Origin of the sequence: Sphingobacterium populi (assembly GCF_001586775.1) — a bacterium.
Lineage (GTDB): Bacteria > Bacteroidota > Bacteroidia > Sphingobacteriales > Sphingobacteriaceae > Sphingobacterium > Sphingobacterium populi.
In genome coordinates this window covers 57,672-115,342 of record NZ_LQXS01000002.1, presented here as the reverse complement: position 1 = coordinate 115,342, position 57,671 = coordinate 57,672, and the positions used below count along the sequence as shown (strand labels likewise).

Annotated in this window: 55 protein-coding genes, 1 tRNA gene and 2 pseudogenes (2 of these 58 cut by a window edge); 29 read left to right on the top strand and 29 right to left on the bottom strand. The window is 41.1% G+C overall.

Annotated features, from left to right (window positions below; all coding sequences use genetic code 11):
• From A0125_RS04805 to A0125_RS04780, 7 genes are all read right to left on the bottom strand, one after another.
• Positions 1-937: the start of an NADP-dependent isocitrate dehydrogenase gene (locus A0125_RS04805; protein WP_066753014.1), read on the bottom strand. It extends 1,316 nt beyond the left edge of the window; 937 of the gene's 2,253 nt are visible here — the first part of the coding sequence; it begins with the start codon at positions 935-937; the stop codon falls past the left edge of the window.
• A gap of 55 nt (positions 938-992) precedes the next feature.
• Positions 993-1,958 (bottom strand): efflux RND transporter permease subunit, encoded by a 966-nt coding sequence (locus A0125_RS16345; RefSeq protein ID WP_262507282.1) that lies wholly within the window; start codon positions 1,956-1,958, stop codon positions 993-995.
• 35 nt (positions 1,959-1,993) lie between these two features.
• Positions 1,994-4,084 (bottom strand): efflux RND transporter permease subunit, encoded by a 2,091-nt coding sequence (locus tag A0125_RS16340; RefSeq protein ID WP_262507276.1) that lies wholly within the window; start codon positions 4,082-4,084, stop codon positions 1,994-1,996.
• Between the two features lie 6 nt (positions 4,085-4,090).
• Entirely contained in the window at positions 4,091-5,197 is a 1,107-nt protein-coding gene (locus tag A0125_RS04795; protein WP_197464791.1) for an efflux RND transporter periplasmic adaptor subunit, read from the bottom strand.
• Positions 5,198-5,201: 4 nt separating this feature from the next.
• Entirely contained in the window at positions 5,202-6,458 is a 1,257-nt protein-coding gene (locus A0125_RS04790) for a TolC family protein (protein WP_066753009.1), read from the bottom strand.
• A 100-nt stretch (positions 6,459-6,558) separates the two neighbouring features.
• Positions 6,559-7,902, bottom strand: a complete 1,344-nt coding sequence (locus A0125_RS04785) for a sensor histidine kinase (RefSeq protein ID WP_082784906.1) — start codon at positions 7,900-7,902, stop codon at positions 6,559-6,561.
• An 11-nt stretch (positions 7,903-7,913) separates the two neighbouring features.
• Positions 7,914-8,588: a response regulator transcription factor gene (locus tag A0125_RS04780; RefSeq protein ID WP_066753007.1), complete on the bottom strand. Its 675-nt coding sequence runs from the start codon at positions 8,586-8,588 to the stop codon at positions 7,914-7,916.
• A 141-nt stretch (positions 8,589-8,729) separates the two neighbouring features.
• On the opposite strand from A0125_RS04780, the gene A0125_RS04775 reads away from it, so the two are divergent.
• The 5 genes from A0125_RS04775 (at position 8,730) to A0125_RS04755 (ending at position 11,298) form a co-directional block, all read left to right on the top strand.
• Positions 8,730-9,302 (top strand): Crp/Fnr family transcriptional regulator, encoded by a 573-nt coding sequence (locus A0125_RS04775; RefSeq protein ID WP_066753004.1) that lies wholly within the window; start codon positions 8,730-8,732, stop codon positions 9,300-9,302.
• Between the two features lie 66 nt (positions 9,303-9,368).
• Complete coding sequence (locus A0125_RS04770; protein WP_066753002.1) at positions 9,369-9,782, top strand: RidA family protein; 414 nt, start codon at positions 9,369-9,371, stop codon at positions 9,780-9,782.
• 32 nt (positions 9,783-9,814) lie between these two features.
• On the top strand, positions 9,815-10,270 hold the full coding sequence (locus tag A0125_RS04765; protein ID WP_066752998.1) for a VOC family protein: 456 nt from the start codon (positions 9,815-9,817) through the stop codon (positions 10,268-10,270).
• Between the two features lie 119 nt (positions 10,271-10,389).
• Positions 10,390-10,926 (top strand): hypothetical protein, encoded by a 537-nt coding sequence (locus A0125_RS04760; protein ID WP_066752996.1) that lies wholly within the window; start codon positions 10,390-10,392, stop codon positions 10,924-10,926.
• A gap of 30 nt (positions 10,927-10,956) precedes the next feature.
• On the top strand, positions 10,957-11,298 hold the full coding sequence (locus A0125_RS04755) for a VOC family protein (protein WP_066752994.1): 342 nt from the start codon (positions 10,957-10,959) through the stop codon (positions 11,296-11,298).
• A gap of 72 nt (positions 11,299-11,370) precedes the next feature.
• On the opposite strand, the gene A0125_RS04750 is transcribed toward A0125_RS04755, so the two are convergent.
• The 5 genes from A0125_RS04750 to pheT all read right to left on the bottom strand — a co-directional run bounded on the left by A0125_RS04750 (position 11,371) and on the right by pheT (position 17,608).
• Positions 11,371-12,585 (bottom strand): MFS transporter, encoded by a 1,215-nt coding sequence (locus tag A0125_RS04750; protein ID WP_066752992.1) that lies wholly within the window; start codon positions 12,583-12,585, stop codon positions 11,371-11,373.
• Between the two features lie 151 nt (positions 12,586-12,736).
• A complete protein-coding gene (rny, locus tag A0125_RS04745; RefSeq protein ID WP_066752990.1) occupies positions 12,737-14,296 on the bottom strand; it encodes a ribonuclease Y in 1,560 nt (519 codons plus the stop codon).
• Between the two features lie 243 nt (positions 14,297-14,539).
• The gene (locus A0125_RS04740; RefSeq protein WP_066752987.1) at positions 14,540-14,830 is read right to left on the bottom strand and encodes a cell division protein ZapA; all 291 of its coding nucleotides are present in this window, start codon (positions 14,828-14,830) and stop codon (positions 14,540-14,542) included.
• 46 nt (positions 14,831-14,876) lie between these two features.
• Positions 14,877-15,182, bottom strand: a complete 306-nt coding sequence (locus A0125_RS04735; protein ID WP_066752983.1) for a clamp-binding protein CrfC — start codon at positions 15,180-15,182, stop codon at positions 14,877-14,879.
• A gap of 29 nt (positions 15,183-15,211) precedes the next feature.
• Entirely contained in the window at positions 15,212-17,608 is a 2,397-nt protein-coding gene (gene pheT / locus A0125_RS04730; RefSeq protein ID WP_066752980.1) for a phenylalanine--tRNA ligase subunit beta, read from the bottom strand.
• A gap of 130 nt (positions 17,609-17,738) precedes the next feature.
• Between pheT and A0125_RS04725 the strand changes: the two genes are divergently transcribed.
• Both A0125_RS04725 and A0125_RS04720 read left to right on the top strand, forming a co-directional pair.
• Positions 17,739-20,354, top strand: coding sequence for a valine--tRNA ligase (locus A0125_RS04725; protein ID WP_066752977.1), 2,616 nt, complete (start codon positions 17,739-17,741; stop codon positions 20,352-20,354).
• Positions 20,355-20,560: 206 nt separating this feature from the next.
• Positions 20,561-21,265, top strand: coding sequence for a hypothetical protein (locus A0125_RS04720; protein ID WP_197464790.1), 705 nt, complete (start codon positions 20,561-20,563; stop codon positions 21,263-21,265).
• A 132-nt stretch (positions 21,266-21,397) separates the two neighbouring features.
• On the opposite strand, the gene A0125_RS16335 is transcribed toward A0125_RS04720, so the two are convergent.
• Genes A0125_RS16335 through sppA form a run of 3 tightly spaced genes read right to left on the bottom strand, consistent with a single transcriptional unit; the run spans position 21,398 to position 23,829 of the window.
• Entirely contained in the window at positions 21,398-21,532 is a 135-nt protein-coding gene (locus A0125_RS16335; RefSeq protein WP_262507275.1) for a hypothetical protein, read from the bottom strand.
• 50 nt (positions 21,533-21,582) lie between these two features.
• Complete coding sequence (rlmH, locus tag A0125_RS04715) at positions 21,583-22,056, bottom strand: 23S rRNA (pseudouridine(1915)-N(3))-methyltransferase RlmH (protein WP_066752974.1); 474 nt, start codon at positions 22,054-22,056, stop codon at positions 21,583-21,585.
• A gap of 3 nt (positions 22,057-22,059) precedes the next feature.
• On the bottom strand, positions 22,060-23,829 hold the full coding sequence (sppA, locus tag A0125_RS04710) for a signal peptide peptidase SppA (RefSeq protein ID WP_066752971.1): 1,770 nt from the start codon (positions 23,827-23,829) through the stop codon (positions 22,060-22,062).
• Positions 23,830-23,965: 136 nt separating this feature from the next.
• Between sppA and folK the strand changes: the two genes are divergently transcribed.
• Positions 23,966-24,457: a 2-amino-4-hydroxy-6-hydroxymethyldihydropteridine diphosphokinase gene (gene folK, locus A0125_RS04705; protein WP_231863128.1), complete on the top strand. Its 492-nt coding sequence runs from the start codon at positions 23,966-23,968 to the stop codon at positions 24,455-24,457.
• Positions 24,450-24,806 carry an Hpt domain-containing protein gene (locus A0125_RS04700; RefSeq protein WP_066752964.1) on the top strand — a complete coding sequence of 119 codons (357 nt, stop codon included), beginning with the start codon at positions 24,450-24,452 and terminating at the stop codon, positions 24,804-24,806. Before folK ends, A0125_RS04700 begins: the two co-directional genes overlap by 8 nt.
• On the opposite strand, the gene A0125_RS04695 is transcribed toward A0125_RS04700, so the two are convergent.
• Together A0125_RS04695 and rho are read right to left on the bottom strand one after the other, a co-directional pair.
• The gene (locus A0125_RS04695; protein WP_066752961.1) at positions 24,803-25,492 is read right to left on the bottom strand and encodes a CDP-alcohol phosphatidyltransferase family protein; all 690 of its coding nucleotides are present in this window, start codon (positions 25,490-25,492) and stop codon (positions 24,803-24,805) included. The genes A0125_RS04700 and A0125_RS04695 overlap by 4 nt on opposite strands.
• A 73-nt stretch (positions 25,493-25,565) precedes the next feature.
• Entirely contained in the window at positions 25,566-27,062 is a 1,497-nt protein-coding gene (gene rho / locus A0125_RS04690; protein ID WP_066752959.1) for a transcription termination factor Rho, read from the bottom strand.
• A 322-nt stretch (positions 27,063-27,384) separates the two neighbouring features.
• Here rho and A0125_RS04685 point away from each other — a divergent pair, with 322 nt between their 5' ends.
• Together A0125_RS04685 and A0125_RS04680 are read left to right on the top strand one after the other, a co-directional pair.
• Positions 27,385-29,112: an MFS transporter gene (locus tag A0125_RS04685; RefSeq protein ID WP_066752957.1), complete on the top strand. Its 1,728-nt coding sequence runs from the start codon at positions 27,385-27,387 to the stop codon at positions 29,110-29,112.
• A gap of 265 nt (positions 29,113-29,377) precedes the next feature.
• Positions 29,378-30,225 (top strand): annotated as a pseudogene (locus tag A0125_RS04680) (N-acetylglucosamine kinase).
• An 86-nt stretch (positions 30,226-30,311) separates the two neighbouring features.
• Here A0125_RS04680 and A0125_RS16580 read toward each other — a convergent pair.
• Positions 30,312-30,994: pseudogene (locus A0125_RS16580) on the bottom strand (metal-dependent hydrolase).
• A 54-nt stretch (positions 30,995-31,048) separates the two neighbouring features.
• The gene (locus A0125_RS04670; protein ID WP_066752954.1) at positions 31,049-31,366 is read right to left on the bottom strand and encodes a YbaB/EbfC family nucleoid-associated protein; all 318 of its coding nucleotides are present in this window, start codon (positions 31,364-31,366) and stop codon (positions 31,049-31,051) included.
• Between the two features lie 121 nt (positions 31,367-31,487).
• On the opposite strand from A0125_RS04670, the gene A0125_RS04665 reads away from it, so the two are divergent.
• Positions 31,488-31,991 (top strand): hypothetical protein, encoded by a 504-nt coding sequence (locus A0125_RS04665; protein WP_066752951.1) that lies wholly within the window; start codon positions 31,488-31,490, stop codon positions 31,989-31,991.
• A gap of 27 nt (positions 31,992-32,018) precedes the next feature.
• Here A0125_RS04665 and A0125_RS04660 read toward each other — a convergent pair whose 3' ends face one another.
• Complete coding sequence (locus A0125_RS04660; protein WP_066752949.1) at positions 32,019-33,035, bottom strand: hypothetical protein; 1,017 nt, start codon at positions 33,033-33,035, stop codon at positions 32,019-32,021.
• Positions 33,036-33,246: 211 nt separating this feature from the next.
• Here A0125_RS04660 and A0125_RS04655 point away from each other — a divergent pair, with 211 nt between their 5' ends.
• The 4 genes from A0125_RS04655 (at position 33,247) to A0125_RS04640 (ending at position 36,118) form a co-directional block, all read left to right on the top strand.
• A complete protein-coding gene (locus A0125_RS04655; protein ID WP_082784951.1) occupies positions 33,247-33,834 on the top strand; it encodes a thymidine kinase in 588 nt (195 codons plus the stop codon).
• 128 nt (positions 33,835-33,962) lie between these two features.
• Positions 33,963-34,044, top strand: a tRNA-Leu gene (locus A0125_RS04650).
• Between the two features lie 80 nt (positions 34,045-34,124).
• Positions 34,125-35,459 carry a trigger factor gene (locus A0125_RS04645; RefSeq protein WP_066752943.1) on the top strand — a complete coding sequence of 445 codons (1,335 nt, stop codon included), beginning with the start codon at positions 34,125-34,127 and terminating at the stop codon, positions 35,457-35,459.
• Between the two features lie 95 nt (positions 35,460-35,554).
• Complete coding sequence (locus A0125_RS04640) at positions 35,555-36,118, top strand: GNAT family N-acetyltransferase (protein ID WP_066752940.1); 564 nt, start codon at positions 35,555-35,557, stop codon at positions 36,116-36,118.
• A gap of 11 nt (positions 36,119-36,129) precedes the next feature.
• Here the strand turns inward: A0125_RS04640 and A0125_RS04635 are convergent, their stop codons facing one another.
• Both A0125_RS04635 and A0125_RS04630 read right to left on the bottom strand, forming a co-directional pair.
• Entirely contained in the window at positions 36,130-37,242 is a 1,113-nt protein-coding gene (locus tag A0125_RS04635; protein WP_066752936.1) for a lactonase family protein, read from the bottom strand.
• 37 nt (positions 37,243-37,279) lie between these two features.
• On the bottom strand, positions 37,280-37,795 hold the full coding sequence (locus A0125_RS04630; RefSeq protein WP_066752933.1) for a hypothetical protein: 516 nt from the start codon (positions 37,793-37,795) through the stop codon (positions 37,280-37,282).
• Positions 37,796-37,977: 182 nt separating this feature from the next.
• On the opposite strand from A0125_RS04630, the gene A0125_RS04625 reads away from it, so the two are divergent.
• Together A0125_RS04625 and A0125_RS04620 are read left to right on the top strand one after the other, a co-directional pair.
• Positions 37,978-39,744: an AMP-dependent synthetase/ligase gene (locus A0125_RS04625; RefSeq protein WP_066752930.1), complete on the top strand. Its 1,767-nt coding sequence runs from the start codon at positions 37,978-37,980 to the stop codon at positions 39,742-39,744.
• Positions 39,745-39,803: 59 nt separating this feature from the next.
• On the top strand, positions 39,804-40,769 hold the full coding sequence (locus A0125_RS04620; protein ID WP_066752927.1) for a YihY/virulence factor BrkB family protein: 966 nt from the start codon (positions 39,804-39,806) through the stop codon (positions 40,767-40,769).
• Between the two features lie 61 nt (positions 40,770-40,830).
• Here A0125_RS04620 and A0125_RS04615 read toward each other — a convergent pair whose 3' ends face one another.
• The gene (locus A0125_RS04615) at positions 40,831-43,425 is read right to left on the bottom strand and encodes a PEP/pyruvate-binding domain-containing protein (RefSeq protein ID WP_066752924.1); all 2,595 of its coding nucleotides are present in this window, start codon (positions 43,423-43,425) and stop codon (positions 40,831-40,833) included.
• Positions 43,426-43,616: 191 nt separating this feature from the next.
• On the opposite strand from A0125_RS04615, the gene A0125_RS04610 reads away from it, so the two are divergent.
• Complete coding sequence (locus tag A0125_RS04610) at positions 43,617-44,309, top strand: hypothetical protein (protein ID WP_066752922.1); 693 nt, start codon at positions 43,617-43,619, stop codon at positions 44,307-44,309.
• A gap of 24 nt (positions 44,310-44,333) precedes the next feature.
• Here A0125_RS04610 and cysM read toward each other — a convergent pair whose 3' ends face one another.
• The 4 genes from cysM to A0125_RS04590 are packed head-to-tail and all read right to left on the bottom strand — an operon-like array spanning position 44,334 to position 47,226.
• Complete coding sequence (gene cysM, locus A0125_RS04605) at positions 44,334-45,209, bottom strand: cysteine synthase CysM (RefSeq protein WP_066752919.1); 876 nt, start codon at positions 45,207-45,209, stop codon at positions 44,334-44,336.
• Complete coding sequence (locus tag A0125_RS04600; protein WP_066752915.1) at positions 45,209-46,021, bottom strand: serine O-acetyltransferase; 813 nt, start codon at positions 46,019-46,021, stop codon at positions 45,209-45,211. Before A0125_RS04600 ends, cysM begins: the two co-directional genes overlap by 1 nt.
• A gap of 46 nt (positions 46,022-46,067) precedes the next feature.
• Positions 46,068-46,445: a DUF3037 domain-containing protein gene (locus A0125_RS04595; RefSeq protein WP_066752912.1), complete on the bottom strand. Its 378-nt coding sequence runs from the start codon at positions 46,443-46,445 to the stop codon at positions 46,068-46,070.
• On the bottom strand, positions 46,429-47,226 hold the full coding sequence (locus A0125_RS04590) for a HipA family kinase (protein WP_066752909.1): 798 nt from the start codon (positions 47,224-47,226) through the stop codon (positions 46,429-46,431). The genes A0125_RS04595 and A0125_RS04590 overlap by 17 nt, the downstream gene beginning before the upstream one ends.
• 231 nt (positions 47,227-47,457) lie before the next feature.
• On the opposite strand from A0125_RS04590, the gene A0125_RS04585 reads away from it, so the two are divergent.
• The 4 genes from A0125_RS04585 (at position 47,458) to A0125_RS04570 (ending at position 50,466) form a co-directional block, all read left to right on the top strand.
• Positions 47,458-48,006, top strand: coding sequence for a DUF1599 domain-containing protein (locus A0125_RS04585; RefSeq protein WP_066752906.1), 549 nt, complete (start codon positions 47,458-47,460; stop codon positions 48,004-48,006).
• Positions 48,006-49,235 (top strand): BT_3928 family protein, encoded by a 1,230-nt coding sequence (locus A0125_RS04580; RefSeq protein WP_317038798.1) that lies wholly within the window; start codon positions 48,006-48,008, stop codon positions 49,233-49,235. Before A0125_RS04585 ends, A0125_RS04580 begins: the two co-directional genes overlap by 1 nt.
• Before the next feature lie 2 nt (positions 49,236-49,237).
• The gene (locus A0125_RS04575) at positions 49,238-49,750 is read left to right on the top strand and encodes a shikimate kinase (protein ID WP_066752903.1); all 513 of its coding nucleotides are present in this window, start codon (positions 49,238-49,240) and stop codon (positions 49,748-49,750) included.
• A gap of 131 nt (positions 49,751-49,881) precedes the next feature.
• A complete protein-coding gene (locus A0125_RS04570; protein ID WP_066752900.1) occupies positions 49,882-50,466 on the top strand; it encodes a hypothetical protein in 585 nt (194 codons plus the stop codon).
• Positions 50,467-50,531: 65 nt separating this feature from the next.
• On the opposite strand, the gene A0125_RS04565 is transcribed toward A0125_RS04570, so the two are convergent.
• Entirely contained in the window at positions 50,532-52,016 is a 1,485-nt protein-coding gene (locus A0125_RS04565) for a succinate CoA transferase (RefSeq protein ID WP_066752897.1), read from the bottom strand.
• Positions 52,017-52,268: 252 nt separating this feature from the next.
• Here A0125_RS04565 and A0125_RS04560 point away from each other — a divergent pair, with 252 nt between their 5' ends.
• Complete coding sequence (locus tag A0125_RS04560; protein WP_066752894.1) at positions 52,269-53,081, top strand: AraC family transcriptional regulator; 813 nt, start codon at positions 52,269-52,271, stop codon at positions 53,079-53,081.
• A gap of 24 nt (positions 53,082-53,105) precedes the next feature.
• Positions 53,106-53,981, top strand: a complete 876-nt coding sequence (locus A0125_RS04555) for a 3-keto-disaccharide hydrolase (RefSeq protein ID WP_066752891.1) — start codon at positions 53,106-53,108, stop codon at positions 53,979-53,981.
• A 68-nt stretch (positions 53,982-54,049) separates the two neighbouring features.
• Here the strand turns inward: A0125_RS04555 and rpsT are convergent, their stop codons facing one another.
• A complete protein-coding gene (gene rpsT, locus A0125_RS04550; protein ID WP_066752888.1) occupies positions 54,050-54,304 on the bottom strand; it encodes a 30S ribosomal protein S20 in 255 nt (84 codons plus the stop codon).
• A 118-nt stretch (positions 54,305-54,422) separates the two neighbouring features.
• Between rpsT and A0125_RS04545 the strand changes: the two genes are divergently transcribed.
• The 4 genes from A0125_RS04545 to A0125_RS04530 form a co-directional block, all read left to right on the top strand.
• Positions 54,423-54,962, top strand: coding sequence for an RNA methyltransferase (locus A0125_RS04545; protein WP_066752885.1), 540 nt, complete (start codon positions 54,423-54,425; stop codon positions 54,960-54,962).
• Between the two features lie 74 nt (positions 54,963-55,036).
• Positions 55,037-55,909 (top strand): succinate--CoA ligase subunit alpha, encoded by an 873-nt coding sequence (gene sucD, locus A0125_RS04540; protein WP_066752882.1) that lies wholly within the window; start codon positions 55,037-55,039, stop codon positions 55,907-55,909.
• A 45-nt stretch (positions 55,910-55,954) separates the two neighbouring features.
• Positions 55,955-57,175 carry a metallophosphoesterase gene (locus tag A0125_RS04535; RefSeq protein ID WP_231863127.1) on the top strand — a complete coding sequence of 407 codons (1,221 nt, stop codon included), beginning with the start codon at positions 55,955-55,957 and terminating at the stop codon, positions 57,173-57,175.
• Positions 57,176-57,253: 78 nt separating this feature from the next.
• On the top strand, positions 57,254-57,671 hold the 5' portion of the coding sequence (locus A0125_RS04530) for a GNAT family N-acetyltransferase (protein ID WP_066752879.1). 134 nt of this gene lie beyond the right edge of the window; 418 of the gene's 552 nt are visible here — the first part of the coding sequence; it begins with the start codon at positions 57,254-57,256; its stop codon lies beyond the right edge, outside the window.

Sequence of the window (57,671 nt, the reverse complement as noted above, 5' to 3'; positions counted from 1 at the left end):
TTACTTCACTTTCTTGCGCGTGACCAGCAATTTTGCTATATACTTCGCCCAGACCGTTATTGGTATTGACACCTAATTCTGCGAATAGCGAACCAAATTGATCAAATACATCCTTAAAATAGACTTCTACAATAGCAGCGAAAATGATCGGGTCAGATACCTTCATCATCGTCGCTTTTAAATGCGCTGACAATAATATTCCTGATGCCTTTGCTTCTGCGATCGCAGCTTGTACAAAAACCTTCAGCTTCGCCACGCTCATTACAGAAGCATCAATAATTTCTCCTGCTTTTAGCTGTGCTAAGCCTTTCAGTTCTTGGATCTCACCTGTTGCATTTACAAATTCGATCTTGAACTGGGTATCGCTTTCTAGCGTCATTGATTTTTCTGAACCGTAGAAATCACCTTCCGACATAGAAGCTACTTCTGTTTTGCTATCGTTGGCCCAGGTACCCATGCGATGCGGATTGGCTTTCACATAGTTTTTAACCGCTTTTGGCGCACGACGATCAGAGTTACCTTCACGTAATACTGGATTCACTGCCGAACCTAGTACTTTAGAGTACGTAGCTTTTATATTCTTTTCTTCTTCCGTAGTTGGAGCATCCGGATAGTTAGGAATTGCAAAACCTGCTTTTTGCAACTCTGCGATCGCACTTTTCAATTGTGGTACGGATGCAGAAATATTCGGAAGCTTGATGATATTAGCTTCTGGAGTAGTCGCCAGCTGGCCTAATTCTGCCAAGGCATCGCTCGTCTTTTGCTCTTCTGACAATGCGTCGCTAAAGTGAGCCAAGATTCTTCCAGCAAGCGAAATGTCTTTCAACTCGACTTCGATATCTGCTGTCTTGGCAAACGCTTGGACTATGGGTAAAAATGAATAGGTGGCCAGCAAAGGCGCTTCGTCTGTTTTTGTATAAATAATTTTAGATGACATAATATCTTTTTTGTAATCACCTCAAAGATAGCAAAATCATTAGACATAGCCCGACCTAGCGTTGAGAATTCCGATGCGCAAAGTAGAAAACCACAGGTAATATGGTGAATGATAGAACTAGACAAATCAACAAGCCACCGACGATCATTATCGCCAACGGTTTTTGAATTTCGGAACCCATACCTGTGGACAACGCGGCAGGCAATAAGCCCATCGATCCCATCAGAGCAATCATTACAACCGGACGAATACGACTGCGCACGCCTTGCTGTATGGCTTCAATAAGACTGAACCTACGATTCAGATTATCTCGAATCACTCCTATTAGCACGATGCCATCAATAGTAGCTACACCAAACAGAATGATAAATCCTATACCTGCAGAGATTCCGAAAATCGTTCCTGTTATCCAAAGCGAGATAAAGCCTCCAATAAATGCGAACGGCAAAGTCAATGCTGCCACAGCTGTATCTGTAAAATTGCCGAAGTTGAAATACAGAAGTAGCAAAATAAGCACTAATGATACCGGTACTACTAAGCTTAACTGCTTAGCAGCACGCTCTTTACTCTCAAACTCTCCTGCCCATTCCATATGATTTTCTTTAGGCAGACTTACTTCTTGTGCCACAACACGCTTCGCATCTTCGATCGTGCTTCCTAAATCGCGCCCCTCGATACTAAACCCTACGCCGATATACCGACTATTTCCTTCGCGATAAATGAAAGCTGGACCCGTATGATAATCCACAGTCGCAATTTCTTGGAGTGGGATATTCTGACCGTTGCTAGTAGGGATCAAAATATTACGGATTTTTTCAGGTGTATCTCGATATCCTTCTTCAAATCGTAGTACAATATCAAACTGCCGATCTCCTTCGTAGAATTTGGTGGCAGCTTGGCCACCAATTGTCATGGCAATCACCGCCTGCACTTCATCTGTAAAAACACCGTACTTAGCCATTTCCGAATCATGTAGCTGTATCCGTAGTTCGGGCTGACCAATATTTTTGTAAACATTGATATCGGTTATTCCGCGTACCTTTTCGATGGATGCAGCTACTTGATTAGCGTAGCTTCCAAATCATAGAGATCGTCTCCAAAAATTTTGATGACGAGCGAACTTTTTACGCCGGCCACATATTCTTCTACGTTATCTTGGATTGGTTGACTAAAACCAAAGTTGACGCCGGGATATCGGTTTAGCTTCTCTCGCAAATCTTGAATGATTTGCTCTTTGGAAACACCGCCTTCCCATTCCCCTTCATCTTTAAGCTGCACGTTAAACTCAATATTAAAAAATCCGGTCGGATCGGTACCATCATTCGGACGCCCAGTTTGCGTCAGCACAAAATCAATCGCACTACTACTTTCACGCATCATTTGCTTCATCTCTTTGGTGAGTCGGGTGGATTCCTTAAGACTGATACTATTGGGTAAAGTAGCGCGAATATAGATAGCTCCTTCGTTAAGTTGCGGAAGAAATTCGGAACCGTAGTGCATAAATCGTACAATACAGATGCTTAAAATTCCAATAAAAATAGCAATCGTGGCCTTTTTATATCGAAATGCAGTGGCATACATCCCATAGATATTTCGTTGGAAAAAGCGGGTAATTGCATTTTCTTTTTCTTCGATATCTTTGGTAAATAACAGTTTACACATGGCCGGCACGTAGGTCAAACTCAAGATAAGAGAGCCAAATAGTGCATATCCTAGCGTAAATGCCAAAGGTGAAAACATTTTTCCTTCTACCTTTTGAAAGGAGAAAATTGGCAGCAACGCAACAATTAGGATCAGTAAAGCAAAGAAAATATAGGAAGCTACACTACCTGCACTTTTCTTGATAACACCCATCTTGCTCATCTTTGCAAAGCGTTCTTTGCCAACCTGATGAGATACGGTCGCGAGTGCTACAAATACGGTTTCAACGATTACCAAGGTACCTTCTAATAAGAGTCCAAAATCCAGCGAACCCATAGAAATTAGATTGGCAGGTAAGCCTTGAATCTTTAACATAATAATGGCAAAAAGGAATGCCAACGGAATTACAGATGCCACTATGAAAGTGGATTTCCAATTGTACAAGAAGATAAATACGATGAGTGAAACTAGCAATACGCCCTCCACTAAATTCCGAGATACGGTATTCACGGTATTGTCAACCAACTTCGTACGATCTATCACGGTTTCCATCTGCACATTTTCAGGAAGAATTCGTGTGTTTAGCTCTTCGATTTTAGTTTTCAATCGTTCGATAACCTCATTCGGATTCTCACCACGCAGCATAATCACGATGCCTTGTACCAAATCATCCTCATCGTTATAACCGACTTGCCCTAACCGTGGTTTGTTCGAAATAACTACATCAGCTACATTCTTGATGAGTACTGGTGTAGAGCGATTGAGTTTTATGGTAATATTTCCGATGTCCTCGATCTTGTCCAAAAGGCCAACGCCACGAACGACATATGCCTGGTCGCCTTGCTGAATAACATCTCCACCTACATTGATATTAGATCGTGCTACGGCTTCGTATACATCAAGAGGCGAAAGATCAAAGTTCTTTAGCTCGGTGGGGTTTATCTTAATTTCATAAATCTTTTCCTCGCCTCCGAAGCTCACGATATCTGCAACGCCTGATACACTCAAAAGCTCTCTTTCAATAACCCAATCTTGAATCGCTGACACCTCTTTTATTGGGAGATCACTTTTGATAACATAGCGAAATATTTCTCCTGTTGCACCAGAAGGTGGCTCTATCTCGGCATCTACATCTTCTGGGAGATTGACTCCGTTGAGCTTATTAGACACGTATTGCTGTGCATAGAAATCATCTACGCCATCTTCAAATTGTACGGTTACGACAGAAAGACCAAACAGCGAAATCGAGCGAATGTGTGACTTTCTGGGAATGCTGTTCATCTCTTTAGAGATAGGCAATGTAACCAACTTTTCCATTTCCTCGGCACTTCTGCCGGGCCATTGCGTAATGATGCGAGCTCGCGTATTGGTAACGTCTGGAAAAGCTTCTATAGGAGTATGGCGCAACGAATACACACCTGCAAAAAGCAGCAGCATCGTACCAAACAAAATGAGCGTCGTGTTACGCAGTGAAAAGGTAACAATCTGTTGTACAAACTTCTTCATGGTAACTTACTGATTTAGCTGTTCAAAGATCAACAGCGCGTTTGATCCAATTATTTTTTCATCCGCTGCAAAGCGCTCTTTTACGTATGTGTACTCTTCATTGCTCGCGATTTGATTAATTTGTCGTACTTCCAGTGCGCAGTCGTCTTTATAGATCACCACATATTCTTTGTTGTTGCTAAAAACCTTGGCTGCATTAGGAACGGCAAAAGCTTTTTCGGCTGAACTCTTGCGATCTATGATAATATCAGCACTCAATCCAGGCATTAAGTTGAGGTTTTGATTATCCAGTACGACACGCGCTTTTAGCACATGTTCTTCATTGTCGAATACATTATAAATTTTATCAATAGTACCTGTATATAGTTGATCAGGGTAAGCGACCGTACGTACCTTTACTTGATCGCCATTATTTACAAATCGTAGATTTCGTGCATAAATATTTACCATAACCCACACTTGCTTGAGATTTGATATAGAAAATAATGGCTCACTATCCTCTTTAATACTTTGGCCCGCGCTGATTGCTTTTTGTATTATATAGCCATCTTTGGGTGCCAAAATTTGAAAAGTACCGGGGCCTGCTGCTTTAAAAAGCTGTAATGATTGTACTACACGATCTAATTCTATTCGTGCACTGGCTAATTCATTCTCGGCTTCTAATACCTCTGGTTTAGATGCCAACCCGTCTTCGAGTAATTCTCTTTTGGTTTGTAACTGATGTTCAAGTGTCTGAATTTGACTTTGTTGAAAACGGCGCTGTTGTACTAAATCTTGGATTTCATTGGACTTAACTGTAGCCAGTACTTGCCCTTTGCGCACAAAATCACCAAGCTCGAATTGTACCTGTTCCACCGTGCCGACTAGCAAACTTTGAAATGCTACTAAATCATTTTCATTGTACTCAACCTTTCCTGAAAGCGCCAATTGCTCCGTAACGGGGCGTTCCAGTACTTCTAGGATAGCCATACTGCTTCGCAATTGTTCATCTATACAATATGTTCGTGTTGAATCTACTGATTGATCTTCAGCATTGGATTGGCTTGTCGTATTGGTACAAGAAGAAAGAGCCAAGCTGGCTAATATTACAAAATAATTTATTTGCTTATTCATGATGCTAAAAGTCATTACCAACTACAAATTGTAGTTCCTCGTAGGTGTTTAAATAGTTTTTTTGTATTTCCAACATCGACTGATACGATGCTCGCCAAGCTTGGGTAAAATCGATAAATTCCAATAAGGTTATTTGCTTAGAAAGCATGTTTTTATGATAGTTTTCCAACATCTTGCTCTCTGCATCCAAATCCAGATTAGACCAGCGATCGAGTGTTTGTCGATAATGCATGAGTTGCGAAGTAAGGCTTGCCAAACGCGTGTCTAGGGCGATTTCGATGGCCGATCGGTTAGCTCGTTCTTCTTCTATTTGGTATTGAGCGACCTTAATATTTCCTTTATTTCGATTGAATAATGGAAGATCCATACTGACGCCTAGTCCGAAAAAATCTTGCATTATATTTCCTCCGCGATCATAATTTACCTGCACGGTAAGATCTGGTTTTCTATTAGCAAGTGCGAGTTCTAGCTCCTTATCAGCAATAAGTTGCTGATTTTTCTGTCTTTTTATCCCCAGATTGTTCTCGTAAGCTTGTTGACGAGCATCCAGTGGCACCACGCGATTGAGCTTTTGTGGCATTTCTACAAAGGACAATTGTTCGACACTTATGCTTGGCATACTTGTGAGTGCTTGTAGCACACCTATTGCCTCAATCAATTCGGCTTGGAGATCCACTTGATCTTTTTCCATCGTCACTAATTCCGACTGAATTCTTAGCCAATCCGCTTTAGATACGTTTTGACTAGCGGCCTGTCTTTTGAAAGTTTCGCTAAGATTGGCAAATACAGCGACAGATTCTTGCAATTTTGCAAGATCATTAGTTATGACATATAATTCATTGTAGGCTTGCCGAAGATCTTTACGCAACTCGCGCATGAGCTCTTCATATTCGTAAACGGCATCATTTTTTTCAAGCGAACGGATAGCCACGCGCTTCTTCCGCTTTCCTGCTGTTTCGATCAATTGTTCCAAATCTACCGCAATTTGTTGCGTGCGACCGTAATTGCCAAATAATCGGGCAAACTGCTCACTGGTCTGATTGCTCCACAGATTTACTTCGCTAATACTTAAAGTAGGATTTTCCCATAATTTTTCTTGTACAATCTCGGCATCAGCTTGGTTGACTTGGAATCGGGAAGCAATGAGCATATAATTGTTCTGCAAGAAAGCAGCCTCCAATTGCTCTAGCGAGTAGGTTTGGGCTTGTCCGGGTTGCGAAAAGAGCAGGCCGGCCAATAGCAGAATATAAAATGTTTTCAAGACGTATTACTAATTTGTAAAGTCCCAAAAGTACTGCTCAAAGATTAAGCCTATTTCTGATTAAGATTAGAATATGATTAGAAATGCACGCCGCTTTCGCTTACGCCTTTAAAAACAGTAAGGTGACTGTCGTACCTGACATTCCAGAAGCAATTTTCATTTGTATTCCATGTAAAGAAAAAACAATACTGGCCATCGATAAGCCAATTCCTTTACCTTGATAAGCTCCCGTGTTTTGACCGCGAAAGAAGTTTTGTGTCGCCCGTTCTAGATCTTCTGCGGGAATTCCGATACCGTGGTCTACTATTCTAATACTCAATACTCCATTGTAATCATGTAGCGATAGATACACCGTTTGATTATCCGAATATTTGATGGCATTTTCAACTAAATTATTGATAGCCAATTCCAATAACTTATCGTTCCCGTGGATTTCTAACAATTGGTTGTCCTGCACATCGATATATACTTCGATCTGGGCGTTGTAGTACATTGTAGCATGTTCTACGACCTCCCATAACACCTCATCGATCCGCATCAGTGCAAAGTCAAAGTTCGTTTTTGCACCAGTTAGCAGCATCATATGATCTATGGTGGACTGCAAATCTTGAATATACTCATCCAACTGCAAGACCATCGCCTTGTATTCTTCCACCGATCTATCTTTTTGATTTGTCACCTCCAGCGTCCCTAACACCGCAGCAATTGGTGTACGAAGTTCGTGCGAAACATAATCGATGAAGTTCTTCTGAATATTAAATGTTTGGCTAATACGTTTGATAAATCGGTTATAACTTTGAACCAATTCATCGACCTCTTCATAACTATTATCTAGCGTCAATGGCGTGGTGAGGTTTTGATGGTCCCGGATATTGACTTGTTCGATAATTCGTAAAATAGGCTGATAAGCAATCTTACCGAGCCATCTTGAAAATAATAGAATAATCAGTAAGCTAGACAGGAATACCGCCGTGAGTATACCCAATAGCACATACATTAATTCATTGAAGCTTTCTTTACTGCTTCGCGTAAAAACCACAAAGTCGCCTTGATTATCAGGATAATATATACCAGCATAAAATGCGGTCTTAGATTCAAACACATGATAATCATCTACTCGCGTTTTTGCTAATACGCTTGGTGATATCAGCACATCTTGCTCCATATGACCATAGGCTTGCTTGTCGGTACTATCGTAAACAGCAATATTGGTCTTAGAAATTAATCGTTGTAATTCATTTTGCACACTTACGTGCTCGGCATGTGTTTGCTCGTCTTTTTCTAAATAATATACGGCCGCTACGAGGGTCGTATTTTGAAGATTTTTATATTCATTCTGGCGCGCCCAACGATAGAACAGTGTATAAATAACGACTGACGTTAAAACAAAAAGCACGCTGAAGATAACTAACGAATAATAAGAAAGACGTGATCTTAGCTTCATACAATCAGGTTTTAGCTTTTGAACATGTAGCCTATACCTTTCACGGTGTAGATGTATTTTGTATCAGCTGTTTCCAGTTTATTGCGCAGGTATGAAATATACACATCTACCACATTCGTCTGATTATCGAAATGAATATTCCACACGGCGTTTAATATTTGTAATCGACTTAGGGCCATATTTTTATGATCAACCAAATATTTAAACAACTTAAATTCTCGAGGAGATAGTTCAATTGCTGTACCATCCCTACTTACTTGGTATTGATTAAGATCAATTTGCAGATCCGCCACTTCCACAATGTTAGAGCGTGGCGTTGGCTGCCGTCCATGGCGTCGTGTCAATGCGTGGATCCTAGAACGCAATTCAGCAAAGTGAAAGGGCTTAGTCATATAATCGTCCGCACCAGAATCCAATGCAGAAACTTTATCACTCACTGTTTGCAATGCGCTTAGCATCAAAATTGGTACAAGATTCTTTTTATAGCGAAGCGACTGCACTAATTGAATGCCATCCATCTTGGGTAACATCACATCTACAATTATAAGATCCCACGACATCTCGATATAATGATCAAGCACATCTTCCGCATTTTTGGATAGCGTCACGGAATATCCCACTTCTTCCAATCCTTTAATGAGAAAGCTACTAATTCGGGTATCATCTTCAACAAGTAAGATTTGCATAGATCGATTGGGATATGGTTCACGACCGCAGAATGTTGCTCACGTACGGCAACAATTCACTTTGGGCTATACACGAAGATACTAATACAGGACGAAATAATACAAATATACCCTACCTTTGAAATACATACTCGCCAGTACATGGACATCTTCATCGAACAAGTAGAACGTTATCAGAAACTTTCCGCAACCAGCAAACAGGCTTTTTTGAAGATTTGCAAAAAACAGTCGGTGAAGAAAGGTGCTTTCTTACAACTTGCTGACAAACCCGCGAAATACATCTATTTTATTTTGGAAGGCTTAGTCGGATATTACGCCACGACCGAAAGTGGCGATGTGTGTTACAAAATGTTTTTTGCCGAGCACAGTTTCGTCGCGTCTACCGCCGCAATGATCAGTGGTATACCTAGTCAATTTGCCATTGTCGCGCTAGAAGATTGCGAAGTTATTCGATATCCAGGGGAAAGCTTTCGCCAGCTTTGCGACGCACGCCACGATATTGCTTTGTTTCACATGCATTATCTGGAAGTAAACTGGGTATGGAAAAAGGAGCCTATTGAAATCGCGCTTCGCAACAAAACTGCTAAAGAACGTTTTCGGGAGTTAGGCCATGAATTGCCTATGTACAACCGACTGAAAAAACTTCATATCGCCTCCTACCTTGGCATCACGTCGACACAATTAAGTAGAATCATTAAGGAGTCAAAAATCTAAAACCTCAACATTTGTATACTTTTTTGTAGGTACTACTTGCCACATTTGTCCTAAAAGACAAATGCAATGAGTATAACAAATAGACAAACCAGCAATCCAACGGAACTTTTTGATCCAACACCGTATGGATTTGCCCATAGTATCAAAGTCGAGAATCCAGCAGCTATCTGCTTCATATCTGGGCAAAGCGGTGGCACTGGACGTAATCACGAACTTTCGCCCGATTTCAGAACGCAAGTGCGCGCTGCCCTGCAAAATTTAAAACTACAGTTAGAGGCGCAATCTTTTGATTTGCAGGACGTGGTGAAAATTACTTTGTTGATCGTAGATCACAATGCAGACAAACTCGCAATTTGGAGTGAGGAAGCAGGCATGATGTGGGATAAGACTGCGCTGCCAACCAGCACACTCATTCCGGTACAACAATTAGCACTTAGCGGCATGCTTTTTGAAATCGATGCCATCGCGCAGAAAATCTAATTGAACACAATTTCAATTAAACGCTTATAAAGATGATAAAGGGAATTTACGAAACACATATACAGGTAAGTAATTTGGAGAAAGCCATTGCTTTCTACACACAAGTTTTGGGTTTAACAATTGGCCATGTAGAAGATGAACGGCGCGTCGCGTTCCTGTACATGCCCGCTAATGACAAAACTAGTATGCTAGGACTTTGGGAAGAAACCAATAATGTGCATACACGTCATTTTGCTTTTCACTGCGACAAAGACTTCATATTACATCAGGCTGTAGATTTTCTACAAAATCACAAGTTGCAACCATATAACTTTTTAAAAGATGGCTCTGTACAACCGATGGTCTTTTCGTGGATGCCTGCCATAGCGATCTATTTCAATGATCCCGATGGAAATTCTTTAGAGTTCTTAGCTTTGCTGGATGGCAAGCCGCAGCCAAACTTGGGCGTATTGTCGTACGAGGATTGGCTGGCGCAATCAGCATCATAATTCTATTATCTTTTGAGACGAAGCTACATATTTTTGTTCCATATTTTATTTGCGCATCTATAAATTATACGACATCATATATCAACACCAAGCACACTATTAAACACAAATAAACACCTATGAAATTCAATTTATTTTTATCCTTTACTACATTAGTGATTACTTTGTTGACAAGCTGCAACCGCCCATCAGCAGATGAATTTTTTCAAACCACGGTTTTAAATACGAATATTCTTAATGAATTTGCATCGGAACGTTTTGCCAAATCATTAATTGCGGAAACGGTTGAATTTCCGGATATACCAAGCACCAAGAATAATGGTGACGAAGCACAACAAATTGTAGACAACAAAATTGCTTACATCGAGCAGACAATAAAAAAGATCGAAGATAGTACAGCTCCAGATGAGGATGGCAAAATTATAAAGGAAAAAGCTTTGGATCTCTTCAAATTTGTGCTACCCGTCTATCAAAAAGAATATAAAAATCTGGCTATAATGTGTGATCAAAAGCAGGCAGAAAATGAAATCATGGCCGAGTCTGAAAAGATTATTGAAACATATGGATCGGCCTATGAAGAGAAATATGTTACTCTGCTAACTTTAGGACAAGATTACGCAGAGAAGCACCATCTAAATGTTTCTTTTGGAAATTAGGAACAGTAATAGACCATCATTTATTTAAAGATGAAAAACAACCACATCAACTACATTGAATTCAAGGCTCAAGATCTATCGGCTATTAAAGCGTTTTACAACGAGGCTTTCGCATGGATTTTTACAGATTACGGTCCTAATTACGTAGCATTTGCAGGAAGCGGCTTAGATGGCGGTTTTGAAAAAACTGAAGAGGATGTCATCAATGGGGCGCTAGTTGTGCTTTACCATGAAGATTTAGTTTTAGCAAAAGAGAATGTAATGCGAGCCAATGGAACCATTACGAAAGATATTTTTTCCTTCCCGGGAGGACATCGCTTTCAATTTCTAGATCCATCAGGAAATGAACTAGCTGTTTGGTCAGATCGATAAGCTATTTACTATCTCATATAGATGCTCTGGAATTTAAGTTTTAGAGCATCTCCATGTATTATTGTTCATAATTTAAGTCTTAATTGCTGCTAAACGTATTTTTCTACTCAATAGCAAATGTGCTACCAAGCCCAACAGTCCAAATGTCGCTCCTACCGCACAAACGCCTTCCCATTGGGCATATTGCCAAGCGATCGAAGCTAACCACGTGCCCATTGATCCACCAATGAAGTAAGAAACCATATACACGGTATTAAGCCGGTTTACTGCATCTGTTTTTAGTGTAAAGTAATCCGTTTGGTTGATAATATGGCTGCCTTGCACGCCTAAATCTAAAAGGATGATACCGATAATTAGTCCCCAATAAGTTTCTCCTGCAAAGTAAGTAAATCCCCAACTGCCTATCAAAACGAGCAATGAATACAAAATGGTACGATACGTACCAATAGCCGTTTGGAGTTTGCCCACTTTTGCTGCGGCCAAAGCTCCCACAGCGCCTGCTAATCCAAAACTTCCTACAACAGACGCGCCAACTTGGAAAGGCGGTTGCTCCATATGAAACACTAAAGTGGTAAATACGGCAGACATAGAGCCAAACGCCATAGCACCGCGAAAAGACGCCAACTGTAGAACAGGTTGCGTCCTTGCTAACTCAATCACGGAAAGCATCAATTGCTTATAGCTACCTTTAAAATTGGGATGTATCTCGGGAAGCATTTTGTAAATGATGAACCATACGAAAACCATGATTCCCGCTGCTATACCAAACATAGAACGCCAACCCCACCAATCGCCTACGATACCTCCGAAAAAGCGTGAAAGCAAAATTCCTAATAGCAAACCTGCCATCACCAATCCGATATTAGTAGATTTTTCTTGATCATTTGAAAGCTGTGCTGCGATTGGAACAAACAATTGTGGGATGACCGAAGTTGCTCCAATCAGCAAACTTGCTACATAGAGCATCCATAGTTCGCGAGCGAAAGTCATCCACAATAAAGCGGCGATCACCAAAACCAAATCTATTAGAATAAGTCGTTTCCGCAAAAGTTTATCGCCTAAAGGCACAATTAATAGTAATCCCAAAGCGTATCCTATTTGCGTAAGCACCGATATTTTTCCTGCCGCACTCTCCGAAACATGTAGCTCGTCTGCAATAAGCGCTAACAGCGGTTGATTGTAGTAATTATTGGCTACGACAAGACCTGATATGATAGCCATCAGCCAGACTAATGTGCGCGATAAGCCGACAGTTGTATTGCCTACAGCCAGATCTGTTTCCTTCATCAATTTAATCGTATGTTGTTTAAAACGATCATTACCAAATTTTCTGAGATAATGCTTTCAAGCGGCGGTAAAAAATAAGGCGGACCTTATAAAGGTCTGCCTTACTAATCTTATTAAAAAATACAACGTTACAAAACGCTGCGGAATGGATTTATTTTGCAAATGATACTGAACGAGTTTCCCGTATCACCGTTACTTTGATCTGACCTGGATAGGTCATCTCCGTTTGTATACGGTTAGAAATATCGGCTGCCAAAATTTCTGCATCCGTATCGTTTACTTTTTCACTCTCTACGACCACGCGCAATTCGCGACCAGCTTGTATAGCAAAGGTTTTTTCTACTCCAGGGTATGAAAGCGCTAGATCCTCTAATTCTTTCAATCGCTTGATGTAACTTTCCACAACTTCTCTACGAGCACCAGGACGGGCACCAGAGATGGCATCACAAGCTTGAATAATTGGCGAGATCATCGAAGTCATTTCGATCTCGTCGTGGTGAGCACCGATCGCGTTACATACTTCCGGATGCTCCTTATATTTCTCCGCCAACTGCATACCTAAAATAGCGTGTGGCAGTTCTGGATTATCATCGGGCACTTTACCAATATCGTGTAAAAGACCGGCACGTTTCGCATGTTTCACGTTCAGACCTAATTCTGCTGCCATTGTTGCGGCAAAGTTCGCTACCTCGCGTGAGTGTTGTAGCAAGTTTTGTCCGTAAGATGAGCGGTAACGCATACGACCAACCATCCGAATCAATTCTGGATGCAATCCGTGAATTCCTAAATCAATGGCAGTACGTTCACCGATTTCTACAATTTCATCTTCGATTTGTGAGCGTGTTTTCGCCACTACTTCTTCGATACGCGCTGGGTGAATACGACCATCCGTTACCAAACGGTGAAGCGATAAACGTGCGATCTCGCGACGCACTGGATCAAATCCAGAAAGGATAATTGCTTCAGGAGTATCATCCACAATGATTTCTACGCCCGTTGCCGCTTCCAATGCACGAATATTACGGCCTTCACGTCCAATAATGCGTCCTTTGACTTCGTCATTTTCAATATTGAAAATCGACACGGTATTCTCAATGGCAGATTCCGTAGCCGTACGCTGAATGGTTTGAATAACGACCTTTTTTGCTTCCTTGGACGCAGTGAGTTTTGCTTCGTCTACGATATCTTTTATCTGCATGATCGCCTGCGAACGCGCTTCTTCGCGCAGCGAACTTACCAATTGTTCTTTTGCTTCTTCAGCAGTCAATCCAGCGATCGTTTCTAGTTGTTTGATATGCTGATTCTTCAACGCTTCTACTTCTTCACGCTTTTTGTCATTGATTTCGATCATCTGCTCCAGCTTTTTACCACGAGCTTCGAGCTCTTGCTTATCGCGATTGGCATTCTCCAGCTTTTGGTTGAGCGATTGCTCCTTTTGTTTGATCGAATTTTCTTTTTGTGCAACTGTACTATTGCGCTGACTGACTTCTTTTTCGTGCTCAGCCTTTAATTGGAGGAATTTTTCCTTTGCTTCGAGCTGGCGTTGTTTTTTAACATGCTCAGCTTGTTTTTCGGCTTCTTTGACGATGCTTTCGGCCTTTTCATTAGCAGCCTGCTCCTGCTTCTTGAGTAGCATCTGCAACAGGTATCGTCCGATCACGATGCCTATTACGAGCGATATGATGATGGATATAGTGATAGATATATACATTTTATATAGAGTAAATAATTAAAATTCAGTCAAAAAAAACCGCAATTAAAAACCAGGTTCCATGTATTATTAAACTTCGAATTCACATGATTTGAGCGTATGATCATGACCTAGATGGCTTTCGCAAAATGGCCTACATCTTGTTTTGCTCGTGATATTGAAGCGTTAAGTTTAAAATAGTGACAACCCGAATTTAACTGCGGCAAATTCGTCGTTTTAAGCCCGTAAATAAAGAACGTATTTTTATTTATTAAAAAAATCAGTCAGCAATTTGTCTAATTCGTGTACAGATTGTTCAATGCCTTGACCTTGATCTTGCGCATTGCGTTCTGCTTTTATCATCCCTGTAGCATATTGTAATACACACATGGATAGCAAATCTTGCTTATCACGAACTGCATAATTGTCCTGCAATTCTTTTATTTTTTCATTGATCAATTTCGCAGCGTAACGTATCACCTCTTCTTCTTCCGTCTCTACGCGCAACGGATACACCCGGTCTGCGATATTTATTTTTATGGAAATGTCTCCCATTACTTTGAGCTTAAAAATGTATGCTATCCATGCTTCTTGCCTTTGGCTATTTCAGCAGATTGATACATTTATCTATTTCACGTACAAAATCGTTAATTTTTTGTTTCGTGTCAAGTACTTTTTCACTTATTGCCGCATCTGCCTCAGAGTTTTCAAAAGATTTAGCGACTGCCAGAGCTTTCACCTTCTCCTCCAATTGCTTTACTTTTTCTGAGCTTGTACCAAGCGCTACTTGAAGAGATTGGACCTCCAACTTCAACAAGTCATTTTCCTCTTGGTATGCTTCACACAATTGAATTAAATTTGTCGCCTTCTCGACGATAAGATTCATTTGCGCAGATAATGAAGCCATATTTTGCGATTATATCAAATGTTTTTCACTTAGCGCACCTCTGCGCCAACTTCCTTCTCAAAGTTAGTAATTAATTTTTGAATTACGCCATCAATTTGTTTATCCGTTAGCGTCTGATTCTCATCCTGAAGGGTAAAGCTAAGTGCATAAGACTTCTTGCCCACAGGCAATTTATCGCCTTTATATACGTCAAAAATTGCAACTTCTTTGAGCAATTTGCGCTCGGTTTTTTGTGCTAGCAATCGTAGCTGTTCGAATGATACCTTTTCGTCCAGCAGCAATGCCAAATCGCGCCGTACAGCCGGAAATTTCGAAATATCTTGAAATTTGATTGTTTGTTTCTTAATCATCTTCAACACGGCATCCCAATCAAATTGGGCGAAGAATACGCTGCGTTCTACATCCGCTTTTTTAAGATTTGCTTTGGATACTTCACCAAATTCCACAAGAATTTTTTCGCCCTTCTTGTAGGTCAGTCCATAGTTAAAGTACAAAGATTTGTTATCTTCCACGCGGATGCCATCAATGCGCAATCTTTTCAAAATGCCATCTACCACAGCTTTGATATCGTAGAAGTTTACAGAAGCTGCTGCATGATTCCATTGCTCCACCGCCTGCCGGCCGGTGATAGCGATCGCCAAATGATGTTTCTCTTGATATTTATCATCCACCAAATGATATGACTTGCCAAATTCAAATAGCTTCAGGTCCGCGCTCTTGCGTTTTTGATTGTAGGAAACGGCCGTCAAAGCAGAGAATAGCAAGTTTTGGCGCATGGTATCCAGATCCGTGCTGAGCGGATTCAACAACTTCACCGCCGTATCTACATTCTCAGCATATGCTTCCTTGCTCAACGAGTTAGACAAAATCTCGCGATAGCCATTGCCAATCAACAGATCAGCTACTTGATTCAAAATCACCTCACGATCAGGTTTTTGAACGGTATTTAAGGATGCTTTGATCTGTGTACCCAACTCAATATTATTGTAGCCGTAGATGCGTAATACTTCTTCGATCACATCGACTTCACGCGTCACATCAACCTTGAACGGCGGAACAGCCACTTCCAAAGCTTCTTCTGTCTCGTGCTCAATACCGATCCCTAAAGATTGGATGATCTCACGAATTTCTTCTTTAGGAATTTCTTTCCCGATTAACCGTTGTACATGGTTGTAAGCCACTTCAAAACGAAAAGCTTCCACTGGCGCTGGGTACAAATCTGTAATCTCCGAAGAAACCTGTCCACCAGCTACTTCTTGAATCAAAGCAGCGGCTTTCTTCAAGGCGATTACTGGCATGTTAGGATCGGTGCCCCGCTCAAAGCGGAACGAAGAATCTGTTTTTAAACCATGACGCTTCGCTGTTTTGCGCACGGTAACTGGATGGAAGTATGCGGATTCTAGAAATACATCGGTTGTCGTTTCGGTCACGCCCGATTCGGCTCCGCCAAATACACCGGCAATACACATTGGCTTTTCGGCATCCGCGATCACTAGATCTTCAGAAGTCAACTTGCGCTCCACCTCATCTAGTGTTACAAAGAGTTCTCCTTCTTTTGCTTTGCGTACCACGATTTTGTTTCCGGCAATCTTTGCTTGATCAAAGGCATGCAAAGGCTGCCCTAGGTCGTGTAATATATAATTGGTAACGTCGACCACATTGTTGATCGGACGCACACCAATAGTTTGTAATTTCTCTTTCAGCCAAGATGGTGATTCGGCTACAGTAATTCCACTGATATTTATTCCTGCATAGCGCGGCGCATCTTCTGTCGCAAGCACTACTACGGCTGTACCTTCCACTTGCGATTCTGTTACTGATTCAGTATTAATCGGTTGCAATTCTTTGCGGAAATATGCCGCCAGATCTCGCGCAACACCCAAATGAGAGGCGGCATCTGCACGATTGGGTGTCAGGCCAATTTCAAAACAAAAATCGTCTTCCATCTGGTAGAAGTCTTTCACCAACAAACCCGGAACGGTTCCTTCTGGCAATTCGACAATACCTGCGTGCGATGTACCTAGTCCGACTTCATCTTCACCACACAGCATCCCTTCAGATACTTCACCACGAATTTTTGATTTTGTAATCTTAAACGGCTCACCGCTGCTCGGATGGCAAACGGCTCCGGGAGGCGCTACGATTACTTTCAATCCAGCACGACAATTGGGCGCACCGCATACGATATGCAATGGCTCAGCTGCTCCTACATTCACAGTGGTGATTTGCAATTTATCAGCATTTGGATGGCGATCGCAAGTCAATACTTCACCAACAAGTAATCCTTCCAATCCGCCAGGAATACTTTGCACCTTGTCTACCGCCTCTACCTCCAGACCAATATCGGTCAGTATTAGTGACAGCTCGTCTGGTGTATACGGAGCGATATCGATAAAATTCTTAAGCCAATTATAGGAAATCTTCATGCTGATTCTTTTTTCGTGGTACAAATATAGAATTTTACGCTAAAATATGTAACCTACTCTTACCTTGCACAGCGCATAAATCAAGATTAATCCGTATTTTTGTTGCTTTATTTTTTATGCATAATCAAAGATGAGTATAGCGAAAACATACAGTCCTAAAGAAGCCGAAAACAAATGGTATTCCTATTGGAAGGAGAATGGATTTTTCCGTTCAGTGCCCGATGGTAGAGAGCCGTATACGATTGTGATGCCACCACCAAACGTGACAGGCGTGCTTCATATGGGACACATGTTGAACAATACCATTCAGGATGTATTGATTCGTAAGGCGCGTATGCAAGGCAAAAATGCTTGTTGGGTACCGGGAACGGATCATGCTTCTATCGCTACGGAAGCAAAAGTTGTCGCGATGTTGAAAGAGAAAGGCATCGACAAAAAAGACATTTCTCGTGAGGACTTTTTGAACTATGCTTGGGAATGGAAGGAGAAATATGGCGGCATTATCTTGAGTCAATTGGAGAAATTGGGCGCATCCTGTGATTGGGAACGCACCAAATTTACGATGGATCCTGATCTTTCGGATGCCGTACTCGATACCTTTATCAAATGGCACGAAGAAGGCTATATCTACCGTGGCGTACGCATGGTCAATTGGGATCCAAAAGGAAAAACCGCTTTATCTGACGAGGAAGTAATCCGCAAAGAAGTCAACCAAAAATTGTATTATATCCGCTATCAGATTAAAGATAGCGCAGATCATATCGTCATTGCGACCACTCGTCCAGAAACCATTATGGCGGATTCGGCGATCTGTATCAACCCGAACGATGAGCGCTACACACATCTAAAAGGAAAAACAGTACTCGTACCGATCATTAACCGCGAGATCCCCGTCATTTTAGACGAATATGTCGAGATGGATTTTGGAACGGGCTGCTTAAAAGTGACGCCAGCACATGATCTCAACGATTATGAATTGGGACAAAAACACAACCTGCCGGTGATCGATATCTTAAATGATGATGGTACGTTGAACGAAAAAGCAGAAATTTTCGTTGGTGAAGATCGCTTTATCGCTCGTAAGAAAGTGGCTAAGCAACTCGATGAGATTGGCCAACTAGAAAAAGTAGAAGATTATGTGTCGCAAGTTGGTTTTTCCGAGCGTACGGACGCAGCGATCGAGCCCAAGTTATCGATGCAATGGTGGTTGAAAATGGAAAAACTATCTAAACCAGCTTTGGATTATGTGCAAGATGGAACGATCAACTTGATTCCAGACAAGTTTTTTGCATCCTACAAACATTGGATGGAGAATGTGAAAGATTGGTGTATCTCACGCCAGCTTTGGTGGGGACAACGGATTCCGGCTTGGTACAACGACCGCAACGAATGGGTGATCTCCAAAACCGAGGAAGGCGCCAAAGAAGCCTTCGCAAAAGAAGGAAAATCAACAGAAGGCTTGCGTCAGGAAGACGATGTTCTAGATACGTGGTTCTCATCGGCTTTGTGGCCAATGTCTGTCTTTGATGGCGTTCGCAATCCGGATAATGCGGAGTTCCAATATTATTACCCGACCAACGATTTAGTTACCGCTCCCGAGATTTTATTCTTCTGGGTAGCGCGTATGATTATCGCGGGCCACGATTACACGCAAAAGCCTCCTTTCCGCAATGTTTATCTGACTGGAATTGTACGTGATAAACAAGGCCGCAAAATGTCCAAATCCTTGGGCAATTCGCCAGACCCAATCGAGTTGATGGAACAATATGGTACCGACGGCGTGCGCGTAGGTATGTTACTGTCTTCGCCTGCCGGCAATGACTTAATGTTTGACGTATCGTACTGTGAACAAGGACGGAATTTTGCCAATAAAGTATGGAATGCTTTCCGCTTGGTAAAAGGTTGGGAAACCACCGATAGCCCGGCAACTGATGCGCAAAAATTAGCCGCAAATTGGTTTGAGAACCGTTTCAATCAGGCTTTGGTAGAAATCGAAGATCACTTCGCGCACTATCGCTTATCCGACGCCTTGATGGCAACTTATAAATTGATTTGGGATGATTTCTGTGCTTGGTACTTAGAATTGGTCAAGCCAGCTTATCAAGCACCAATCGAGCGCGAAACATTAGATACGGTAAAAACGTTGTTCGAGCGTGTGTTGAAGTTAGCGCATCCTTTTATGCCTTTCCTTACCGAAGAACTTTGGCATGATGAGCTCTTTGGCGAGCGCACTGCCGAAGATTGTATTATCGTGGCATCGTATCCAGAGGTAGGTGCGATCGATGAAACACTTATCAAGGAATTTGGTACGGTACAACAGATTATTTCGGAAGTGCGTAACATTCGCAATTCGAAAGGAATCTCTCCTAAAATTGGTTTGCCTTTAGCAATTAATGCTACGCATATCAACTTCGAGCGCTACAGCGAAAGCATGATCAAACTGGCCAACATCTCGGAACTGACTTTCGTAAAAGAAAAAATCAGTGGTGCGGTAAGTTTCTTGGCTGGTAAAGATGAGTGCTATGTCGCGTTGGAAAATAATATTGATGTGGATGCCGAACGCGAGCGCATTACCAAAGAGATTGCGTATTTACAAGGATTCTTGGTATCTGTAGATAAGAAATTAGGCAACGAACGTTTTATGGCAAATGCAAAACCTGATGTAGTGCAGAACGAGCAAAACAAAAAATCGGATGCGATTGCCAAGTTGCAAATTCTGGAAGATAGCTTGGCAAGTTTGGGCTAATTATCGCAACACATAAAAAATCTCCCCGAATTGATCGAGGAGGTTTTTTTATGCTCTTGATAAAGGTTTTTTGAAGAGTTAGGAACTGCGCAAAGCCGCTGGGCTTTTAGCAGCAAAATCACAATACGAATGGAAAAAGAAGTTGAAAATTTGATTGTTCTGATAAAAAAAATCTAAAAAAATTAGACAATCATTTATTTGAAGAAGTGATATTTAGACTGAAAAACAAAGACTTAATAGCCTTCGATATTCTAGATTATATTTTCCATAACTCTATCATAAAAGATGAGATTTTACTATCAACTATAAAGAGTTCTTCAGAAAATCTTAAGTGTCAATTTGTTCAACCTCCAAGCAGTAGTGAAGAATTATTTCTCAACTTATCCTATAATAAGTTTTATGATTTGCAATCTGAAATCTATAATCCATCTTTTTGGGAACAATCTCCGATGTATAGGTTAGGCAGAATTAGTCAATTATTTTCAGTTTACGGAGAAATTTTAAATTACAAACCTATGCAAGATGTTTTAGAACAAATTGCGAAATTCAGACCTCCAATGGAATCTGAAATTTCATGGAAATTATTCAAGTTTATAAGAAATATATTAGCGCATTTTCCATTTTTTGATAGTTGGGAAGAAATTTGGATAAATAAGGCTTTAATAAACTGGAATAAAAAAGACCAAACTATTGACAAATTTTTAGAAAAATTTAATGGCCGTAATAGTGTAAAATATAGATATAAAGAAAAAAACAAGAAAGAATTCAATTACGCTACTATTAGTTTCCCTGAAACTTACGATAATAATAAGATCTACTTGAAGGACATAGTTAGTGAGAAAGATGGGGTAAAACTTGCAATTGTAATGATGTTAAGAGTAATAAATACACAAGTTATTTCAATAAAATAAACACTGGTGCCAACATCGGCTCGGCAAAATGGCGGCTTACTTGCTAAAATTTATCCATTACAACATCAATTTTCACAAACAAAAAAGCCTCGCCGATTAACTCGGCGAGCTTTTTACATCAAGTCAAGGCATTTACCTTGACGTAAAATACGCCAAAAGCGCCACCAGCGCACCGCCAATAATGATGATCCATTTATTCACACCACCACCATGCGCTCCTTCTTGGCTTCGATACTTATAGTCTCTTTTATATTTATCCAAATCCATGTTTTCCTCCTTTATTATATGATGAAATAAACAATCAATTTCCATAAAATTTATTCGTGATGATACGGCTCACCTCGCATAATCGAAAATGCGCGGTACAGTTGCTCCACAAAAAATAAGCGGATCATCTGATGGGAAAAAGTCATCTTTGATAAAGACAACAATCCGTTGGCACGCTGATACACCCGATCACTAAATCCGTATGGCCCGCCAATCACGACAACCATGTGCTGTACATTACTAACCATGTTTTTGTCCAGAAGTTTTGAAAAATCTACTGAACGGTATTGCTGCCCTTTTTCATCAAGCAACATCAGCGTATCCGAATTATCTACTTGTTTCAGTATCAATTCGCCCTCTTTTTCCTTTTGCTGCTCCTGACTTAGGTTTTTGCTGTTTTTAATATCAGGAATCACGGTGATATTAAACTTAACGTAATGAATCAACCGCTTGGTATATTTTGCGATACCTTCCTCAATATATTTCTCGTCCGTTTTCCCTACGCATACCAGCGTTACTTTCATGTCTTAATAAATTTCTATTTCGTATGGTAGGCGCGCTTGAATACCGGTATTTTGCATTACACGCTTCATATCGTTCAGGTACTTCACATGATCGCCCAGTTCGTCTTTTAAGAACCACATCTTTACTTTCTCTTTCGAAGTTTTGAATAGCGATTCGAATGGGTCCTTGGTACGCGGATATTCAGAGATTTTGTATGAATCCAATTTCGCCATTTTTGCCGCGCTTCTTACTGCATCATCCAAAGTTCCGAGACGGTCCACCAAACCTAGTTCTATCGCTTGGCTCCCTGTCCATACGCGTCCTTGTCCAATGCTATCTACTTGCGCAACTGTCAATCCACGGCCATCTGCTACACGTTGCATAAATTGCTGGTAAATTCGGTTAACTCCGCCTTGTACGATGGATCTTTCTTCGGCAGTGAGCGGCCGATCGATACTTACATCTGCGTAGGGACCAGTTTTGACGACGTCGAAATGAAGTCCTAACTTGTTATTAAACAAATTTTGCAGGTTTGGAATCAAACCAAAAACACCGATAGAACCAGTGAGCGTGCCTGCATCTGCAAAAATAGAATCTGCAGCAGCGGAAATGTAGTATCCTCCAGATGCAGCATAATCTCCCATCGATACGATCACCGGCTTGGCCTTTTTCGCTAAGCTTACTTCGCGCCAGATCAAATCAGAGGCTAAAGCGGATCCTCCAGGAGAATTTACCCGTAGAACGATTGCTTTTACTTTGTCATCTTCGCGCAGCTGGCGCAATTCGCGCGAAAGCGATTCGCCTCCAATCTGCTCATCACCAGAAGTGTTTCCATCTACAATATCACCAAAGGCATACAGTACGGCAATGCGTCCAGCACCAGAAGTTCCACTTACGCTAGATGATTTACGATAGTCTAGTAAAGAAATGGATGAAAGATCTTTCTTCTGATCAATGCCTACTTTATTTTTGAGCTTCACTAGCAATTCGTCGCGGTAGATCAGGCTATCTACGAATTTTTGTTTTACGGCATCTTCGGGAAATTGAATCAAATATTCATTCGCCACACGGCGCACCGCCTGTTCATCCAATGATCTTGCTGTTGCGATATCGCTCACAAATCCATCGTACAAACTATTGAGATATGCATTGACCTGCAAACGGTTGGCCGCACTCATTTCATTGAGGATAAAAGGCTCTACCGCGCTTTTATATGTTCCTACTTTCACTACCTGCATCTCAACGCCTAACTTGTCCAACGCATCTTTCATGAACATGACCGAACTGGACAACCCGCGAAAATCTACAGAACCCACTGGACTAATATACACTTCGTTGGCTACGGAAGATAAGTAATAGGCTTTTTGAGTCATTACATCGCTGTACGAAATGATAAATTTGCCAGATTCCTTGAAGTCAATCAATGCGTTGCGAATCGCACGAACCGTCGCAAAACCGGCATTCACAGTGCTAACATTGAGATAGATTCCCTTTATATTATTATCAGTCTTTGCTGTTTTTATCCGCGCTACGATATCATTAAGACCTAACGATCGTGTATTTGGAGTTCCTGGAATACTGATGTCATCAAAAGGAGAAGGCACAGTCTTTTCGGTAATCTGATGATCCAAAGTGATATGCAATACCGAATTGGCTGATACCGTTGGCTCACTGCTAGAACCAAGCGAGGAAACCACCACTGTAACAAGACCTATAAATAGAAGGCCTACTAAAATGGATGAAATAAAAACGCCTACTACAGTGGCGAGTACATATTTGAAAAATTGCTTCATACGTGCTGAGGTGATTGTCTTGTAAATCTAGTAGAAAAGCGCTAATAATAAAAGGAATTTCGTCGCATAGGTTGCCCGATCAGTTTATGTATAACACTTATCCTCTTATCTGATGTACTTTTACTATCTTGTATCAGTGAAACTAAATAGAGCATATATCCTATTGGGAGCTAATTTGGGCAAGCCAATTCAGCAATTGCAAGCCGCTGTAGCAGACATCACCAAGTTGATCGGCGAGGTAGTGCAAATTTCAAGTTTGTATGAGTCGGCAGCTTGGGGAATAGTTGATCAACCTTCTTTTATCAACCAGGTTCTTAGCGTAGACACAGAATTGTCTGCCTGCGCTCTGTTGCAGACCTGCCAACAGATTGAGAATAAGCTTGGTCGCGTGAGGGATATAAAATGGGGAGCGCGGGTAATTGATATTGACATCTTGTATTTTAATAATGATATTGTCGACAAACCTGATCTTACTATCCCACATCCTTATATTCGCGAACGTAGGTTTACGCTAATTCCTTTGGTAGAAATCGCTCCGAATTATATTAATCCCGTCTTGAAGCAAACGAATGATGAATTGCTCCAAGATTGCCTTGACCAATCTTCCGTGCATCAATTATATGAATAGCTATACTTTTATTCAACCGGATCTGATCAAGTCCAACATGTTTGGCGACGAACAAATGATCCAGACTTTCATAGGCATGTACCTAACACATTGTCGTTCCGACTTTGACAATCTTAGTGCTGCTGTTCATCGGCGCGATGTGCCAGAGATAGGTTCGAAAGCGCATCACATGAAACCCACCATGTCGTATATTGGAGCACGAGAATTGCATGTGCAGTTTCAGGAGGTGGAATCTGCCGCTCGTAATGGTACAGATGTAAGCATTATTCTTTCACTATTTGAGCATTTAGAACGCAACTTTGAAGTGATGATGCGAGAATTAGACCATTTCTACAGCACACTAAGTTAATCTTTTGCCTGACGCGCTGCCGACGAGAAGTGTAGCGTAGAAAATAAGATATATGACAGTAGTATAAACGGTAACGCTAGGTATTGGAGTAAAATAATCAGTACGATACAAGATAGTAAAAACAAGTATTTGTACCGATTGCTTGCCCACGTCAAGTTGCTGACCTTCATCGAAAACAATTTGATCTCTGATACTAAAAGATATGAACTGAGCACTATAATCGCTAACAAAAAGTAGCTTTGATCAAAAATTTCGGGAAACCGCTGCGCAATGAAAGGGAGCGAAATAATAACGAAGCTATTCATCGGCGTATTGACGCCTATAAAATCCGTAGATTGTCTGGTATCTACATTAAACTTCGCTAAGCGCAGCGCCGAAAATGCCGTTACGATATATCCAGCATAAGGCAAATATATAGATGAGGTAGTACCTTGCAACATCATGAAGAGAATCGTGCCTGGCAGGAATCCAAAACTAATAACATCGGCCAATGAATCTAACTCTTTACCAATGTCAGAACGAACATGCAAAAGCCGCGCCGCTGTACCATCCAAGAAATCGAATATACCGCACGCTAATAAACAATATAGTACCCACTCAAAGCGTCCGTTAAAAGCAAAGGATATGCCTACACATCCGGACAATAAGTTGAAGATGGTAATTGTATTGGGAATAAAACGTTTCATGCTGGAGCTTAAAAAAAATAAAAAGCCACCTTCTATAGGGAAGGTGGCCTAAAATTATGAATTTCGAGTGGAATTAGCTATTCATGCTAATCAAAAACTCTTCGTTGGACTTCGTACCACGCATCTGACTTAATAGGAATTCCATTGATTCTTGCGGGTTCATATCTGCCAAATGATTACGCAATACCCACAGTCTTTGCAATTGCTCTCGATCTACCAATAGATCATCGCGACGTGTGCTTGAAGCAGTTAGGTCGATAGCTGGGAAAATCCGTTTGTTAGAAAGCTTGCGATCAAGCTGCAACTCCATATTACCAGTACCTTTAAATTCTTCGAAGATGACTTCATCCATTTTAGATCCTGTATCAGTCAATGCTGTTGCAAGGATAGTCAGTGAGCCACCATCTTCGATATTACGTGCTGCACCAAAAAATCTTTTGGGTTTGTGTAATGCGTTGGCATCTACACCACCAGATAAAATTTTACCAGAAGCTGGTGCAACCGTATTATAAGCACGTGCTAAACGTGTAATAGAATCAAGTAGAATCACAACATCGTGACCGCACTCTACCATGCGTTTTGCTTTCTCTAATACGATATTAGCAATCTTCACATGGCGATCTGCAGGCTCGTCGAACGTAGAAGAGATTACCTCTGCACGTACGCTTCTAGCCATGTCTGTCACCTCTTCCGGACGCTCATCGATCAACAAAATAATCAAATAAACTTCTGGATGATTTTTAGCGATCGCATTAGCAACCTCTTTTAACAAGTTAGTTTTACCTGTTTTGGGTTGTGCTACGATCAATCCACGTTGCCCTTTACCAATTGGGGTGAAAAGATCCATAATCCGAGTTGAATAGTTTCCTACTCCGAGATCTAGATTTAATTTTTCATCTGGAAACAATGGGGTTAGATAATCAAAAGGAACTCGGTCACGGATTTCTGCCGGATTTTGCCCGTTAATAGACTCAACACGAACCAGTGGAAAATATTTTTCCCCTTCCTTTGGCGGGCGGATCGAGCCTCGAATATTATCACCAGTCTTTAAACCAAAAAGCTTGATCTGCGACTGCGAAACGTATATATCGTCTGGAGATGTTAGATAATTGTAATCAGAAGAACGTAAAAAACCATAACCATCTGGCATGATCTCTAATACACCTTCGTTCACAATAACATTATCGAAATCAGTAGATGTTGTTGAAGCTTTAGCAGCAGGTTGCTCTACAGGAGCCGCGGTGGATTCTGCAGGTCTTTCGGATGCTGCAGGCCTCTCTCTCTCTACTACTACTGTATCATCTGCTGAACGACGCCCAACAGAAACGGGTTCTACTCCTCCGGCAGTACGTGTACGCTTACGCTGGCGCGGCGTAGTATCTGTTTCTATAGCAGCAGCTTCCAATTCCTCATCTTGCGCCGGAGCAGTATCTTTAGAATCTGCAGCAATTTCGGAAATACGATCAATCAACTCTTGTTTTCTTAGTTTTTCTGTATCAGGGATCCCCAATACTTTAGCTATCTCGCGCAATTCAGACACGAGCTTAGTATTCAATTCTTTGATCTCCATTAATTTATATGTACAAAATACAGGATTATATTATCGAATTTTATCCCCTTTCGTCAATAACACTTTTAAACTCTTTCTTTGCTAGAACGTTGGAAAGGACGAAACTGTTTGAGGCTTCTTTTTCCAGTAAGGATAAACTTAGAACTGCTACAAAGAAAATCAATCGAAACGTTATTTCAAAATTAAAAAAATGTTTTTTGTAACATCCACTAGTTCAACCTCCCTAAAAGCACCCTATTGGCACTGCTAAATCGAATGTTCTTAATAATATCTGGCATTAACTCAAATTAATGCGTATGTTTATCACCGTCAAAAAAATATTATGAACAACAAACCTATACAAACGAACTACCCTGCGCTGTATACTTTGATAACAGTGTTTTTTTTCTGGGGATTTATTGCTGCTGGTAACAGCATTTTTATACCCTTTTGTAAGAATTACTTCAGTTTAGATCAGTTTCAATCACAACTTATTGACTTTGCTTATTACTCCGCTTATTACACGGGGGCATTATTACTTTTTATTTTTGGTACGCTTACCGGTAAAGATCTGGTTGGTAAATGGGGCTACAAACGCAGTATTGTATACGGCCTATTATTTTCTGCGGTAGGTGCTGCTGCCATGATTGGCGCAGTCGAGATCAATGTGTACACGGCCATGCTTATCGGTCTATTTATTGTAGCATTGGGATTCTCATTACAACAGACCGCTGCGAATTCATTTGCCGTAACCTTAGGCGATCCGAAGACAGGAGCTTCGCGCGTTAACCTAGGTGGCGGGGTCAACTCACTAGGAACAACAATTGGACCTTTGGTTATCGGATTTGCGCTGTTTGGCACATTTGAGACGGTATCTGATGCTGATATTGCTAATTTGCCTTTAAGCAAAGTGGTTATATTATACAGTGGCGTCGGCTTATTATTCTTGCTGGCGGCTGCCTTATTTTACTTTTCAAAGAAAGTACCAGCTGGATATAACTTGGAGCCTATGGAGCCCGCCAATAAAGCTAGAACAACGTTGATCGTGATGACAGTTTTATTGTTCTGCGCCTTTGCTCCGGTATTTTTGAGTTACAAAAGCGAACCCGCTTTGCAAATCGAAGCATTGCAGGAACAATTAAAAGCGGCGATGGATGCAGCGACGCAAACATCAATTTACGCACAAATCGAAGCGCTGAGACATCCATTAGAATTGAAACGCATGGCGTGGTTATCTGCTGCCTTGGTAGTAATTGTCGGTGGATTATTGTTTGCCTATAATCGTGCTAAGAAAAAACCAGAAGGTTGGGGAGCCATGCAGTATCCGCAATTGGTTTTAGGTATGCTGGCACTGTTTCTTTACGTTGGTATTGAAGTAGCAATAGGTAGTAACTTAGGAGAATTGCTCACTTTGGATGAATTCGGCAATTTACAGTCTTCGGAAATCACACCCTATATTTCGATGTATTGGGGTAGTATGATGATCGGGCGTTGGGCTGGAGCTTTAAGTGCATTCAACCTCATGACAAACACAAAAAAGGTGTTGATCGTTATCGTACCGCTTATCGCTTTTATGTTGATTATCGGAGTCAATAGTTTAGCTGGCTTTGATATGTCGGTATTGTACTACTACGTTATCTGCGTATTCATTCAAATCGCTGCATTTTTCTTTAGTAAAGATCGCCCTATTCGTACGCTAGTCATTTTTGGATCATTCGGATTGATCGCAATGGTTATTGGATTACTTACGGCTGGCACAGTCGCTATTTACGCTTTCTTAGCCGGTGGATTAGCTTGTTCGATCATGTGGGGTTCTATATTCAGTCTCTCAATTGTTGGGTTAGGAAAATACACTGAACAAGGTTCTGCATTCTTAGTAATGATGATCTTAGGCGGTGGTATATTACCTCCGATACAAGGAAAGTTGGCTGATATTATCGGTATTCACAACTCGTACATTGTTCCAGTTTTTGGATTCCTATATATCATAATTTTTGCAATTATGGTAAAAGGCTTCTTGAAAAAGCAGGGTATTGATATGGAGAAAATTGAAGTAGAAGCGAGCCATTAAGCCGTAGCCAAATTGTAACTTATACACTAAGTAACGATTTTCTTTTCCACAACAAAAACAGCCCTTAGATCAACCTAAGGGCTGTTTTTGTTGTAACACCATCCATTGTGCATTGAGATGTCGGCATTTATTTGTCCGGAGCGTTATTGAATTAGGGATTTATAATGTATTTTGCAAAACATTCATGTAGGCACAAATCTACTATGGTGAATTTATTGCGTATACGGTTACTAACACAAATATAAAAAATCAAAATTTCGATATAATGATTGTTATTGCTGATGGCGGATCTACCAAAACGAACTGGTGTTTGTTAGACGACTCCAAAAAGAAAATTTACTTCAACACAGAAGGATATAACCCTTACTTTGTGGACAGTGCTTACATTGTTGCATCTTTAAAAAAAGGTTTACCTAATGATATTCCTTTTCACGAGATCAATGAGGTTTATTACTATGGCGCTGGTGTGCACAATGAAGAGAAAGCAAACATTGTAAAAGAAGCCATCCAAGTGGTATTTCCACAATCTCAGGTCGAAGTCGGTCATGATTTATTAGCTGCCGCTCGTGCTCTGCTCGGTGACCAAGCCGGATTTGCCGCAATTTTAGGCACAGGTACAAATAGCTGCATCTACGATGGTTCGAAGATCACACACAATATCGACTCAGCCGCCTATATCTTGGGCGACGAAGGAAGCGGAAGCTACATTGGAAAAAAACTATTAACGGATTTCATTCGGGGCTTGATGCCGAAAGATGTTGCGGAAGTATTTTTCAATACGTACAAAATGCGCCCGATGAGATCATGGACAATGTGTATACTAAACCATTAGCCAACCGCTTCTGTGCTAGTTTTAGCAAGTTCGTTTACGACAATAATGTAAACATACAATACACAAGATCTATTGTGGATGATGCTTTCGAAGCCTTCTTTGCTAATCTTGTCAGCAAATATCCCGATTACCAATCGTACTCCTTTAACTGTATAGGTTCGGTTGGTTATAATTTTAGAAATGTACTAGCCGACAAAGCGAAACAGTACGGTATGACTGTCGGAAAGATCCTCCGCTCTCCTATCGATGATTTGGTAGAATACCATATCAAACAAGGATAATATACACAAGTGATTTCAATACAAAAAGGGCGACATAACACAATGTCGCCCTTTTATTGTCTATACGCTTACGCTGTTGTTCTTGACTACAATAATATGTCACCACCAATCAATGGCAGATAAAGCTTCTTACCATCCGCACTGAATGTTGATGCGGCCTTCTCTGGATCAATCGAGATGGGCGAGAATGTATTGTAATGTATACCGATTACGTTCTTGCATTGAATGAAATTAGCTGCTCGCAGTGCATCGTCTACATCCATCGTATAGTGCCCACCTATTGGCAGAAATGCCCAGTCTAACTCCAAATCAGCTAACAACTTCATTTCCATTGTCAAAGCAGTATCACCAGCGAAATAAATCTTTTTGTCGCCCACAAAAAAACGAAGCCCGCAGCCACGCCAGCGTACTTTCCATCTGGCGCACTGTTGGTATGTAAGGCATACACCATTTTCACTTTTCCGAATGGCAAATGCAGTGTACCTCCAAAATTAAAATCGATCACTTTATCATCTGGCACACCTTGAGACTTGACCCAAGCAGCCGTCTCTACAATGGCGGCTACCGTTGCATTACTTTGTTTTTGAATATGTGCCATATCAGCCACATGATCGCCGTGCGCATGACTTAAAAAAATGTAATCTGGCTTGATACGATCAATATCGATTTCTTTTGCTAATGGATTATGTGATATAAAAGGATCTAATAATACCTTTGTACCGTTGAAGTCAAATTCTACACAGGATTGTCCATAATAGGTTACTTTCATCTCTCTTGTTTATTTCTTTTGGTCTTTACGCTGTTATTAAATGGCTTAAAAACATTATCCTTTTCCAAATAGATCTCCTAATCCGCCAAGGTTGCCCAAAACATCTTGCGTAGCGGCCTGCATTTCTCCCTGACTAATTTGCTCTGCTTGAACCAATGCTTTGTTAATCGCTACAACTAATAACTCTTCTAACTGTTCGCGATCCACATTTTCCATATAGATAGGATCAATGGCTATTTCTTTTAATTCTTTATTGGCTGTCGCCATCACCTTGATCTTACCACCTTCTGCCTCACCATACACCGATATATTATCTAACCGGGCTTTGATCTCTTGGGCCTTTTGTTGCGCTTGAAATAGTTTGTCAAACATAGCTCTCTTTCTATTAATAATGCTGTCTCAAAAATATCAAAAATCACACCAATGAGTAGTTGTTTTCTCACTTTTTAAAATCGCTTCTGTACCTTTGGCAAAATTCGGAATACAAGCCACTATGGAGAAAGAGCGCGAATACCAAAAATTACTACAAACATTAAAAGTTACGGACACACCATCGTTCGAAAGATTGGAAGAAGAAATCGATATTGTATATCACAAGCTTAAATTCATTTCGATCGAATCGCGGCCTCGTGTCACATTGGTAAGTAATATTCGTGAACTCTCTCAAGATTTTAGTGCACTAACTCAGGAAGCATTGGAAATCGGCGGTGGCATTTGGCAATCCATCACAGACATTCGCCATGCCGAAAAAATAATCGTGGTGCAGCGCGACGAGCAATTGTATTCCGATCTTCCTGTGGTACTGCAAGACGACGCTCTCGCACAATCGCCCGCTGCCGTCAATAACGAAATTTACGTCATACAGCATGAAGTATTGGAGGATACCTCTGCTAACGGCTTTTTGAAACAAGTAGAAGTATTTGCGGAGATCGTACAATCGAAGTACTTCATCTATGGTCATCAGGGCCAAGACTGGGTTCAATTTGACCTCCGCTAATACTAATTATATGATTACGCGTAGTGCTTACGCAAACTTCTTTTGTAAGATTTGATACAGCTTCTCTACTGTTTGCGGCTTAGAAGCCCAATTATTTTTCAAGGAATAATTAGCTTGTAAGAATGCGTCTGCTTCCGCCATATTATCAAAGCGATTTAGCAGTTCAATAGCTTCGGTGTATGCCAGACTGTACCCATTAAATAAATCTTTGATAAACAATAGCTTATCATTCAAACTCACTGCAGACTTAAGATCGATGATTTGCTCTGTTTTGGTAGCTGGCGTTTTGAACTGGTTTGCATTAGTTAAGCCAGCACGTCTTTGCTGCTGAATCATCTCATTCAAGGTAAGCGGACGGCTAGTATTAGTTGTTGTTTCCTGACTATCCTGCGGCTGATTGAGTTCTATAGTTCGGCTTTCTTCTACTACCGAATTAACAACTGCATTCTCTTCTCTGACCGATTCTGTTGCACGCTCTTCATCAGCGCTTGCTCGCCAATTACTAACTGATGATTCTGATTCGGTCTGGCGCTCTACAGATGGCGTATTTATCGTTTCTCTATCTGAGCTCGTCGGTTCCTGCTGTTGTTCATCTGCCTCTGGTTCTTCTATTTCCTGCTGATCATATTCCGTCTCTGGCTCTTCAACATCTTCTTCTACTGGTTCGTCTTTCACCGGTTCTGGATCTGATGCTGCATCAGTACGAAATTCTTGCGTATTACTCACTTCCGTTTCTTCATGCTCCTGCGTATTTTGTGGGGCCGTCTCCGAAGAATTTTCTGTGGCTGTAGCTGGTGTAAAGATAATCTCACCCGTACCCTCAGCCTGCATTTGTACGGCATCTGATCCTAAATCGGGTTGCTTAGCAGTGAATTGACCTAAAAGCTCAAAATGTGCTGCCAAAAACTTGGACTTAGCTGCTAACATCCCTAATTGTACTGCAGCAAGCTGTCCTTCTTGCTCCTGTACTGCAGCATATTCTTCGTTGATCTCAACGAGTAAATCACCCGCCTTTACTAGCATATCGTTCTCTGAATACGACATATACGAAATATTTTATGTGATAAATATATACCTATTTGGTAACAGGCACAACTGCCAAAAAGTTTAGGCAAAAATTAAAAAACTGAGACTGACATGCTTGTCCATCCCAGCCCGTTCCTGTTCGTCAAAAATAACATTTAATTTCGATATTAGCACACTGGTTTGCATACACAAACAGCACATACAATAAATAAAACAGGCTCGATACATGATGCTTTTCTCTGAACATAATTTCACGCAACAACGTACTTCTCCTATCGGAAGTATTGAAGTAATTACGGGCTCTATGTTTTCGGGCAAGACGGAAGAATTGATTCGTAGATTACGACGAGCAAAATTCGCTAAGTTGCCCGTAGAAATCTTCAAACCGGAGGTTGATGTACGCTACGACGAGCAGTTTATCGTGTCGCATAATAGCAATAGCATACCATCTACACCAGTTGCGCATTCTTCTGCCATATTGCTACTCAGTGCTGAGACGAAGGTCGTCGGGATTGACGAAGCACAGTTTTTTGATGAAGAATTGCCTCATGTGTGTGTGCAACTGGCAAACAGAGGCATTCGCGTGGTCGTTGCTGGCTTGGATATGGATTTCAAAGCGCAGCCTTTTGGACCAATACCGGCTTTGATGGCGATTGCTGAGCACGTCACCAAAGTACATGCCGTATGCGTACGATGTGGGGCGCCTGCAGCATATTCGTACCGACTCAACGACCGCGAAGAACGCGTAATGTTGGGCGAAAAAGAGAGTTATGAACCAAGATGTCGCTCCTGTTATTTTTCCGGACAGCTAGGGTAAAAATTTAAGCACATCATTACTACGTATTTACAAATGATATTGCCACTTTTATCAAAAAAATACACGAAAACACTTGACAAATATCAATCCGCATCCTATCTTTGTGGCACAATAAAAAAATCCTAACTGCGGAAGTGGCGTAATTGGTAGCCGCACCAGACTTAGGATCTGGCGCCGCAAGGCGTGGGGGTTCGAGTCCCTTCTTCCGCACTCAAAATCCTCCCGACCAATAGACATCGGGAGGATTTTTTTATTAATGCGATTTTAAAAACTACGCAACAAAAAAGAGTATGAATATTTCACACCAGAAAATAGACGACATCAACGCCAGTATTACAGTTGAGTTGGCGCCTGAGGATTATAACCCTCAAGTAGATAAGGCCATTAAAGATCAGGCTAAAAAAGCAAAGCTACCAGGATTCCGTCCTGGAATGGTTCCTACAAGTCACATCAAACGTACGTACGGTAAATCAATTTTGTTTGACGAAGTCAATCGTTTGGTAAGTGATCAAATTTCTAACTATATCTCCGAGCAAAAGCTGGAAGTATTAGGACAACCTCTTCCAAAAGATGAGGAAGAATCTACCCAATACAACTGGGATTTCAACGATGCTTTTTCGTTCCAATATGAAATCGGCCTAGCACCAGCTTTCGATGTACCTTTCTCGGCAGAGACTGAATTTGTCGCTTATGATATCGAAGCGGACAAAGCTACGTTGGAAGAGCGCGTGAAAAACTTACGCAGAAGCTACGGTAAGATGATCAATCCTGAAGTATCTGAAGAAGGTGATGTATTGTATGCTACATTAAAGCAAAACAAAGAAGATGGCATCGAAAAAACAACTTCGGTACGTACTGATTTGGTAGAAAACGCAGCAATCAAAAAATCTTTCATCGGATTGAAAAAAGACGATGCCGTTAAATTCGATATCAAAAAAGCATTTAAAGTGGCCGATATTGCGCGCTTGCTAGGTGTTACAGAAGACGAAGCAACTGCTTTGGATGTAACAGAATTCGAATTGACGGTAAAGAATATCAATCGTCTGGAAGAAGCAGAATTGAACGAAGAATTTTTCAATAAGCTTTTCCCTGCTGGCGAAGTAACCACAGAAGAGCAATTCTTAGCGAAAGTGAAAGAAGAAGTTGAAAACTTGTTCAAGCAGAATTCTGACCAAAAGTTGCGCAACGATATTTATACCTTCGGAATGGATAAAGTAGAAGCTACTTTCCCAGAACCATTCTTGAAACGTTGGCTGAAAGCTACCAACCCAGAAATTTCTGATGAAGAGTTGGAAGAAGGATTTGCTGATTTCTTGAAAAACCTGAAATGGACTCTAATCGAGAATCGCATTGTAACAGCTAATAACTTAGAAGTAAAATACGACGAAGTGGTCAACTTGGCAAAAGAGCGTATCTATTCGCAAATCAAGATGTACAACATCAACGAAGAGCCTACAGATGAGCAATTGAACCAATTTGCGATGCAGTTGTTGCAAGACAGAGAACAAGCCAACCGCTTGTTTGAAGAAGCTAAAGCATTAAAGGTTTTTGATCACCTAAAAGGTATAATCAAACTGAAGTCGAAAAAAATTGACTACGATAAATTCGAAAAATTAGATAAATAAGCAGATAACTTTTATCTAGCAGTCATAAAATGCCGACATTGATGAAATGTCGGCATTTTTTGTTGAAAAGAAATTTCAGATAAATAAGATCATCTATGCTCACACAGATTAGAAAAGCTACACCTGATGATGCCACACGCCTAGCTCCCCTCCTAATGCTAGCGATGGAAGATATCGTTTATGAATTGATTGGACGTCAGGACAGCGCTCAAGCGATCGCATTTCTTACGCATTGTATAGCTCAACAAGACAATCAATATTCCTATCAACACATCTGGGTTGCCGAACTTAATGGAGCCATCTTGGGACATGCTTCGTTGTATGATGGTGCGAATTTAGTAATGTTGAGAAAGCCTGTACTGAACTACATTGCAACACGATTTCAGCACTACCCTGTCGTACATGACGAAACGGAATCTGGAGAAATCTATCTTGATACGATTGCGGTAGCATCACAAGCACAAGGTTTGGGTATTGGAAAACAATTACTCGTCCATATTATTGATGAGTACGTACACAGGCAGCATGCTACAATCGGTCTGCTAGTAGATCAAGAAAACCCTAAAGCGAAAAGCCTCTACATACGTACAGGCTTTTCAAAAGTTGCCGAAAAACAACTATTCGGAAAACGGTTAGATCATTTACAAATCAAACCTTAAATAGCGCATCGTTAAAAAATGACACACACTGGTGCTGGTACTTCAATATGCTTCCCTGTATCTTCCAAATCTCCCGTGAATGCATCACGTTTAAAGACGACAATACGATTGGTATCTTGATTAGCAACTAATACATATCCGCCATCTGGCGTGATCGCAAAATTGCGTGGTCCGGCTCCTTGTACACTATATTTATTTTGCCATTCTAGCAAACCATTTGGCAGTACGGCGTAGTGTAAGATAAGGTTGGCATCCCCGCGATTGGTCGCGTACAGACTTCCACCATCTGGCGAAATCTTCACGTCTGCCCCACCTTGTCTTCCTTCAAAACCATCACCATACAAGGAAACAATCTGTTTCAAGAGCCATTCGTCGTTTTCCTTACGGAATACCGCGATCTGCCCGGTTAATTCTTGCAAGCTATACAAAGTCAAGCCATCAGCGCTAAAAGCCAAATGCCGAGCTCCACCGCCTTTAATAGTATAGATGCTGGCTTGTTCATTCAACGTCAAGGCACCATTTCGGAGATCTGTACCATCATGACTCAAACTATAGATATGGATTTGGTCGCTACCCAAATCCGAAACGTATGCCAATCCTTCGTTAAAAAAGGTGGAATGAATATGTGCTTGCTGCTGCCGATCTGCATTAGGACCACCACCTTCGTACTCCAAAAGATCGTGGAGAATTAATTTCGAGCGGTTATCTGTCAAGCTAAATAAGGCCAGTGAACCTCCAGAGTAATTGGATACTAATGCAATATTGCCTGCTGCATCAAAAGCCACATGGCAAGGGTGATCTCCCAAGGTTGTGGACTTGTCAATTAGTTTGACATTGCCTGTCGAGATATCGAAAAGCGACAGCGTAGCTTGCTCACCTTCACCTTCGTTAACGGCTAAAAGGCGATTGTCATATTTTGCCAGAAATGATGGATTCGGTGTTTCAATGACCGAAATTGGCCTTGCTTCCCCTGAAGAAATGTCGAAATTATACCGATAAATGCCTTTGCTACCTGTTCCACTAGTGTACGTACCGACAAACATATCATATGATTGGGCTTCGCTAAGCGATGGGTTGAAAATCAGCGGGAATAAGAGCATACATAGAAATGTAATTTGCTTCATGCTATACGATATTAGAATCAATTAGGAAGGTAACTTATTAGAATTGATACCGCACCGAAAATCCGAAGGTATCAATAATTCGAAAACTAGATGATTGCAAAAAGTCGAAATAAGGCTTAATATCTAAAGAAACCGCTATGGGCGTCGTTGGAATATTGTATTCTACACCAGCAATACCATCTACACTCAAGGCCAATTCTGAGTTGCGTGCGTGAAAATTCACAGTACCATCTGGTTGTTGTGATTGAAATGCTTTTGTGGTATATGAGCCAATACTACCACCATATCCCCAGTACCAGCTAAAATCCTCGTTAATAGGCTGGTGATACTGGTACAATCCGACCAATCGAAATCGGCTCGATGTGGAGTTACTTTGTACACTCAAAATTCCTTCTACAGCATTCACATCATTCAACGCGTACCGATAATTAAAACCCGTCGCGCTTCCAAAACGTAAACCCGCAGCGTGTTGGCTTCTAAGTTGAGCATAAGTACTGCCCGAAAACAAAAATATGCATGTTAATAAGAGATAAAATTTCGTGATGTATTTCATAGTAAAGTACTATATTAATTGTTTTTGCGATTATACGAATGTTTCTGAAACAAGAATGCAAATTTAACGTTATTTCACTTTTAACTGATGTTAAATTTTATTTTTTTAAGCAAAAAACACTAACTTAGTAAACATACTTAGGCCACAAATTGTTATAAACCAAAAATTTACTTCCCACAGCCATGAGCGAATTTAAGCGTATTTTTGACATTATTCACAACTACCGTGATCATTTTGCAAAACCGATCATGGTAGGTGGTAAAAAAGGTGATTCCTGGAAAACAATCTCTACTTCCGAGTTTATCGAGGACATGGATTCCATTAGCAAAGCTTTAATTGCGAAGGGCGTGCAGAAAGGAGATCGTATTGGTTTGATGTCTGGAAATAGACCCGAATGGAATATGATTGATTTCGCATCAAATCAAATTGGTGCTGCAATTGTTCCGTTCTATCCTACCCTATCTCCCAAAGATCTCGCCTTCATCATTAAAGATTCTGAGGTCAAGATCTTATTTGTTAGCAATAATGATTTGTTAGTGAAGATTGAGGAAGCTATCAAAGATGAAAATTTGTCTGTCGATCTTTACACGATAGATGACATTCCTAATAATACTACACTGAACGATCTAATCGCCCTGGGTAGACAACAGGAAATAGACCTTCGCCCTTACAACGAGGCGGTCGATGAAGAAGACTTGCTTACCTTAATCTATACTTCTGGAACCACGGGTACACCAAAAGGTGTTTATCTATCTCACAAGAATATTATTAGCAATGTCAAAGGCTGTCAACATCTCGTACCTGATGACTGCAAGAAATCCATCAGCTTTTTGCCGCTATCGCACATTTTTGAGCGTATGGTAGTTTATCTCTATTTTTCTCGCGGCATACAGATATGGTACGCAGAGAGCCTAGATAATATCGTGGTTGATATAAACGAAGTAAAACCACAATTTTTCACCACCGTCCCTCGCGTGCTAGAAAAGGTATATGATAAGATTGTCGCTAAAGGAAAAAGCCTCACTGGGGTTAAAAAAGCATTATTTTTCTGGGCGTTAGAATTGGGTCATCAATACCAAGAGCCGGCTAAAAATTCAATGTGGTATAATTTCCGACTTGGTATCGCTCGTAAGTTGATTTTTTCTAAATGGAAAGATGCTTTAGGTGGAGAAGTAAAATTCATTATATCTGGTGGCGCAGCATTGCAAGAGCGATTGGCGCGCGTATTTTGGGCGGCCAATATCCGAGTACTTGAGGGATACGGACTTACAGAAACATCGCCCGTGATCTCTGTCAATTCTATGAAGGACACTGGCGTTAAATTTGGCTCTGTCGGCAAGGTACTAAGCAATCTCGATGTCAAAATCGCCGAAGATGGAGAGATTTTAGTAAAAGGGCCAAGTATTTCTAAAGGATATTATAAGAATGAGAAAGCGACAGCCGAAGTATTCGATGAGCAAGGTTTTTTCCATACAGGCGACATTGGTGAGCTGACCTCTGACGGCTTTTTACGTATAACGGATCGCAAGAAGGAAATGTTCAAAACCGCTGGTGGGAAATATGTGGCTCCACAAGTGATGGAAAACAAATTAATGGAATCTCCGTTTATTGGTCAGGTAATGGTCATTGGGGAAAACAGACGCTTTCCGAGTGCATTGATAATTCCAAATTTTGAAGACCTTGAAAAATGGGCTAAACATAAAAATATTTCTTTCTCATCCAGAGAAGAGTTGATAGGCCAAAAGGAAGTTCTTGAAAAATACGATCAAATTGTAGATAGTGCTATGACGAAGTTTGGTAAATGGGAAAAGGTTAAAAAAATCGAATTACTCCCTGAAGAGTGGACCATAGACAATGGCGAACTAACACCAAAACTGAGTTTAAGACGCAAAGTGATCTTGGAGAAAAATGACAAATTAATAGAAAAAATCTATGCTAGCGAAGAATAGCTTGTGCGCACCTTAATAACCTGATCTAGTCAAAATATAATTATTAAATCTTCAGGTTTATGTTGCAAAAAATTAAAGAGTATTTCAAGTTAGTGTACGATGCTGCTATGGGTTTTGTGGAGCACGATTGTTTAAAGATGAGTGCAGCACTTTCGTATTACACCGTGTTTTCTATAGGTCCATTGGTCATGATCCTGATTTGGACACTTGGCTTCTTTTACGGAAATCAGATCGGTGGTAGCGATGGTGCACAAAGCGAAGTGATGGAGGAGCTTACTGCATTATTTGGCGCCGATATAGCCGTGATGTTAGAGTCTGCTATTCAGAAAATATCTGAAGATTCGAAATCAAATATCGGGTTTGTCATCGGTATAGGAACATTAATCTTCACTTCTACTACGATATTCGTCAACATACAACAATCTATAAACACGATCTGGAATGTAAAACCAAAACCAAAAAAAGGGTGGTTAAAGATGATTGTGAATCGATTACTTTCATTTTCTATGATTTTGGGGTTAGCCTTTTTGCTAATGGCTTCTTTAATCCTCAGTAGTATCATAGGCCTATTATCTACCGAGATTGGCAATACTTTCTCTTGGATAAATATTGATCTGATTTCGTGGGTGAATACCGCTGTAACATTTGTAGTAATAGCCACCTTGTTTGGATTTATTTTTTCTGTACTCCCTGATGCGAAAGTGCGATTCAAAGATATCTTGGGCGGTGCGATTTTTACTGCATTATTATTTATGCTTGGTAAATGGGGTATTTCTATGTACCTAACTAATAATGCGACCGCCAGTGCATTTGGTGCTGCTGGCTCGATCATTATTTTATTAAGTTGGGTGTATTATACTTCTGCGATTATCTTTTTTGGAGCGGAGTTTACAAAACGGTATGCCATACGTTATGGCAATGGTATCCAACCTTCATCATTCGCGGTGGTTATCGAACAAACGGAGTACGAATACGACCCAGATACGGGCCAAAGAGAAAAAATTGAAAAACAAGATAACGAATAAATAAGAGAGGGCCTATTTTATAAAATAGGCCCTCTCTTATTTATTTTATTAAGCGCTACTGTTATAGCTTTCGAACTTCGCCTGTGATAGCATCTACTTCAATAACATCTCCATCGCTCAACTCATCCAGTAATCCTTCAATCGATACTATTGTTGGTACATTCATTTGCCGAGCCAAAAGGCAAAGTGGATTCCAAATCGTCCCTCGTTGTATCAATAATGCAGCTGCTGACACGAGGTGTTTTTCCAACTGCACGTTAGCACATTGTGTCACTAAAATCTCTCCTTCGGCCAATACAAAAGTTTCCTGACTATCCCATACACGAACAACACCTTGAACTTTGCCAAGACAGGCTACTAAACCTTGTATCCTTTCCGAGTAATTCGCTTCGTTTTCGAAAACAGAGAAATCATTGCTTTGATACGGTATGCCATATGTCGCAATCTGACTTGCAATAGGCGGTGATATTTGAAACCTTTCGTATTCTTCTTTTCGAACACCTACAAGCGCATTAATATCAGTTGTGATACTTCTGCCTTCGATAAAGTCAAAAATCTCTTCCTTACTCAAAAAATGAATATCGCTTTCAAACTCTAATATTCCCTCTTCCGCTAATCGTCGGCCTATTGCTGAAAACATCCTTAAAACGACGTTACAAAATTTCTTATAATCATAATCGAACTCTTCCTTCATCCGAAGCAGGGTGCGACTATCATGCAAAACTTTGTGATACCACCACCTTTTCGCCGGACGTCGTCGCAGGTGTTGCTCCATCTTTTCTTCTGCGCTAGTTTGGATCTGAGATTCTATCTGTCTAGCATGATCCAGATCGCTTATATGCCGGTGCAAAAAACTTTGCAATGTAGCGATCAGCTCAAGAGGAGCGTGATCTTTCTGATTGATTGCCGAGCTTTGCAATATGTCGTCATAGCCATCAATTTCAAGAAAGTACTTTTCAATAACATGCCGCAAGGCCACGGTTTCTTCTTGAGTGTCGTGTTGAATAAAGTGCCAAATTTGCTGCTTTTGCTCTGTTTCAAACAGAGCCTTTAATACGGCAGATGATTGGATTTTATGTGCAATTTCTACCCTGCGATGTAGTGGCTGCATGCTTGGTAGTGCACTAGAATCTGATAACAAATCAGTTGCCAAGCTATGCTTATTACCAATTGACAAGGACATGGTTTGTTGCTGCAACCAACCAAAGTATAGTTGAAAAAAGAAATCGGTCTGAAACGGTATGTTCCATCTAGTCAACACAGTGCGTTCTAACTGTAAATACAACTGCATGAGTTCATGAGCGCTTTTTGTCTGCCAGTCCATATACTGATACCGATGAAGCGTCTTTTCGGAGTACTTCCTGAACTCTCCAACTTTGCGGTGCAAAGCACGATATCGCTTATACATCTTCCCGGTTAATAGCACCATATTCCACCAAGCTTCATTGGTCGATCCTTTATAGACATCAGAAGTATCAAAACGGTACGTGGTCTGCTGTACTTTTGGCACAAAGTGCACATTCACTCGATTTTCAGGCAGCATGGCATCCAAAGTTTGCTGTACGCGCACATTACTATACAACCGACCTTGAATTAGTCCGACACTAGTAGAAAAAAACGCATTGTATCGCTTAATCATTCTTTTGGATGCACCAAAGAATGAAGCTCGATTTTTTTGATGCGCTTCCATATAGGTTTTGACACAAGAGAATGTTAAAGGCGTGATTACTCCGCCAAAGTTTTGCGAAAAGTTGGAATTGTCCCAAATAGTATACTCTCCTGAGGTATCTTTTAACTCGTCTAAACGGTAAATTGGCTGCGCTTGCAAGATGTGGAGATGTTCGTCATGTATCGCAAATTCGAGCTGATAGAATTGTTGATTCTCCATCCGCAGATCATCGAGCAGTTGTGATAATGTCACGAGGTGTTCATCTGCTACGGCTTGGTCATGCTGATGTATACGTGGCACCTGCTCCATATCAATGCTGCCATCTGGCTGAATAACTGCGCGCTCTCTTTTACGCTCAATTTGGCGATCTATCCCTCCTGATGCGAGGATATACGTGTCTGTCTGCGTATTTTCGGCATATCCGCTTATTCCGAAAACGGCCGAGATTAATTTTTCTTTGCGACTGCCGCGAGTCGGATGAAGTCCGAAAGCCAAACCGGAAGCGTGGGCATTTACGACCTTTTGGATAATCACAGCAATCCCCAAATTGGGAGCTAAGCGGTGCGTAGCGCGATAAGACAATATTTCATCCGAGAAGATCGAGCGCCATACGGCTTTAATTTTTTGTAAAACTTCAGCACGAGGAACGATTGCAAAACTTTCAAATTGATTATCAAATGCAGTTTCATGTCCCTTCTCGATCCACGCAGAAGGGCGTACCATGAAATGCGTATCTGCAGGAAATAAGAGAGCTAGCTCTGCTTCGACTGAAGGAGGGAAAACGTAACTATCCAACGCTCGTATCAAATCTCCTGTATTGGAAAGTGAGGATAGATTTTTAAATGCTTCGGCCATAAAATCTGCCGGAAGCACTACCCACCGAGGCACATTTACATCAAATTGTTGCAACTTGAAGAGCTCCTTTGCTTTTTCGCCAATTGCAGGGTGCGTGACGTAGTGCGTCTGACTGTCTTGTATGAAAATCATGTGGGTTAATTAAATGTACGTACAAGTGTTTTATCATCCTCATACAAAACTCCATCACCAAATAATAAGCCAAAATTAGAAAACGCAAACCGTTTGCTAGTCACTTTCGTTATAGAATCCTAATAGCTTTACTATTCAAACTTTTAAAGTTCTGTATTGTTATTATTTTGTTCCACTAATATTCAGCTGATATGACAAAATACTTGCTAAGCTTTTATTTACTACTTGTTGGCACGACTAGTATTTATGCTCAACACGATCGTTTGCGAGGTGTATATAAAATGGAAAAAGGTGATGCACACGTCTTATGGCTATTCGTAGATGGATACAGTTCAATGATTCATTACACAGATAAACAATACCTATCCACTACAGGCGGTCCGTTCTCCCTCGATGGCAACACAATTAGCGTACAAACTGAATACAATGATATAGACTCATCATCGGTTGGTAAAACCGTTCGCTATGAAATAAAATGGGAAGGTGAAAATCTAAAAGATCAATCCAATAATATCTGGACAAAGCAAACTAATAAAGCTGCTCCATTGGATGGCCTTTGGCGCATTACTGGAAGGCAGCAAGATGGTGAAATGACAACGATGAAACTGGGAGATCGCAAGACAATCAAACTGTTGGTAGATGGTCATTTTCAATGGTTGGCCATCAATCCCGCACAAGCAGGGTTCTATGGCACTGGCGGAGGCCAATATACATTTCAGAATAAAAAGTACACCGAGCATCTGATGTTTTTCTCCCGCGACAATACGCGCGTAGGTTCTTCCTTAAAGTTTGATGGAGAAATAAAGGACGGAGCTTGGCATCATCAGGGTATGAGCTCCAAGGGAGATGATATTCATGAAATATGGTCGAAAGAAACAAAATAAAAAAAGAGCTATATAGCTCTTTTTTTATACGTTAAATAGTTCCGAGCTGAGATAACGATCACCTCTATCGCATGCGATAAACACGATAACACCACGATCGATTTCGTGAGCGACTTGCAAAGCGGCATGAAATGCGCCACCTGTACTCATACCCACAAACACTCCCTCATTTGCCACTAATTCGCGTGTACGCCTCGTGGCGTCCGCTTGATCGACGTCGATAATTCGATCTACTCGCGATGCATCAAATATTTTGGGCAAATATTCTTGTGGCCATCGGCGAATCCCCGGAATAGACGAACCATCAGTTGGTTGGCAACCAATAATCTGAATATCCGGATTCTTTTCTTTGAAGAATCGTGAACAGCCCATGATAGTACCAGTCGTGCCCATAGCGCTCACAAAATGTGTAATCTGTCCGTTGGTATCTTTCCAAATTTCTGGTCCAGTTGTTTGATAGTGTGCTTTATAATTATCCTCATTAGCAAATTGGTTCAGCATAAAATAATTCGATTGCTGAGCCTTCTCTTCTGCATAATCACGACTTGCCTCCATAGAATCCATCAAGATGACCTTTGCACCAAAGGCTTCCATAGTGAGCACACGCTCGCGTGTGGAAGTCGATGGCATGACCAATTCGATCGGCACCTTGTACATAGCAGCAATCATAGCGAGGGCAATGCCTGTATTGCCACTAGTCGCTTCTATCAATGTAGAGCCTTCCGAAATATCGCCGCGCTCTAATGCCGAACGAATCATATTGAGCGCTGCCCTATCTTTGACCGATCCTGCGGGATTGTTGCCTTCCATCTTGGCGTAAATATGTACCTCTGGATTGCTATGAAATGCAGTGAGCTTTACGAGTGGCGTGTTACCAATTGTTTCAATAATAGAACCCATTATAAAATCGGTTTGGAGTCAAAAAATTTCATATTTGGTTGATGATATACTGTGGTATACGGCTCTATACTGCTCGTAAGCCACACATTGCCGCCTACTACAGAGTGATGTCCGACACGCGTATCTCCACCTAAAATCGTCGCACCAGCATATATTATAACATGATCTTCAATGATCGGATGGCGTTGTTTGCCTGCGAGCACTTTTTCTACACTCAATGCGCCCAAGGTTACGCCTTGATATAATTTGACATGATTGCCAATGACTGTGGTTTCACCGATAACAAGGCCCGTACCATGATCTATGTGAAGATACTCACCAATAGTCGCACCTGGATGAATGTCGATTCCGGTACGTTCGTGTGCATATTCGGTCAAAATTCTTGGAATCAAAGGTAAATCATACAACCACAACTGATGTGCCATGCGGTACATACACATTGCCAAAAAGCCAGGATAAGTGCGTACCACTTCGTGCAAGTTCTGAGCTGCAGGATCGCCATCCAAGATAGCTTGCGCATCGGTAAGCATGAGGTCATACAGCTTTGGTAAGCTATCAAAGAATTTGGACACAATAGCCTGATGATCACAGTTTCCACATTCTTTGCTGCCATGTAAAATATCGAAAAACTCATTTTCTAATTGTTTGAAGTGAGCTTTCAACACCGCTAGAGAATGCATTCTCTTTGGATTTCGCTCTGGAAAGAGCAATCGAAAGATATCTCGCGCCCACTCCCAGATCCGCACATTGCTTGGCATGTTTTGCGCTTCTTGCTGTTTAACAAATAAGTGCTGATAAAATTCCTCTTCCATTTCCCTGATCTTAACTACACAAATATACCTTTTTAATCTATGATCCTTATAGAACTAATCGATTAAATAACTGCTGTAAAGTCTCCGCCGGATCGCTTGATAATCCTACATGTACTGGCGCGCACTGTATCCATGTGCTACGATTGGCAGTAATCCAGCGCACACGCTCGGCTTGTTCCAGTTGAGCTAATTGTCCGGCATCGCGATCGCCCGCACAAATTTTCTGTAATGAAGTGAGATGCGCCTTCAAATGTGCGATATCCGCTTCCAAACATATGCATTTACATTTTGTATCATCTACTGCCCATCGGATTTGTGCATAGCGCTTACGTTTGCAATACAACAAAATGCCTACATTAATAAATTCTTCGCGCTCTACCCTGGGTACAAAACGAATTATCGAATACTCATATTCTACCTTCACGCGCTTGCTCAATTTGTTTCAAAAATACAGCCGATTGTTTTGCTCTTTGCACTAAAAAAGTGACGTACACCTGCCTCACTTCATCTGCCGAAGCGGTTCGCCCTGTTTCCTCCAGCCATTCGTCTGGTACGGCAGAGAGTATTTTCCAAAGATTGTCTTCGGTAAATAGATCGCGAAATTGCTGATCTACCTGCTGTACCTGCGTGGCATATCGTAGGAGTACGTGATCTTTGATTTGTACAAAAGGTTTGGCGACTTGATCTTCCCAGTGATCCCAGTTGTGATGAAAATAAAGTGATGCACCATGATCTATTAGCCATAGCTCGTGATGCCACACAAGCATGTTGGTATTGCGCACGGTACGATCCACATTCATAGTAAGGGCGTCGAGCCAAACAATTTTTGAGGCTTCCTCTTCTGAAACCTGCTCCACATTAGGATCAAAAGTGATTGCACCGTTCAAATAATGTACACCAAGATTTTTACCGACGCTGAACTTCAAAAGGTCTTGAATTTCTTCGTCTGGTTCGGTTCGGCCAAATGCTTCGTGTAATTCTGCAAATACCATTTCTGGCATTCTTAATCCCAGCCAACGCGTGATTTCGCCAACAATAAGCTCGGCCACTAATACTCGTTTGCCTTGCCCCGCTCCGCGAAACTTTATAACGTAGCTGAAATCGTCATCGGCATCTACCAGCGCGGGTAGCGATCCACCTTCGCGAAATGGCATCACATAACGCACGATTTCTACATTGCGTATCTCCGGCTTTTGTATATTCATGTAGTAATGTCTGTATTTTTGTAACAAATCTATGCAAGTTAACAGCTCTTTTTGCCACACGAGGGCTTCATGTTAACGCAGCATCTTACGAAGATAATTATTTCCAGAAGATTAAGCTTCGACAGTGCAAATCGACGCTGTCTGAGCACGAAATCCTTTGTGAGAGAATAAATACTATTCGTATATTGTTTCTTACTTTTGTATAACGCTTATCAGTAGCGAACATAACATATGGACACAAGCATCGAGTACAATCAGATCATAGATCATTGCCGCACATTATTTATAAAAAAAACGATTGATTACGGGACTTCGTGGCGCGTCATGCGCCCAACTTCGATTACCGATCAGATTTTTATAAAAGCACAGCGCATACGAACGTTAGAGGAAAAGCAAGTTTCGAAGGTAGGCGAAGGTGTGGTGGATGAGTATGTAGGGATCGTCAATTATTGTGTGATCGCGATGATCCAACTGGATCTGGGTGTTGCCGGAAATCTTGATTTAGACGCCCGCGAGACGGAACGTAAGTATGATGAAAAAATCCGACAAACGCGTGAACTCATGTTGGCCAAAAACCATGATTATGGTGAAGCTTGGCGAGATATGCGGCTATCTTCTTTGACGGACTTGATCCTCACCAAACTACATCGCGTCAAGCAAATTGAAGATAATAACGGGCAAACTTTGGTATCCGAAGGTTTGCAAGCCAATTACCAGGATATGCTCAACTATGCCGTATTTGCGTTAATTAAATTAGATTTACCTTCTAAATCATTGTAATGATGAACTCGACTACGATGTATACTTCTTCAGCATCACACCAAAAGCGTCCAAATTGGGCATTAACAATATCCCGTTTTTTGGTAGGATGTCTATTTATCTTTTCTGGACTGATAAAAGCGAATGATCCAAAAGGCTTTGGCTACAAATTGGAAGAATATTTTAAGGTGTTCAATCTATCTATGCTGGATGAATACAGTACTTGGATTGCAATCGTCATTTGTGCTTTCGAAATCATACTAGGAGCATTGCTACTGTTAGGGTTGGCTCGCAATAAAGTCAGCTGGGGTTTACTGCTTCTAACTATCTTCTTCACCTTTCTCACGTTTTATTCAGCATTTTTTGAAGTGGTCAGTTCGTGCGGTTGTTTTGGCGATGCCATTCCATTAACGCCATGGCAATCTTTCCTTAAAGATCTTGTCTTGCTGGGGTTAATTTTGATAATTGTACGATTCAGGCATCAGATAAAGCCGTTGATTAAAAGTAGATTTAGCAATAACCTTCTTACGATCCTCATCATAATAGTATCTTTCGGTGCGGGGATTTATACAATGAATTTTCTACCAATAATAGATTTCCTGCCATACCGTGAAGGTAATAATCTACCGCAGCAAATGGAGATTCCCGAGGATGCCGAACCAGATGTTTACGAACATATTTATACGTTGAAAAATAAAAGTACTGGAGAATCCAAAACCGTCAGCGATGAAGTTTATATGAACGAAAAAATCTGGGAAGATGAAAATTGGGAGATCATTGGCGATCCTAAATCCACGTTGATTAAAAAAGGTTTTGAACCAGCGATTGCTGATTTGATTATAAGTGATGCAGAGGGCAACGATGTTACGCAAGAAATTTTGACCAATCCTTATTTTAACTTCGTCGTGGTGAGCACTGATGTTACCAAATTATCTTCTGTCGATCTTTTAGCACTTGATCGGATTAATACGACCATTCGCGAAGTATCTGAAGATTATCCAATCCGGGCAGTATTACTTACCGCGAGCTCATCGCAAAATGTAAATTTTATAAACGATCAGTTAAACTTAGTTTTGGAAAGTTTCAACGCCGATTTAGTACCCTTAAAAAGCATGGTACGCTCCAATCCTGGCGTAATGCTGATGCAAAACGGAACCGTGATTAAGAAGTGGTCCAAACATACTTTCCCTAGTAAGGAACATTTAGAATCCCAATTTCTCAATAAACAATTTACACCTACGGCAAACTAAGCATGTCAAAACCGATTTTCATTGTAGGCTTTATGGGGAGTGGAAAAACGACCTGGGGCAAAAAATTAGCCAAAGCGCTTGACCGCACTTTTATAGATCTAGATGAGGTATTGGTGCAACGCATTGGCATGACCATACCACGATATTTTTCTCTTCATGGGGAAGAGGATTTTAGGAAATTAGAAAGTCAAGTATTGAAGGAGCACAATCTTCAGGATACGCTGATCTCGACAGGCGGTGGCACACCCTGCTTTTATGACAACATGGATTGGCTTTTGACACATGGTACGGCTGTATATTTGAAACATAGTCCAAAATCACTTTGGGCTCGTCTCAATGCTTCTGATGTAGCAAAGAGGCCTGCTTTGAAAGGATTGACTGGTAATGAACTACTGGAATTCATTACAGAAAAATTGGCAGAAAGGTCACCATTTTATGAACAATCTCAAATTCAAGTGGATCAAATACATACAAGCATTGGTGATTTAACACAACAGTTAAATAAACTGGATTAACTTCCGAAAAATTTCAATAAATACCTGTTTTTTTATTTCACTATTAGGTTAATTATTCCTTTTAGAAAGAAGTGATGCATACTATGGCATAATAGTTGCACACATGTGAATCGTAACTAAATTTGTATATTATGAAAAAAGTTTTATTATCTGGATTACTTACAATTGCTGTAGCGTTAGGATCATATGCTCAGCGTATTGAAACCATACCTCAAACTTCTGAAAATGTAGGCATGGAACCTATTCGTCAAGGCAACTGGATGGTAGGTGGATCTGTTGGAAGCCTTGGCTATAGCTTTGAAGGCGAAAGCTTCAACATCCAATTGAACCCGCGTGCTGGTTATTTTATCTCTGACGGAATTGCTATTGGTGCGCAAGCAGCATTAGGATTACAAACGGTTAGCGGAGATGGAGACAACGTATGGAACTACGGTATTTCGCCATTCGTTCGTTATTATTTCCCAGAAGGATCTAGTTCAACAGGTCGCTTCTTCGGTCATGGTAATGTAGGTATTGGCGGTTCATCACGTGGTGACGGTGCTTCCTTCGAAGCTGGTATAGCTGGCGGTTACGCTCACTTTATCACTAGAAATGTGGCTCTTGAGACTACTTTGGGATACAACTACAGCAAAGCTAACTTGAACTCTGCCGGTGGTGCTAGTGGTTTAGGTGTTTCTTTGGGATTCCAAATTTACCTTCCAGGAAACCGTCGATAATTTTTTGACGCTACACAAAATTTAAGAAAGGCTGCTGAACATTCTGTTCAGCAGCCTTCTTTTTATTATGCTTTTTTCATGCTGCCAGAATTCTGAAAACGCAGGTGCCAGCTAAAGGCTTCTTCCAACAAATGCGGTGTATGCCCCCCACGCTCGCATGCGCGATCAAAATAGGATTGCAACTCTTCACGATAATCTGGATGCGCGCAGTGATTTATAATTTTCTGCGCGCGTTCTCTTGGTGCTAATCCGCGCAAATCTGCCAATCCAACATCAGTAACCAAAACATCGACATCGTGCTCCGTATGATCGGTATGCGATACCATCGGAAGTACATGAGAAATTAGATTCCCTTTAGACGCGGCTTGTGTTACGAAAATACTCAAATAGGCATTCCTTGCGAAATCTCCAGAACCACCAATACCATTCATTATCTTGGTACCGCCCAGATGCGTAGAATTGACGTTGCCATAAATATCAAATTCTATCGCCGTGTTGATGGCAATTACTCCTAAGCGACGAATCAAGCCAGGCGTATTGGAGATATTTTGTGGACGCAGCACAAATTTGTCGCGATAGCGCTGCAAATTGCCAAAAACACGGTCATAGCATGCTTTTGACACTGTTACGGATGATGCTGACGCGAAACTCAATGTACCGCTATCGATCAGATCAAAGGTACTATCTTGTAGCACTTCGGAAAACATCGTCAGGTCGTAAAAATTGCTATCCTTAAAGCCCATCAGTACGGCATTCGCCACCTTACCAATACCAGCTTGAATCGGCAGCAAACGATCTGTCAGATTACCAACACGTACTTCCTGCTCAAAGAACTCTAAAATATGCTTCGCAATGGCAGATGTTTTCTCATCTGGATCCGCGATATCGGCGGGGCTATCTTGTACATCTGTAAAGACAATACCGACCACTTTTGCTGGATCAAGAGCAATAGTCTTTCTACCAATTTTGTTCCACGGTGCTACAATCGGTATCACATTGCGATGCGGATAATTTTCGGCCTGATAGATATCGTGAATACCATAAACACTTTCAGGTACAGCTGTATTGATTTCCAAAATGACTTTGGAAGCCAAAGCTGCAAATGCTACGGAGTTGCCAACCGATGTAGTCGGCACAATACTTCCATCACGATCAATATACGCCACCTCGATTACTGCTACATCTGGTCTTAGTTGCTGATGTAATAGCTCTGCACTTTCGCTGAGATGCTGATCAATAAATAGTACTTCGCCAGCATTAATCTTATTGCGCAAAGTGCGATCCACTTGAAATGGCATTCGCTTGCTCAACACGCCCGCTTCTGCCAATTTGCCGTCGGTATCGTGGCCTAGCGATGCGCCCGTGATTAATGTGATTTTAAAAGGTTCTCTTTTCGCTTTCTCTGCCAAGGCTGGCAACACGGCTTTGCTATCACCTGATTTGGTAAATCCGCTGGCACCTACGATCATGCCATCTTCAATAAATTCGGCAGCGGCTTCGGCACTCATTACTTTGTCTCGAAGACTTTCCAGTTTGATACGCTCTATCATCGTTTGTACTATTTTTAATATGTGTAAAAGCCCCCTATTTTCTAACTACCGAAATAGGGCGGAACTATCTAAATTTACGCAATTAGTATTTAATTATCTTTTTGCGAACGCATGATTAACATCTCGCAATAACACTTTGACTTTTTCGAATACTAAATACTGCCTACTATTGAACTGGAAGACGTATCATGTGAGCTTCATTTGATAAATCCAACTAAAAAAGGGATATTTAAGCCTAGCAAAAACCACCGTATGACAAACAGCTATGTGAATAAGTACTATATCACCGAGGTAGATCTTCAACCTGATAGTATTTATTGTCATCATGCCGTGATGGGTGAAGAGTTCATTAGCGAACATGATCATCGCAAGGGGCAATTTCTGTATACGGAGGGTGGAATGGTTTTTTTAAAGACAATTGAAAAATCCTATTTTCTTCCTGCAAGGCATTACATCTGGATTCCGCCGGGCGTGAGACATAGCATTCATCCCAGTAGTCCAGAAGTAATTATGCGCAATCTGTATTTCCCTACTTTCGATACAGACGGCGACTTTTTCAAGCAAGTGGGCATTTATCCGGTAACCGACCTGTTGATGGAACTGATCATGTACACCAATCGCTGGAATGGAAATATACTACCATCGGACACCATAAATTATACCATCGCAAAGTCTTTTAAATTACTGTTACCAGAACTTTCTAGTTCTAATTTATCGCTTTCACTACCCTATCCCAAAAACGTTAAGCTGCGAGAAATGGTAGCGTATCTGGAAGAGCACATTGCCGAATTAGTCAGTTTTAAGGATTTGGCAAATAGGTTTCACTTCAGTGAGCGCACCTTGGCTCGTTTGTTTCAGAAAGATCTGGGTATGTCCTTCATACAATACTATACTATTTTGCGCATGCTCACTGCCTTAAAATACTTACTAAACGACAAAATGAGCGTACAACAAGTAGCTGCGCGCGTGGGCTATAGCAGCCTTCCTACGTTTAGCAATACATTTTATAAAATTGTAGGTGTGCGACCGAGCGAGTACGTCAAAAACAAAGAATCTATTATTTAATACATTATATAAAACTACCCTACTATGAAACTTAAAATGGGCGCAATGCTCGCTGCCGGAATGGCTGTCTTACTTTCTTGTAATACATCTGGCAATTCTAGCTCAAAAACAACCGACCAAGATTCTATTCCAACGGCGATCAGTCTTTTCAATGGGAAAGATATGAATGATTGGATCCCAAAAATTCGATATCACGAAACAGGTGACAATTATGCGAATACCTTCCGCGTAGAGGATGGACTATTGAAGGTGAGGTATGACGGCGGTTACGATGAATTTAATCAGCAATATGGACATCTTGCATACAACACTCCCTATAGTTATTATTATCTACGCATCGAATACCGTTTTGTAGATGAGCAGACCAAAGGTGGCGAAGGCTGGGCATGGCGCAATTCGGGAGCAATGTTGCATGGGCAAGATCCAGCAACTATGTTAAAAGATCAGGATTTTCCAATTTCTGTCGAAGGCCAAATGTTGGGCGGAGATGGCACAACCGAACGAACTACTTCTAATCTTTGTACACCGGGGACCAATGTGGTTATTGATGAAAAGCTATTCACGCCACATTGCATCAATTCAACTTCTAAGACCTATCATGGTGACCAATGGGTAACGGCAGATTTCTTAGTGTTAGGAGATTCGCTAATACAGCATATCTTGGAAGATAAAGTTGTCTTATCTTATTCAAAACCGCAAATAGGTGGCGATAATGTATTGGCTCACGATGCAAAGCAAAAACAGGATGGAAAAGCGCTGACTGAAGGATATATCTATCTTCAGAGTGAAAGCCATCCGGTCGATTTCCGAAAAGTAGAATTGTACGATTTAAGTGACTACAAAAATAGTCCGGCAGATATTGACAGAATCGTAAAACAGATTCAGCAAAAAAAGCCGTAGCAATGGACTACAAACAGGAAAAGGGTGTATGAAAATACACCCTTTCTTGTATGATAAAAAGCTAAAAGTTATGCTAACTTATTAACGAACTTAGTCAATTTAGACTTGTTGTTAGATGCTTTTTTCTTGTGAATAACGTTTTTCTTTGCCAAACGATCCAACATAGAAATTACACGAGGCAACAAAGCTTGTGCTTCTTCTTGAGAAGTTGTAGTACGTAGTTTCTTGATTGCGTTACGCGTAGTCTTTGCTTGGTAACGGTTTCTCAAGCGCTTCGCAGCGTTTGATCTAATTCTTTTGATCGCGGATTTATGATTTGCCATCTTTCTTAGCTATAGTATTTTTATTATTTCTGTACTCAATTTGGAATGCAAAAATAGTATAGATAATCCATTATTCAAAATCTTTTTATCTTTTCATAATACTCCTTACTTTTGATTCATGCAAAAATTATCGCTTGAACAATTAAATCGTGTAGACATCGATACGTTTAAACAACAAGAAAAATTGCCCGTAGTGTTTGTCTTAGACAATGTACGAAGCATGCATAACGTAGGTTCAGCGTTTCGTACTGCAGATGCATTAAATATACAACAGATCGTGCTATGTGGTATCACGGGCACACCTCCGCATCGCGAAATTGAAAAAACGGCACTTGGCGCTACAAAATCTGTGACATGGTCACATCAGGCAAGTACTTTAGAGGCCGTTGAGAAATTGCGAGATGCCGGCTATACTGTTATTGCGGTCGAGCAGACTTCGAATAGCATACAGTTGCAGAACTTTGCACCGGAAGACACACAACAATATGCTTTTGTATTTGGCAACGAGGTACACGGTGTAGAGGAAGATGTAATTGCAGCATCTGATGCTACATTAGAGATTCCACAATTTGGCACCAAGCATTCTTTTAACGTTTCGGTCACGATGGGCATCGTGTTGTGGGACTTTATCTCCAAGATAAAATTCGCAAAGAAATAACAAAAATGGCCAAAGCAATGTTTTCAGAAGTCCCGACAAAATAGTAGCTTTGCTAGGCAAAATAAAACTGAAAAATGAGCGTATTAGTCAATAAAGATTCTAAAGTTATTGTACAGGGGTTCACTGGTAACGAAGGAACGTACCACGCTACTCAAATGATCGAGTACGGAACCAATTTGGTAGGTGGTGTTACTCCAGGAAAAGGCGGACAAAAACACCTTGATCGTCCTGTATTCAACACTGTGCAAGATGCCGTAGATGAGACTGGAGCAAATGTATCAATCATCTTCGTACCTCCTGCATTCGCAGCAGACGCGATCATGGAAGCTGCAGCTGCTGGTGTTGGCGTTATTGTATGTATTACGGAAGGTATCCCAACAAAAGATATGATTGAAGTAAAATCATATTTGAGTGATAAAAATTCTCGTCTAATCGGACCAAACTGTCCCGGTATCATTACAGCAGAAGAAGCAAAAATCGGCATCATGCCAGGTTTCATCTTCAAAAAAGGTAAAGTAGGTGTTGTATCTAAATCTGGTACATTGACATACGAAGCCGTAGATCAAACTGTAAAAGCTGGCTTAGGTATTACCACTGCTATCGGTATCGGTGGTGACCCAATCATTGGTACAACTACTAAAGAAGCCGTGGAATTATTGATGAACGATCCGGAAACGGAAGGCATCATCATGATTGGTGAAATCGGTGGTGGTATGGAAGCAGAAGCTGCACGGTGGATTAAAGAACACGGAACTAAACCAGTCGTTGGCTTTATCGCTGGACAAACTGCGCCTCCGGGACGCCGTATGGGTCACGCCGGAGCCATCGTAGGTGGAGCAGATGATACAGCTGCTGCTAAGATGAAAATTATGGCAGAGTGTGGTATTCGTGTCGTTGAATCTCCAGCTGAAATTGGTAAAGCTATTGCAGAAGAATTAGCAAAATAATCCTTCTTAGGATTTAATCGTATATTTAAAAAGCCGAGCATAAAAATGCTCGGCTTTTTTTGGGTTTCAAAAATTGTCCGCGATATGGCCAGCCGACTTACTTTATTTTTAGCACTCTTTTTTGTAGTCGATATTTACTTTTACCAAGCCATCATCACGGTTACGGATTTAGTATCTGTTCACATCGCGTATTGGCTGATCGATATATTACTGATCTCAGGATTGATTTCCATACTTGTAGCAGGCCGTCAGTTGCAGCGCGCACAACGCTGGCTAACTGGTTTATTTACAGTTCTACTGTCTCTGGCTATACCAAAACTAGTAGTTACTCCTCTACTCCTGATTGAGGATATTACTCGTCTGTTCAGAGGTTTTCCCGGCCGAAGTTTTTACGTGAGCGAATTGGTCTTGTTTCTAGCCGTACTTGTGCTTCTAGTGGTAATTTTTGGATTGACGCGAGGTAAGCATTTTTACCGCGTGCACAACACAACACTTTATTTTGAAGATCTCCCCTCCTCCTTCGATGGCTTTACAATCACTCAAATATCAGATATTCATGTCGGAAGCTTCACAAACGAAAAGCAAGTGCAAAAGGGCATCGACCTAGCCAACGCACAGCAAAGTGATCTTTTGCTATTCACAGGAGATTTGGTAAATCATGCGGCTTCAGAAATGGATCCATGGATTTCAGCGTTTGCTCAGCTACATGCTCCTTATGGCAAATACTCGGTATTGGGCAATCACGATTATGGCGATTATATACAATGGGAAAGTCAAACGGCCAAAATAGCTAATCTCGAACGATTGAAAGTAGTGCATCAGGAGATGGGATTCCATTTGCTATTAAACCAAGCAACACTAATCGAAAAAGATCGCGAATCGATCGCTTTAGTCGGTGTCGAAAACTGGGGTAAGAAAGGCTTCCAACAATATGGTGATTTACGCAAAGCAACTGCATCACTCCCTACTGGCATATTTAAAATATTGATGTCGCATGATCCTTCACATTGGGATGAGGTCAGTGTAGATCAAGAGCAGCACGTACATCTCACACTAGCAGGACACACGCACGGTATGCAGTTTGGCATTGAGCTATTTGGATTCAAGTGGAGTCCGATTCAGTATTTTTACAAACGCTGGGCGGGGCTCTATCAAAGTGATGGCAAATATCTTTATGTCAATCGTGGATTTGGTTATCATGGTCTCAAAGGACGGATTGGTATGTGGCCAGAAATTACGGTGTTGAGGTTGAAACGATCTAAATGATCTTTTAATAGATGTAAACCACTAGTATTTGGCAAAATATCATTTATATTTAAATGAACCAAAGCACATTCACCCACTATGAACGAACTTTATCATATTGAACGAGTATCGGACGATGATAAAACCATAATTCAAGATCTCGCAGATCTTACAATAGACAGCGTAAGGAATGGTGCATCTATCGGTTTTATGCGCAATGTAACGCAGACAGATGCCCGACAATTCTGGAATCAAGTTCTTGATAAGTCGTCTCAGGGAAAGGTTGTACTATTACTCGCTCGAGAATCCAATACTCATCAAGTAGTAGGAACGGTGCAATTACAGACCTACCTACCTAAGAATCAAACGCACAGGGCTGACATAGCAAAAATGATGGTGCATTCGGAGCATAGACGCAAGGGTATTGCCGAGCAACTTTTAATAGAAATCGAGAAAATCGCTTTAGCTCAAAACAGGCTTGTCCTTGTATTGGATACCGTGACGGGCAGTGCTGCTC

Bases quoted from the DNA above. Each gene is read 5' to 3' on its own strand.
- A0125_RS16340 (WP_262507276.1), bottom strand. From the start codon at position 4,084: ATGAAGAAGTTTGTACAACAGATTGTTACCTTTTCACTGCGTAACACG.
- A0125_RS04795 (WP_197464791.1), bottom strand. From the start codon at position 5,197: ATGAATAAGCAAATAAATTATTTTGTAATATTAGCCAGCTTGGCTCTT.
- A0125_RS04785 (WP_082784906.1), bottom strand. From the start codon at position 7,902: ATGAAGCTAAGATCACGTCTTTCTTATTATTCGTTAGTTATCTTCAGC.
- A0125_RS04780 (WP_066753007.1), bottom strand. From the start codon at position 8,588: ATGCAAATCTTACTTGTTGAAGATGATACCCGAATTAGTAGCTTTCTC.
- A0125_RS04775 (WP_066753004.1), top strand. From the start codon at position 8,730: ATGGACATCTTCATCGAACAAGTAGAACGTTATCAGAAACTTTCCGCA.
- A0125_RS04770 (WP_066753002.1), top strand. From the start codon at position 9,369: ATGAGTATAACAAATAGACAAACCAGCAATCCAACGGAACTTTTTGAT.
- A0125_RS04765 (WP_066752998.1), top strand. From the start codon at position 9,815: ATGATAAAGGGAATTTACGAAACACATATACAGGTAAGTAATTTGGAG.
- A0125_RS04760 (WP_066752996.1), top strand. From the start codon at position 10,390: ATGAAATTCAATTTATTTTTATCCTTTACTACATTAGTGATTACTTTG.
- A0125_RS04755 (WP_066752994.1), top strand. From the start codon at position 10,957: ATGAAAAACAACCACATCAACTACATTGAATTCAAGGCTCAAGATCTA.
- A0125_RS04750 (WP_066752992.1), bottom strand. From the start codon at position 12,585: ATGAAGGAAACAGATCTGGCTGTAGGCAATACAACTGTCGGCTTATCG.
- rny (WP_066752990.1), bottom strand. From the start codon at position 14,296: ATGTATATATCTATCACTATATCCATCATCATATCGCTCGTAATAGGC.
- A0125_RS04740 (WP_066752987.1), bottom strand. From the start codon at position 14,830: ATGGGAGACATTTCCATAAAAATAAATATCGCAGACCGGGTGTATCCG.
- A0125_RS04735 (WP_066752983.1), bottom strand. From the start codon at position 15,182: ATGGCTTCATTATCTGCGCAAATGAATCTTATCGTCGAGAAGGCGACA.
- pheT (WP_066752980.1), bottom strand. From the start codon at position 17,608: ATGAAGATTTCCTATAATTGGCTTAAGAATTTTATCGATATCGCTCCG.
- A0125_RS04725 (WP_066752977.1), top strand. From the start codon at position 17,739: ATGAGTATAGCGAAAACATACAGTCCTAAAGAAGCCGAAAACAAATGG.
- A0125_RS16335 (WP_262507275.1), bottom strand. From the start codon at position 21,532: ATGGATTTGGATAAATATAAAAGAGACTATAAGTATCGAAGCCAAGAA.
- rlmH (WP_066752974.1), bottom strand. From the start codon at position 22,056: ATGAAAGTAACGCTGGTATGCGTAGGGAAAACGGACGAGAAATATATT.
- sppA (WP_066752971.1), bottom strand. From the start codon at position 23,829: ATGAAGCAATTTTTCAAATATGTACTCGCCACTGTAGTAGGCGTTTTT.
- A0125_RS04700 (WP_066752964.1), top strand. From the start codon at position 24,450: ATGAATAGCTATACTTTTATTCAACCGGATCTGATCAAGTCCAACATG.
- A0125_RS04695 (WP_066752961.1), bottom strand. From the start codon at position 25,492: ATGAAACGTTTTATTCCCAATACAATTACCATCTTCAACTTATTGTCC.
- rho (WP_066752959.1), bottom strand. From the start codon at position 27,062: ATGGAGATCAAAGAATTGAATACTAAGCTCGTGTCTGAATTGCGCGAG.
- A0125_RS04685 (WP_066752957.1), top strand. From the start codon at position 27,385: ATGAACAACAAACCTATACAAACGAACTACCCTGCGCTGTATACTTTG.
- A0125_RS04670 (WP_066752954.1), bottom strand. From the start codon at position 31,366: ATGTTTGACAAACTATTTCAAGCGCAACAAAAGGCCCAAGAGATCAAA.
- A0125_RS04665 (WP_066752951.1), top strand. From the start codon at position 31,488: ATGGAGAAAGAGCGCGAATACCAAAAATTACTACAAACATTAAAAGTT.
- A0125_RS04660 (WP_066752949.1), bottom strand. From the start codon at position 33,035: ATGTCGTATTCAGAGAACGATATGCTAGTAAAGGCGGGTGATTTACTC.
- A0125_RS04655 (WP_082784951.1), top strand. From the start codon at position 33,247: ATGCTTTTCTCTGAACATAATTTCACGCAACAACGTACTTCTCCTATC.
- A0125_RS04645 (WP_066752943.1), top strand. From the start codon at position 34,125: ATGAATATTTCACACCAGAAAATAGACGACATCAACGCCAGTATTACA.
- A0125_RS04640 (WP_066752940.1), top strand. From the start codon at position 35,555: ATGCTCACACAGATTAGAAAAGCTACACCTGATGATGCCACACGCCTA.
- A0125_RS04635 (WP_066752936.1), bottom strand. From the start codon at position 37,242: ATGAAGCAAATTACATTTCTATGTATGCTCTTATTCCCGCTGATTTTC.
- A0125_RS04630 (WP_066752933.1), bottom strand. From the start codon at position 37,795: ATGAAATACATCACGAAATTTTATCTCTTATTAACATGCATATTTTTG.
- A0125_RS04625 (WP_066752930.1), top strand. From the start codon at position 37,978: ATGAGCGAATTTAAGCGTATTTTTGACATTATTCACAACTACCGTGAT.
- A0125_RS04620 (WP_066752927.1), top strand. From the start codon at position 39,804: ATGTTGCAAAAAATTAAAGAGTATTTCAAGTTAGTGTACGATGCTGCT.
- A0125_RS04615 (WP_066752924.1), bottom strand. From the start codon at position 43,425: ATGATTTTCATACAAGACAGTCAGACGCACTACGTCACGCACCCTGCA.
- A0125_RS04610 (WP_066752922.1), top strand. From the start codon at position 43,617: ATGACAAAATACTTGCTAAGCTTTTATTTACTACTTGTTGGCACGACT.
- cysM (WP_066752919.1), bottom strand. From the start codon at position 45,209: ATGGGTTCTATTATTGAAACAATTGGTAACACGCCACTCGTAAAGCTC.
- A0125_RS04600 (WP_066752915.1), bottom strand. From the start codon at position 46,021: ATGGAAGAGGAATTTTATCAGCACTTATTTGTTAAACAGCAAGAAGCG.
- A0125_RS04590 (WP_066752909.1), bottom strand. From the start codon at position 47,226: ATGAATATACAAAAGCCGGAGATACGCAATGTAGAAATCGTGCGTTAT.
- A0125_RS04585 (WP_066752906.1), top strand. From the start codon at position 47,458: ATGGACACAAGCATCGAGTACAATCAGATCATAGATCATTGCCGCACA.
- A0125_RS04580 (WP_317038798.1), top strand. From the start codon at position 48,006: ATGATGAACTCGACTACGATGTATACTTCTTCAGCATCACACCAAAAG.
- A0125_RS04575 (WP_066752903.1), top strand. From the start codon at position 49,238: ATGTCAAAACCGATTTTCATTGTAGGCTTTATGGGGAGTGGAAAAACG.
- A0125_RS04570 (WP_066752900.1), top strand. From the start codon at position 49,882: ATGAAAAAAGTTTTATTATCTGGATTACTTACAATTGCTGTAGCGTTA.
- A0125_RS04565 (WP_066752897.1), bottom strand. From the start codon at position 52,016: ATGATAGAGCGTATCAAACTGGAAAGTCTTCGAGACAAAGTAATGAGT.
- A0125_RS04560 (WP_066752894.1), top strand. From the start codon at position 52,269: ATGACAAACAGCTATGTGAATAAGTACTATATCACCGAGGTAGATCTT.
- A0125_RS04555 (WP_066752891.1), top strand. From the start codon at position 53,106: ATGAAACTTAAAATGGGCGCAATGCTCGCTGCCGGAATGGCTGTCTTA.
- rpsT (WP_066752888.1), bottom strand. From the start codon at position 54,304: ATGGCAAATCATAAATCCGCGATCAAAAGAATTAGATCAAACGCTGCG.
- A0125_RS04545 (WP_066752885.1), top strand. From the start codon at position 54,423: ATGCAAAAATTATCGCTTGAACAATTAAATCGTGTAGACATCGATACG.
- sucD (WP_066752882.1), top strand. From the start codon at position 55,037: ATGAGCGTATTAGTCAATAAAGATTCTAAAGTTATTGTACAGGGGTTC.
- A0125_RS04535 (WP_231863127.1), top strand. From the start codon at position 55,955: ATGCTCGGCTTTTTTTGGGTTTCAAAAATTGTCCGCGATATGGCCAGC.